Source organism: Vreelandella mediterranea, assembly GCF_970647075.1.
Map to the genome: position 1 here is coordinate 2,267,418 of NZ_OZ310198.1, position 57,671 is coordinate 2,325,088.

Annotated in this window: 46 protein-coding genes (1 of these 46 only partly in view); 9 read left to right on the top strand and 37 right to left on the bottom strand. The window is 58.5% G+C overall.

The window, feature by feature from the left end; all coding sequences use genetic code 11:
- Positions 1–35 precede the first annotated feature (35 nt).
- A complete protein-coding gene (locus ACWFVE_RS10520; RefSeq protein ID WP_447529222.1) occupies positions 36–1,289 on the top strand; it encodes a methyl-accepting chemotaxis protein in 1,254 nt (417 codons plus the stop codon).
- Between the two features lie 68 nt (positions 1,290–1,357).
- Here the strand turns inward: ACWFVE_RS10520 and rsd are convergent, their stop codons facing one another.
- The 8 genes from rsd to yrfG form a co-directional block, all read right to left on the bottom strand.
- Positions 1,358–1,846 carry a sigma D regulator gene (gene rsd, locus ACWFVE_RS10525; protein WP_447529223.1) on the bottom strand — a complete coding sequence of 163 codons (489 nt, stop codon included), beginning with the start codon at positions 1,844–1,846 and terminating at the stop codon, positions 1,358–1,360.
- A gap of 126 nt (positions 1,847–1,972) precedes the next feature.
- Complete coding sequence (locus tag ACWFVE_RS10530; protein ID WP_447529224.1) at positions 1,973–2,473, bottom strand: disulfide bond formation protein B; 501 nt, start codon at positions 2,471–2,473, stop codon at positions 1,973–1,975.
- On the bottom strand, positions 2,470–4,110 hold the full coding sequence (gshA, locus tag ACWFVE_RS10535; RefSeq protein WP_447529225.1) for a glutamate--cysteine ligase: 1,641 nt from the start codon (positions 4,108–4,110) through the stop codon (positions 2,470–2,472). Before gshA ends, ACWFVE_RS10530 begins: the two co-directional genes overlap by 4 nt.
- Before the next feature lie 126 nt (positions 4,111–4,236).
- Positions 4,237–6,579, bottom strand: coding sequence for a Tex family protein (locus ACWFVE_RS10540; protein WP_447529226.1), 2,343 nt, complete (start codon positions 6,577–6,579; stop codon positions 4,237–4,239).
- Between the two features lie 193 nt (positions 6,580–6,772).
- A complete protein-coding gene (locus tag ACWFVE_RS10545) occupies positions 6,773–8,329 on the bottom strand; it encodes a phosphoenolpyruvate carboxykinase (protein ID WP_447529227.1) in 1,557 nt (518 codons plus the stop codon).
- Positions 8,330–8,650: 321 nt separating this feature from the next.
- Entirely contained in the window at positions 8,651–9,526 is an 876-nt protein-coding gene (hslO, locus tag ACWFVE_RS10550) for an Hsp33 family molecular chaperone HslO (RefSeq protein WP_447529228.1), read from the bottom strand.
- A 40-nt stretch (positions 9,527–9,566) separates the two neighbouring features.
- Positions 9,567–9,956, bottom strand: coding sequence for a ribosome-associated heat shock protein Hsp15 (gene hslR / locus ACWFVE_RS10555; RefSeq protein ID WP_447529229.1), 390 nt, complete (start codon positions 9,954–9,956; stop codon positions 9,567–9,569).
- Positions 9,957–9,967: 11 nt separating this feature from the next.
- A complete protein-coding gene (gene yrfG, locus ACWFVE_RS10560) occupies positions 9,968–10,633 on the bottom strand; it encodes a GMP/IMP nucleotidase (RefSeq protein ID WP_447529230.1) in 666 nt (221 codons plus the stop codon).
- A 72-nt stretch (positions 10,634–10,705) separates the two neighbouring features.
- Here yrfG and nudE point away from each other — a divergent pair, with 72 nt between their 5' ends.
- Positions 10,706–11,353: an ADP compounds hydrolase NudE gene (nudE, locus tag ACWFVE_RS10565; RefSeq protein ID WP_447529231.1), complete on the top strand. Its 648-nt coding sequence runs from the start codon at positions 10,706–10,708 to the stop codon at positions 11,351–11,353.
- A 55-nt stretch (positions 11,354–11,408) separates the two neighbouring features.
- On the opposite strand, the gene ACWFVE_RS10570 is transcribed toward nudE, so the two are convergent.
- From ACWFVE_RS10570 to nrdR, 10 genes are all read right to left on the bottom strand, one after another.
- A complete protein-coding gene (locus tag ACWFVE_RS10570) occupies positions 11,409–13,514 on the bottom strand; it encodes a methyl-accepting chemotaxis protein (protein WP_447529232.1) in 2,106 nt (701 codons plus the stop codon).
- 144 nt (positions 13,515–13,658) lie between these two features.
- Positions 13,659–16,112 (bottom strand): endopeptidase La, encoded by a 2,454-nt coding sequence (lon, locus tag ACWFVE_RS10575; protein ID WP_447529233.1) that lies wholly within the window; start codon positions 16,110–16,112, stop codon positions 13,659–13,661.
- A gap of 157 nt (positions 16,113–16,269) precedes the next feature.
- Complete coding sequence (locus tag ACWFVE_RS10580; RefSeq protein WP_447529234.1) at positions 16,270–17,526, bottom strand: DUF945 family protein; 1,257 nt, start codon at positions 17,524–17,526, stop codon at positions 16,270–16,272.
- 128 nt (positions 17,527–17,654) lie between these two features.
- Complete coding sequence (locus ACWFVE_RS10585; protein WP_447529235.1) at positions 17,655–18,128, bottom strand: phosphatidylglycerophosphatase A family protein; 474 nt, start codon at positions 18,126–18,128, stop codon at positions 17,655–17,657.
- Positions 18,125–19,099, bottom strand: coding sequence for a thiamine-phosphate kinase (thiL, locus tag ACWFVE_RS10590; protein WP_447530528.1), 975 nt, complete (start codon positions 19,097–19,099; stop codon positions 18,125–18,127). The genes ACWFVE_RS10585 and thiL overlap by 4 nt, the downstream gene beginning before the upstream one ends.
- Positions 19,100–19,134: 35 nt before the next feature.
- Positions 19,135–19,629, bottom strand: coding sequence for a transcription antitermination factor NusB (gene nusB, locus ACWFVE_RS10595; protein ID WP_447529236.1), 495 nt, complete (start codon positions 19,627–19,629; stop codon positions 19,135–19,137).
- On the bottom strand, positions 19,626–20,114 hold the full coding sequence (ribH, locus tag ACWFVE_RS10600; RefSeq protein WP_447529237.1) for a 6,7-dimethyl-8-ribityllumazine synthase: 489 nt from the start codon (positions 20,112–20,114) through the stop codon (positions 19,626–19,628). Before ribH ends, nusB begins: the two co-directional genes overlap by 4 nt.
- Before the next feature lie 25 nt (positions 20,115–20,139).
- Positions 20,140–21,294: a bifunctional 3,4-dihydroxy-2-butanone-4-phosphate synthase/GTP cyclohydrolase II gene (gene ribBA / locus ACWFVE_RS10605; RefSeq protein ID WP_447529238.1), complete on the bottom strand. Its 1,155-nt coding sequence runs from the start codon at positions 21,292–21,294 to the stop codon at positions 20,140–20,142.
- A 136-nt stretch (positions 21,295–21,430) separates the two neighbouring features.
- Positions 21,431–22,615 carry a bifunctional diaminohydroxyphosphoribosylaminopyrimidine deaminase/5-amino-6-(5-phosphoribosylamino)uracil reductase RibD gene (ribD, locus tag ACWFVE_RS10610; protein WP_447529239.1) on the bottom strand — a complete coding sequence of 395 codons (1,185 nt, stop codon included), beginning with the start codon at positions 22,613–22,615 and terminating at the stop codon, positions 21,431–21,433.
- Positions 22,615–23,136, bottom strand: coding sequence for a transcriptional regulator NrdR (gene nrdR, locus ACWFVE_RS10615; RefSeq protein ID WP_447529240.1), 522 nt, complete (start codon positions 23,134–23,136; stop codon positions 22,615–22,617). Before nrdR ends, ribD begins: the two co-directional genes overlap by 1 nt.
- Positions 23,137–23,394: 258 nt before the next feature.
- Here nrdR and ACWFVE_RS10620 point away from each other — a divergent pair, with 258 nt between their 5' ends.
- The 3 genes from ACWFVE_RS10620 (at position 23,395) to ACWFVE_RS10630 (ending at position 27,796) form a co-directional block, all read left to right on the top strand.
- A complete protein-coding gene (locus ACWFVE_RS10620) occupies positions 23,395–25,203 on the top strand; it encodes a sugar phosphorylase (protein ID WP_447529241.1) in 1,809 nt (602 codons plus the stop codon).
- A gap of 57 nt (positions 25,204–25,260) precedes the next feature.
- Complete coding sequence (gene dsbG / locus ACWFVE_RS10625; RefSeq protein WP_447529242.1) at positions 25,261–26,037, top strand: thiol:disulfide interchange protein DsbG; 777 nt, start codon at positions 25,261–25,263, stop codon at positions 26,035–26,037.
- 157 nt (positions 26,038–26,194) lie between these two features.
- The gene (locus ACWFVE_RS10630; RefSeq protein ID WP_447529243.1) at positions 26,195–27,796 is read left to right on the top strand and encodes a methyl-accepting chemotaxis protein; all 1,602 of its coding nucleotides are present in this window, start codon (positions 26,195–26,197) and stop codon (positions 27,794–27,796) included.
- 251 nt (positions 27,797–28,047) lie between these two features.
- On the opposite strand, the gene ACWFVE_RS10635 is transcribed toward ACWFVE_RS10630, so the two are convergent.
- The 3 genes from ACWFVE_RS10635 to ACWFVE_RS10645 all read right to left on the bottom strand — a co-directional run bounded on the left by ACWFVE_RS10635 (position 28,048) and on the right by ACWFVE_RS10645 (position 31,752).
- Positions 28,048–29,268 carry a glycosyl transferase gene (locus ACWFVE_RS10635; RefSeq protein ID WP_447529244.1) on the bottom strand — a complete coding sequence of 407 codons (1,221 nt, stop codon included), beginning with the start codon at positions 29,266–29,268 and terminating at the stop codon, positions 28,048–28,050.
- 58 nt (positions 29,269–29,326) lie between these two features.
- Positions 29,327–30,256: an HAD-IIB family hydrolase gene (locus ACWFVE_RS10640; RefSeq protein ID WP_447530529.1), complete on the bottom strand. Its 930-nt coding sequence runs from the start codon at positions 30,254–30,256 to the stop codon at positions 29,327–29,329.
- A gap of 425 nt (positions 30,257–30,681) precedes the next feature.
- Positions 30,682–31,752 (bottom strand): OmpA family protein, encoded by a 1,071-nt coding sequence (locus tag ACWFVE_RS10645; RefSeq protein WP_447529245.1) that lies wholly within the window; start codon positions 31,750–31,752, stop codon positions 30,682–30,684.
- A gap of 155 nt (positions 31,753–31,907) precedes the next feature.
- On the opposite strand from ACWFVE_RS10645, the gene ACWFVE_RS10650 reads away from it, so the two are divergent.
- Positions 31,908–32,591 (top strand): hypothetical protein, encoded by a 684-nt coding sequence (locus tag ACWFVE_RS10650; protein WP_447529246.1) that lies wholly within the window; start codon positions 31,908–31,910, stop codon positions 32,589–32,591.
- Between the two features lie 4 nt (positions 32,592–32,595).
- A complete protein-coding gene (locus ACWFVE_RS10655; RefSeq protein WP_447529247.1) occupies positions 32,596–33,186 on the top strand; it encodes a FlgO family outer membrane protein in 591 nt (196 codons plus the stop codon).
- A 33-nt stretch (positions 33,187–33,219) separates the two neighbouring features.
- On the opposite strand, the gene ACWFVE_RS10660 is transcribed toward ACWFVE_RS10655, so the two are convergent.
- The 14 genes from ACWFVE_RS10660 to ACWFVE_RS10725 form a co-directional block, all read right to left on the bottom strand.
- Positions 33,220–34,461 carry an O-antigen ligase family protein gene (locus ACWFVE_RS10660; RefSeq protein WP_447529248.1) on the bottom strand — a complete coding sequence of 414 codons (1,242 nt, stop codon included), beginning with the start codon at positions 34,459–34,461 and terminating at the stop codon, positions 33,220–33,222.
- 135 nt (positions 34,462–34,596) lie between these two features.
- Positions 34,597–36,093, bottom strand: coding sequence for a M14 family zinc carboxypeptidase (locus ACWFVE_RS10665; protein ID WP_447529249.1), 1,497 nt, complete (start codon positions 36,091–36,093; stop codon positions 34,597–34,599).
- A gap of 273 nt (positions 36,094–36,366) precedes the next feature.
- The gene (locus ACWFVE_RS10670) at positions 36,367–36,579 is read right to left on the bottom strand and encodes a DUF6447 family protein (RefSeq protein WP_447529250.1); all 213 of its coding nucleotides are present in this window, start codon (positions 36,577–36,579) and stop codon (positions 36,367–36,369) included.
- A 74-nt stretch (positions 36,580–36,653) separates the two neighbouring features.
- The gene (locus ACWFVE_RS10675) at positions 36,654–37,226 is read right to left on the bottom strand and encodes a hypothetical protein (protein ID WP_447529251.1); all 573 of its coding nucleotides are present in this window, start codon (positions 37,224–37,226) and stop codon (positions 36,654–36,656) included.
- A 227-nt stretch (positions 37,227–37,453) separates the two neighbouring features.
- A complete protein-coding gene (locus ACWFVE_RS10680) occupies positions 37,454–38,257 on the bottom strand; it encodes a SapC family protein (protein WP_447529252.1) in 804 nt (267 codons plus the stop codon).
- A 148-nt stretch (positions 38,258–38,405) separates the two neighbouring features.
- The gene (locus ACWFVE_RS10685; protein ID WP_447529253.1) at positions 38,406–41,330 is read right to left on the bottom strand and encodes a DUF4214 domain-containing protein; all 2,925 of its coding nucleotides are present in this window, start codon (positions 41,328–41,330) and stop codon (positions 38,406–38,408) included.
- Between the two features lie 413 nt (positions 41,331–41,743).
- Positions 41,744–42,634: an NAD-dependent epimerase/dehydratase family protein gene (locus ACWFVE_RS10690; protein ID WP_447529254.1), complete on the bottom strand. Its 891-nt coding sequence runs from the start codon at positions 42,632–42,634 to the stop codon at positions 41,744–41,746.
- Positions 42,635–42,666: 32 nt separating this feature from the next.
- Complete coding sequence (gene gmd, locus ACWFVE_RS10695; RefSeq protein ID WP_447529255.1) at positions 42,667–43,698, bottom strand: GDP-mannose 4,6-dehydratase; 1,032 nt, start codon at positions 43,696–43,698, stop codon at positions 42,667–42,669.
- Between the two features lie 115 nt (positions 43,699–43,813).
- Complete coding sequence (locus ACWFVE_RS10700) at positions 43,814–47,317, bottom strand: glycosyltransferase (RefSeq protein WP_447529256.1); 3,504 nt, start codon at positions 47,315–47,317, stop codon at positions 43,814–43,816.
- Complete coding sequence (locus ACWFVE_RS10705) at positions 47,317–48,618, bottom strand: ABC transporter ATP-binding protein (RefSeq protein WP_447529257.1); 1,302 nt, start codon at positions 48,616–48,618, stop codon at positions 47,317–47,319. Before ACWFVE_RS10705 ends, ACWFVE_RS10700 begins: the two co-directional genes overlap by 1 nt.
- Positions 48,615–49,409: an ABC transporter permease gene (locus ACWFVE_RS10710; RefSeq protein WP_447529258.1), complete on the bottom strand. Its 795-nt coding sequence runs from the start codon at positions 49,407–49,409 to the stop codon at positions 48,615–48,617. Before ACWFVE_RS10710 ends, ACWFVE_RS10705 begins: the two co-directional genes overlap by 4 nt.
- 96 nt (positions 49,410–49,505) lie before the next feature.
- Entirely contained in the window at positions 49,506–49,898 is a 393-nt protein-coding gene (locus ACWFVE_RS10715; protein WP_447529259.1) for a GtrA family protein, read from the bottom strand.
- Positions 49,891–50,922, bottom strand: a complete 1,032-nt coding sequence (locus ACWFVE_RS10720) for a glycosyltransferase family 2 protein (RefSeq protein ID WP_447529260.1) — start codon at positions 50,920–50,922, stop codon at positions 49,891–49,893. Before ACWFVE_RS10720 ends, ACWFVE_RS10715 begins: the two co-directional genes overlap by 8 nt.
- A complete protein-coding gene (locus tag ACWFVE_RS10725) occupies positions 50,919–52,619 on the bottom strand; it encodes a DUF6311 domain-containing protein (protein ID WP_447529261.1) in 1,701 nt (566 codons plus the stop codon). The genes ACWFVE_RS10720 and ACWFVE_RS10725 overlap by 4 nt, the downstream gene beginning before the upstream one ends.
- 155 nt (positions 52,620–52,774) lie before the next feature.
- Between ACWFVE_RS10725 and ACWFVE_RS10730 the strand changes: the two genes are divergently transcribed.
- Both ACWFVE_RS10730 and ACWFVE_RS10735 read left to right on the top strand, forming a co-directional pair.
- On the top strand, positions 52,775–54,178 hold the full coding sequence (locus ACWFVE_RS10730) for an MBOAT family O-acyltransferase (RefSeq protein ID WP_447529262.1): 1,404 nt from the start codon (positions 52,775–52,777) through the stop codon (positions 54,176–54,178).
- A gap of 34 nt (positions 54,179–54,212) precedes the next feature.
- Positions 54,213–55,202 (top strand): hypothetical protein, encoded by a 990-nt coding sequence (locus ACWFVE_RS10735; protein ID WP_447529263.1) that lies wholly within the window; start codon positions 54,213–54,215, stop codon positions 55,200–55,202.
- Between the two features lie 24 nt (positions 55,203–55,226).
- Here the strand turns inward: ACWFVE_RS10735 and ACWFVE_RS10740 are convergent, their stop codons facing one another.
- Both ACWFVE_RS10740 and ACWFVE_RS10745 read right to left on the bottom strand, forming a co-directional pair.
- The gene (locus tag ACWFVE_RS10740) at positions 55,227–56,342 is read right to left on the bottom strand and encodes a glycosyltransferase family 4 protein (protein WP_447529264.1); all 1,116 of its coding nucleotides are present in this window, start codon (positions 56,340–56,342) and stop codon (positions 55,227–55,229) included.
- 15 nt (positions 56,343–56,357) lie between these two features.
- A protein-coding gene (locus ACWFVE_RS10745) for a mannose-1-phosphate guanylyltransferase/mannose-6-phosphate isomerase (RefSeq protein ID WP_447529265.1) crosses the window boundary here: on the bottom strand, positions 56,358–57,671 show its 3' portion. The gene runs 126 nt beyond the window's last position; only the last 1,314 of its 1,440 coding nucleotides appear in the window; its start codon lies beyond the right edge, outside the window; it ends in the stop codon at positions 56,358–56,360.

Genomic DNA, 57,671 nt, shown 5'->3' on the forward strand with positions numbered 1-57,671 from the left:
CCCTTTTGGGTTCAGAGGCAGGGAAGAGTGTGACGATGAAAATGATCGATAGCATGACCGTCAAAACGAGCTGGACCGTAGTGATTGCGCTATTTCTGGCGCTGGCAGTGGGGGTGAGCGCGCTCGGCCTTTATGGGCTTCACTATAGCGAGAGCATTGTTTTACAACTTATGGGTAATGGTGGCAATGCCGCCGACCCGCTGTATGCCGGTTTTGAAACCACTGCTTCGCTATTGCGCACGCTCATGGTAGTGGCCATCGTGGCCGCCCTGGTGATTGCAGCCGTGGTCATGTGGGGCGTCACGGTCAACGTCATCGAGCCGCTCAAGCGACTGGTCACCCATTTTGAGCGCATGGCGAAGGGGGATCTGTCGCAGATCGCCGAGCAGAGCAGCGACAACGAAATCGGCCGACTTTTCAAGGCGCTGTCAAACACCCAACAGAGCCTTTCGCGTACGGTTAGCACGGTGCGTGACAGCAGTGAACGTATCAATAACGATGCCCAACTGATTGCCCGGGACAATAGCGACCTTTCCTCGCGCACCGAGCAGCAGGTAGCGGCACTCGAGCAGACCGCGGCCAGCATGGAAGAGCTCACCGCCACGGTGAAGCAAAATGCTGACAACTCCAATCAGGCAAGTGAGCTCTCGGTCGGCGCCATGGGGGCGGTACAGAACGGCGACCGAATCATGAGTGAGATGCAACAAACCATGCGCGGTATCAACGAAAGCGCGCAGCAGATCGGCGAAATCATCAGCCTGATCGACTCCATTGCCTTTCAGACCAATATTCTGGCACTCAATGCCTCCGTGGAAGCGGCGCGCGCCGGCGAACAGGGTAAGGGCTTCGCCGTCGTCGCCAACGAGGTACGCGCGCTGGCCAGTCGTTCGGCCAATGCCGCTTCCGATATTCGCGGCCTGATCGATACGTCGCTCACGCGCGCTGGTCGAGGCTCGACGCTGGCCGAGCAGGCCGTCGAGGTCATGCAAGCCATTGCCGAAGGTGGAAAAAACGCAACCACCCTGATGAATGAAATCGCAGCCGCCTCTCGCGAGCAGAGCAGCGGTATCGGGCAGGTCAGTCAGGCCATCTCTCAGATCGACCAAACGACCCAGCAAAACGCCGAGCTGGTAAAAAGCGCCGCCCGAACGGCCAGTGAGCTGGAGCACCAGGCCCAGGCTCTGCGAGAGTCGGTCAGTTCCTTTGTTCTACCGGATGAAAGCGCGCCGGTAGCATCTCCCCTCCTCGACCACCAAGGCTTCAGGGCTGCCCTCGAATTTGCTCGATAGTGACAGGACTCCCCCAACGGGTAAGGGCGTTGCAATTGGCAGCGCCCACCCAACCCAAGCGCCAAGCGCTAAGCGGGCGCTTTGCTCGAATCGGGGCTGTGGGCGGCGTGCAGGCGGGCGATGAGCTGGTCTTCCAGCGCGAAGCGTTCGGTCAGGGCTTTAGCGAGGCGGTCGAGCCAGGCGGGAAGGCGCGTGATATTCGTTTGGCAGTGCTCAACGCTTGCGTAATCTTCGTCGAACGCCAGCACCATGGACGTCGACATTTCCAAACGCTCCAGCAGCTTACCGGCGATTTCCAAGGCGCTTTCGTCCTCGAAGGCCTTGGCTTCCCGGGCGAGCTCTGGGTAGACCTCGAAATGTCCGGCGCTGATATAGTCCATTAGAAGCTCGCTGAAAGTGTCGATGCGCGGCTTATTGACGGCGTCGAGCTCCGAGTCGCAGGCTTCTTTTAGCTCGATGAAGCTGATTAGAAAAGAGCGGCGCTGCTCCAGCCAGCGGTCGATCAAGCTGTGTACTCCGCCCCATCGTTCCTGGGCGTTCGTGCAGTTCTCCAACATGGCGTTCTCCTAACCGGTAGCCACTTGTCCTCACTTAGACTCGCTTTTCCTTTTGAGCGTGTCAATGCAAGCACGGGATTTCGACTTCCCGGCACCGGTTTGAAACCGATGCCGGAAAATCAGCCGTTAGCGCTTATAGGCAAGCCACAGAATACGCAGTGGCACCAGCGCCAGGATCAAAAAGCCGATCAACGTCCAGGCGGGTAATGACAGGCCCAAAAAGGTGAAGTCGATTTCGGCGCACTCGCCGGAGCCGGTCAGCACCATGGCGACGACCTCCTGCATGGGCAGGATGTCCATCATGTAATCGAGCCCAGGCCCGCAGGAAGGCACTTCGCTGGGCGGCAGATGCTGCAGCCATACGTGGCGCCCGGCAATGAAGGCGCCGGTGGCCACACTTGCAAGCCCCAACACCCCGTAAACCGTTTTACCGGCGGTGCTCTTGGGGTTGTGCAGCGCGGCCAGCAGCAAAATGATCCCGGCGGTAATGACCGCCACCCGCTGAAAAATGCACAGCGGGCACGGCTCGAGCCCGACAACGTGCTCGAGCACCAGCGCCACGCTCATCATCACGGCGCAAAAGGCCACCCCGGCCCAAGCCGTGGACCGGGTGAATGATGGGATCATTCCAATTCCTCGGAGGTAATGGACGAAAAGGTGCGCATTTCGCGGGCCTTGATAAAGTAGTGCTCGATGAACTCGCTAAACGACTCCTGGTCGGCAGCTTCGATATCGTGCTGCTGCTGATGAGAGGTATCGATCAACTGGTCCAAAAGCGCCTCGCGGGAGCGCAGCATGGGGGTCGATTCCAGCGCCTCGCGCTGCTCCTGGGCCAGCGCCAGCAGCGTATCGCTGAGCGAGCCGTTGCCTTTCTTAAGACGCTCGAGCATCTGGCCGGAAGGCGTAAGCGTCGGGTCTTGAAGCCGTGGCGCGAGGGCATCCAGCGCCGCCTGATGAGGCGTGTCATCTTCGACGGCGTCCAGCAGGCGCGCTACTTCGCCCATTTCGGCAAAGATCTGCTCGCCCCAAGCGGGTAACGAGATCGCTTCGCCGTTTCTCAACAGCTCCAGAGCCGGGTCGCGGCCGCGCTCGACCACCAGGCGGCGGTTATCGTCCAGGCGGTCGCACTCTTCATCCGAAATCCAGGGGCTGTCGCTTAGCAAACACCACAGCAGGAACACGTCGACAAAGCGCATCTGGTCTTCGGTGACGCCCAAGGCGTCGAAAGGATTCAGATCCAGGCAGCGCACTTCGATGTACTCGACACCCCGCGCCTCGAGTGCCTGGCTCGGCGTTTCGTTGTGCTTGGCCACGCGCTTGGGGCGAATATCGCTGTAGTACTCGTTTTCGATCTGCAGGATATTGGCATTGAGCTGGCGCCAGTCGCCATCGACGTTCACGCCCAGCTTTTCGTAGTCCGGCCAGGGCGACGAGATCGCGTGGCGCAGCGTATTGACGTAGTTGGAAAGCGAGTTGAAGCAGATCTTGAGCTGCTCCTGCACCTTGTTCTGATAGCCGAGATCCGACATGCGCAGCGTCGTGGCGTAGGGTGCGTAATAGGTATCGTCGCCCAGTGGCTCGAGCTTTTCGGGTATTTTGCCGTCCGGCAGAAAGCTTTTGTCGATCGCAGGCGAGGCGCCGAAAAGATACAACAGCAACCAGCTATGACGGCGAAAGTGGCGGATCATGCCGAAGTAGCGCGTCGAACGGTAGTCGTTGAACGGAATGTTGGTGGCTTTTTCGAGCTCGCGCAGGGCGTGCCACATGTCCTCGGGTAGCGACACGTTGTAGTGCACGCCGGCAATGGCTTGCATGATGCGCCCGTAGCGTACGTCCAACCCCTTGCGGTAGACGTGCTTCATGGTGCCCACATTCGAATGCCCGTAATCGGCGATCGGCACGCTATCGTTACCGGAAAGCCGCGACGGCATGCTGCCCGGCCAGACCCATTCGTTCTCCAGGTGCTGGTAGGTAAAGGTGTGCAGGTCGGACAAAAACGCCAACGCCTCGCGCGGCTCGGTGTACACCGGGGTGATGTACTCCAAAAGCGATTCCGAGTAGTCGGTGGTGATATGCGGGTGGGTCAGTTTCGAGCCCAGCGCTTTGGGGTGAGACGTCTGGGCGATATGGCCGTTGGCATCCACCCGTAACCCCTCTTTTTCTAGTCCACGCCGCAGCCGCCCTAGCCGCCCCAGGCGCGCGCTTGGCAGCAAGCGCTCGATTTGAGCGGTTAACGACGTTGGCACAGTGAGTGGCTCAGCCAAAACGAACACTCCTTGTCAATCAGGCCCGCCGTGCGGGCCCTGGTAAAATCGGCGGGGTAGCCCTAAGGCTAGCCTTTAATAAAGCCAAGAATATGGCGCAACCTACGAAACATTCAAGGCGCGCGACTATTTGCCCTGCTTCGCTTTCAATAGTGCCGCGCCCAGCGCTCCCATGGAGGACTCGGCGGCGGGCTTTTCGCGCTGACCGCGGGCGCTCTTTTGCGCCCGCGGCGCTTTTTTCTCGCCCTGCTCGCGCTGGCTAGCGTCTTCGCTTTCGACTTCATCGCTTAGCCGCATGGAGAGTCCGACCCGCTTGCGGGGGATATCCACGCTCATCACCTTCACCGTGACGATATCCCCCGCCTTGACGACCGAACGCGGGTCCTCGACGAATTTCTCGGCCAGCGCCGAGATATGCACCAGGCCGTCCTGGTGAACGCCGATATCCACGAACGCGCCAAAGTGGGTCACGTTGGTGACCGTGCCTTCCAGCACCATCCCGAGGGTCAAGTCACTGAGTTTCTCGACACCCTCGCGAAATTCCGCGGCCTTGAACTCCGGGCGCGGGTCGCGGCCGGGCTTGTCCAGCTCCTTGAAAATATCGCTGACCGTGGGCACACCAAAGCGCTCGTCGGCGAACTCCGCCGGTTTCAGCGCCTTGAGGGTTTGGCTGTCGCCAATCAGGCCCTTCACGTCGCGCCCGCTCTGCTTGGCGATGCGCTCGACCAGGGTGTAGGCCTCCGGGTGAACGCCGCTGGCATCCAACGGGTTCTCGGCGTTGCTGATACGCAAAAAGCCGGCGCACTGCTCGAAGGTTTTCGGCCCCAGGCGGCTAACGTCCAACAGCGCCTTACGGCTTTTGAACGCGCCGAGCTGGTTACGCTGGGCGACGATGTTCTCTGCAATCACCGCGCTAAGCCCGGCCACCCGCGAGAGAAGCGCGCTCGAGGCGGTATTGAGATCCACACCCACGGCGTTCACACAGTCTTCTATCACCGCTTCCAGGCTTTTGGAGAGCTGCACCTGGGAGACATCGTGCTGGTACTGGCCCACGCCGATCGATTTCGGCTCGATTTTGACCAGCTCGGCGAGCGGGTCCTGCAGGCGCCGGGCAATCGACACCGCGCCGCGCACCGTAACGTCCAGATCCGGCAGCTCTTTGGAAGCGTACTCGGAGGCCGAATAAACCGACGCGCCCGCCTCGGACACCATGACCTTGCTCAGGCGCTGCTCGGGCCCCAGCGCCTTGACCAGCTCGCCGGCCAGCTTGTCGGTTTCGCGGCTGGCGGTGCCGTTACCTACCGCGATCAGCTCCACATTATGGCGTTTGATGAGCTTGGTGAGCTCTGCGAGCGACTCGGTCCAGCGGTTTTGTGGCGCGTGAGGGTAAATCGTCGCTTGGTCCACGAACTGCCCGGTGGCATCGACCACGGCGACCTTGCAGCCGGTACGCAGGCCCGGATCCAGCGCCAGCGTGACCTTCTGCCCCGCCGGCGCGGCCAGCAGTAGATCCTTCAAATTGGCCGCGAAGACATCGATGGCGGTCTGCTCGGCCTGCTCGCGAAGCCGGCCCAGCAGCTCGGTCTCGAGCGCCGTGTAAAGCTTGACCCGCCAGGTCCAGCGCACCACCTCGCCCAGCCATTTATCGGCCGGGCGGCCCTGATCTTGAACGCCCACTTGCTTGGCGATGGCGACCTGGGCCGGGTGAATCGGGGCTTCGTCTTCGCCGGGCAGGCGGATGGCCAAACTCAGCACGCCTTCGTTACGCCCACGGAACATGGCAAGCGCCCGGTGGGACGGCACTTTAGCGAGCTTTTCGTCGTGCTCGAAGTAATCGGAGAACTTGGCACCTTCCTGCGCTTTGCCATCGAGCATGCGGGCGCTGAGTTGGCCTTCGTCCCAAAGCCGCTCACGCAGTCGGCCGATCAGCTCCGGGTTTTCGGCGAAGCGCTCCATGAGAATCTGCTTGGCGCCGTCAAGCGCGGCCTTGGCGTCTTCGATGGCGGCAATGTCGCCGTCGGCGGCGCGAAGATACCCTTGCGCTTCGCTTTCCGGGTCTAGCGTGGGGTCGGCCAGTAGCGCGTCGGCCAGCGGCTCGAGCCCGGCTTCGCGGGCAATCTGGGCCTTGGTGCGGCGTTTTTTCTTGTAGGGCAGGTATAAATCTTCGAGGCGCTGCTTGGTTTCGGCGGCGTCGATGCTCGCTTTCAATGCATCATCGAGCTTGCCCTGCTCGTCGATGGCGGCAAGCACCGCCCCGCGGCGCTCTTCGAGCTCGCGCAGGTAGCGAAGGCGCTCGTCGAGTTGGCGCAGTTGGCTGTCGTCCAGCGTCCCGGTGACCTCTTTACGGTAGCGGGCGATGAAGGGCACGGTCGCGCCTTCGTCCAGTAGCGCTACCGTGGCGCTGACTTGCTGCGTCTTGACACTCAGCTCGTCCGCTAAACGCGAAATAATACGTTGATTCACATCCATACGTGCCACTAACTCATGCCATTTCAAATGCCGACAAGGTACCACAAACGTTTTAGGCTGGCATGAATTGTCGGTGGCACGAGCGGCGCGGTTCAGCCAATACCGCCCATCCAGCGGGCCCTGGCCGCTTACCCGGCCGCCATAAAAAAAGGCAGCGCTTTCGCGCTGCCTTTTGACGTAGTGATCAAACCGTTCAGGTCAACTGCGGGCCGGCTGCGATAATGGCGCCACTTACGCCTTCGAACTTTTTGAAGTTCTCGACGAATTTGGTGGCGAGTTCGCGCTGGTGATGATCGAACGCGCTTTGATCCTGCCAGGTGTCGCGGGGGTTCAGAAGGCTCGAATCCACACCCGGCACCGCGGTCGGCACGTCGAGGTTCAGGCCCTCGATGTGTTGGGTTTCGATATCGCGCAGTACGCCGGACTGAATGGCGCTGATGATCGCGCGGGTGGTCGGGATCGAGAAACGCGCGCCCCCTTCACCATAGGCGCCGCCGGTCCAGCCGGTGTTGACCAGGTACACCTGAGCGTCCTTTTTATCGACACGCTTGATCAGAAGATCGGCGTATTCGCGCGCCGGGCGGGGGAAGAACGGTGCGCCGAAGCAGGTCGAGAACGTGGCGGCCAGGCCTTCGGAAGAGCCCATTTCCGTGGAGCCCACCTTGGCGGTGTAGCCGGAAAGAAAGTGGTACGCCGCCGCTTCCTTGGAAAGGATCGATACCGGCGGCAGCACCCCGGACATGTCGCAGGTCAAAAAGACGATGGCTGAGGGCTCGCCGGCCAGGTTTTTGGCCACGCGCTTTTCGACGTGTTCCAGCGGGTAGGCGGCGCGAGAGTTCTGGGTCAGGCTATCGTCGGCGTAGTTGGGTACGCGGCGGTCGTCGAGCACCACGTTTTCAAGCACGGTGCCGAAACGAATGGCGTTCCAGATCACCGGCTCGTTCTTCTCGGAAAGGTCGATGCACTTGGCGTAACAGCCGCCTTCCATGTTGAAGACGATGTCGTCGCCCCAGGCGTGCTCGTCGTCGCCAATCAGGTAACGCCCCTGGTCGGCGGAGAGCGTGGTTTTACCGGTACCGGAGAGGCCGAAGAAGAGACAGGTTTCGCCGTCCTCGCCCACGTTGGCGGAGCAGTGCATGGGTAGCACGTCGGCGTCGGGCAGCAGAAAATTCTGTACCGAGAACATCGCCTTTTTCATCTCGCCGGCGTAGCGCATGCCGGCGATCAGCACTTTTTTCTCGGCAAAGTTGATGATCACGGTGCCATCAGAATTAGTACCGTCGCGGCCCGGTTCGCACTCGAAACCCGCGGCGTTCAGAATCGTCCAGGCCTCTTTACTCGCCGGGTTGTAGGTCTCCGGGCGCACGAACATGGTGCGGCCGAAAAGGTTTTGCCAGGCGGTTTCGGTAGTGACCCGTACCGGCAGGTAATGGGTCGCGTCGCTGCCCACGTGCAGCTCGGCGTCGAAGTGCTCTTCACGGCCCAAATATTCTTCCACCCGCGCCCACAGTGCGGAGAACTTCTCGGCGTCGAAGGGGCGGTTGACGCTGCCCCAATCGATGCTGTCTCGCGTGGAGGGCTCATCGACGATGAAGCGGTCCTTGGGGGAGCGCCCGGTGCGCTCGCCGGTATTCACCACCAAAGCGCCGTCTGCGGAAAGGCGGCCTTCACCACGGGCCACGGCGCGCTCGACCAGTTCGGCGCTGCTGAGGTTGACGTGGGCTTGGGGAGCGGCTTGAGTCGTGGTCATGTCAGTTCCTGGGCTTGAAGCCGTTTCTCGTTACAAGCGCAAAAGACGTGGGCCTCTTTTTGCGCTGGAAAGGTTCTCCCAGCCGCTACACAAGCGGGCCGGGCGCTGAAGACCGGCGCATTATGGCAAAAAGAAAGCCCCCGTGAAACGGGGGCTTGGGACAATCATTTTGTAGTTAAACTACTACAATGACAGGCTTTTTCGTGCTGCGCTGCGGTAATTTTTCAAACACTTGTTTGCCTTTAGTGCTATAGCCCAGGGCCTGCATGGCTTAAGCGTGTATGACCTTTAACTACCGGCAACGCCTTTGCGACTACATAATTAGTGGATGACCGGGGCGGGACCCTCCGGATCTTCGATGAGCGCTTCGATTTGTGCCGCAGTGTAGTGATATTTCGTGTGGCAGAAGTGACATTGGGTCTCTATTTCGCCCTGCTCGGCCAGAATATCCTTGAGCTCGGCTTCGCCCAGCGAGTGAAGCGAAGAGCTCATACGCTCGCGCGAGCAAGTGCAGCCAAAGCGCAGCGCCTTGGGTTCGAACACGCGCACGGTCTCTTCGTGGTAAAGCCGGTAGAGCACTTCGCGCTGCTCGAGCCCCAGGATTTCCTCGGTTTTGATCGTTTCGGCCAGGTGTACGCTGCGCTCCCAGGCGTCCACGTCCTGATTGTGCGAGGCGTCTGGCAGGCGCTGGAGTAACAGTCCGCCGGCGGTTTTGCCATCGGCGGCTAGCCAAAGCCGGGTGGGCAGCTGCTCGGACTGGCTGAAATACGCCTCCAGGCAGGTGCCGAGGGTTTCGTGCTCGAGACCGACGATCCCCTGGTAGCGCTTGCCCTCTTTGGGGTCGAGGGTAATGATGATTTGGCCCTCACCGACCAGGTCGCGAAAACCGGCGCTCTCACTGGGTAGCGCGCCCTCTTCGTTGAGCCTGGCAATGGCGCGCAGCTCGCCACCGGGGTTGGATTCGGCCATGAGTAGCGAAAGATCGCCCTGGCCACGCACTTCGATACTCAGCGTGCCGTCGAGCTTGACCGTATCGGTCAAAAGCGCCACGGCGGCCAGCAGCTCGCCCAGCAGCGTGTTGACCGCCTCCGGGTAGGCGTGGCGGCTGAGCACCTCGTGATAGGCCGACTCGAGGCTTACGATCTCCCCGCGCACGTTGGTGTGGTCGAACATAAAGCGTTGGATTTGATCAGACATAGGGGACCATCGAAAAAATTGGGGACATTGAGGGGGAGATTTACTCGCCCTGATTACGCTGAAAGCGCTGAATCTCGCGGCGCTGTTTTTTATCCGGGCGCTTTAACGGATGCTGCATCACTTCGTTATTGAGGCGGCGGGCTTCGGTTTCCTTGGCGCGGCGCTCTGCGCTCTCCTGGGTTTCGCTGTAGAGCGTACGCGCCTCCGGGGCGCCGCGACGCTGGCCCGACAGGGTGAGCACTTCGACCTCGTAGATATCCCACCCCTGGGGTACACGGATCAGCGCGCCGACCTCGACGTTCTTGCTGGTCTTAACGCGGTCACCGTTGTAGTGCACCTTGCCACCTTCGATGGCTTTTTTGGCCAGTGCCCGGGTCTTGAAAAACCGCGCGGCCCACAGCCATTTATCCAGCCGAACGCTGTCGCTCATTGAGGCTCTCCTTACTGCGTGGGGGTATCGCCTGGCAGCAGTTGGGCAAATCGGTCCAGGGCGATGAATTCCTGCAGCTCTTTTTCGGGACGCTGACTATCGGGCTGCTTGATGCCCATCAGGTATTTGATACCGAACTCCCGGGCGCTTTCGAGCACGCGCGGGTTGTCGTCGATAAACAGGGTGCGGGCCGGATCGAAGGGCTCGCGCTCTTGCAGCGCAAACCAGAACGCCTGCTCCTCTTTCGCAGCACCCACATCTTCGGAGGAGATGATGGCGTCGAGATACTTTTCCAACCCCGTGAGCGGCAGTTTTAGCGCCAGGCTGGCTCGGTCGGCGTTGGTGGCCAGCACCACTCGCGGGTGGGCGTTTTTAAGCCAGGTGAGAAAATCCAGCGCGTCGCTGCGCAGACCGATCAAATGCTGGACTTCTCGCTTCAACTCGACCACGTCCACATCGAGCTCGCGGCTCCAGTAGGCCAGGCTGTACCAATTGAGCGTGCCCTGCTCGCCGATGATGCGCTCACGCAGCTCGTTCTGGGTGGCCTCGTCGAGCTTGTGTAGCTCGCCGTAGCGCCTGGGCAGGTGCTCGAGCCAGAAGTGGCTATCAAAGTGCAAATCCAGCAGCGTGCCGTCCATATCCAGCAAGACGGTATCGATCTCGCGCCAATCAATCATGGCCACTCCGGTGTTAAAACGGTAAGCGTGCTATTGTAGCCCAAGGCGTTTTTTCGAGCCATGGAGGCCCTTATGTCCAGATCCGACTCCTTTCACCCAGCCCCTATTCAACCGGATGCCAACGCGCAGGAAACGACGCTTGCGGGCTACCCGGTCAAGCCACATATTCTGGCGCGGGAAAGCGTGGCGAAAAGCCGCCTTTTCCATATCGAAGCGCTGGATTTGCGCTTTTCCAACGGCGAAGAGCGCCGATTCGAGCGCTTGACCGGCACCGACCACGCGGCGGTGATGATCGTGGCCATGCCGGACCCGGATCACGTATTGTTGATACGCGAGTATGCCGCCGGTTTCGAAGAGTACGCGCTGACCCTGCCCAAAGGGCTGGTGGACCCGGGCGAAGACGTGATCGGCGCGGCCAACCGCGAGTTGATGGAAGAGTGCGGCGTCGGGGCGCACCGCCTGGAGCCGTTGATCGAGCTGTCGCTGGCGCCGAACTATATGCACCACCGCATACAGGTGGTCATGGCCACCGACCTTTATGAGCAGCGACTCCCCGGTGACGAACCCGAGCCCCTGGTCGTCGAGACGCACGCCCTCGAGGACTTACCGGCGCTTTTGATGCGCGAGGATTTTCACGAAGCCCGTGCGATTGCCGCGCTTTATATCGCCCGCGACAAGCTTCGTGACGAGAAGCGCGAAGACGCCATGGATTTGCTTTAGCCGGCGATCTGTTTGGGGTGGCGCCGCCCGCTATGAAAGGCGCGGGTTTAACGGGTTAATAGGTAGTGAGCGCGGGCGCTGACTTTTGTAGTGCCTGGTTGACCCGGGCGAGCTTTTCGATGGATGCCTGGATGTTCTCTTCCTGGGCGCCCTTGAGTCGGAAGGCATCCACGACGTTGGCCAGCTCGAACACTTCCACGGCCAGGTTATCGGCGGACTCGGCGATCATTTGGACCTTGTGCGCGTTTTGCTGGGTGGTGCTGTCCATTTCGGCGATGGCGCCGTTGATCTGGCCGATACCGCTACTCTGCTCGTCCGAAGCGCTGGTGATCGAGGCCATGAGTTCGCTGACTTGGCTGACCTGCTGCATGACGTTCTCGATCGAGCTTTCCGCCTGCTGAACCGCGGTGCGGCCGCCGTCTACTTCCTGGGTGGCGCTGTCGATCATTAGGCGAATTTCCTGAGCGGCGTTGGCACTGCGCCCGGCCAGGTTGCGCACTTCGCTGGCCACCACGGCGAAGCCGCGGCCGTGCTCGCCGGCCCTTGCCGCCTCGACCGAGGCGTTCAGCGCGAGGATATTGGTCTGGAACGCGATCCCGTCGATCACGCCGATCATCTCGGTCATTTTCTCCGCGCTTTGCGCGATGCGCTGCATGCGCTCCACCAACTGCTCCATCTGCTGGCGGGTATCGCGGGTACTGGTCGCGTTTTGCTCGGCCAGCTCGCTCGCCTGGCGGGCGTTTTGGGTATTCTGCTGCACGGTGGCGGTCATCTCGACCATGCTGGAGGCAGTCTGCGCAAGCGCGGTAGCCTGCTGACCGGTACGCTGCGACAGGTTGTCGTTCTCCACGGCGATCTGCTCGACCGCCGGGGTCACCACCGAGACGCGATTTTCGACCTCGCCCACCACGGCAGCCAGACTAAAGCGCATGGTGTCCAGCGAGTAGGCAAGATCGCCCAGTTCATCGCCACTGCGCAGCTGGTTACGTGCCGCCAGATTACCGGCGGCTACCTGGAAGGTCATGTAGCGCGCGCCTTCCAACCCTTTGAAAACCGACCGCAAAATAAGAATACTCAGCCCCACCATCACCAAAAGCCCCACGACCATCAGCAGCAGCTGGGCGAGCAGCATTTGCTCGCGCTCCTGGCGAGCTTCTTCGACCCTGGCGGTGGCCTCGATGCGCTTGTCATCGACCAGCTGAGTACTGAGCGTGCGAATCGACTCGGTAGTGGGCGCCACGATATCGTTGAACGCTTCATAGGCGGCAAACCCGCTAGCGTCGCTCAGGGCGTCCATCGTTTGGGTGAGCCCCGAGATCCACTGCGTAAGGGCCCCATCGAATGCCTGCACACTCGGGTGCTGCATGTCGTCATGGGCGAGGTATGTCGACCACTCGGACCGGATCTCCTGCAAATGCGCATCAATGGTGGACGAGAGCGCATCCAGATCCGCGCGACGAGGGTTTCGCACGGCGGGCTCCACGAGCTCGACCGCCTGCCCGATATGCCGCTCGATATTTTGTAGGCTAGCGATGGATTGAAGCCCAGAATGGTTGAGCAAATCCAGCCGCTCCCCCGCCTTGATGACCCCCATGGCGCCAAGGCCGCCAGCCAATCCCAGTAGCACCAGCGCCATTAGCACCATCCCGGTGAGCTTGGCTTTCAAGCTGCCCAACTGAAAACGGCTGATCAGCCCCAGTGCGCCTTTACGCTGTATCGCCCCTCTTTTGACCTGATAGCCGCGCGACTTACCCTTGTCACGCATCTCGGCGTACACTTTTTGGGCCAACGCGATATCAGTGGGGGCGGCCTTGCGGCGCACCGAAGTGTAGCCCACGATACGGTCGCCATCGCGAAGTGCCGCCACCGTGGCGTTCACCCAATAGTGATCGCCGTTTTTACGCCGGTTTTTAACGAGACCTTGCCAGGTATTACCGGCCTTGATGGTGTGCCAGAAATCGCGAAATGCTGCTTCGGGCATATCCGGATGACGGATCATGTTGTGGGGCGAGCCCATCAATTCGTCCCGCGAATAGCCGCTGACTTTGACAAAGGCAGCACTTGCGTAGGTAACGTTTCCTTCTAAATCGGAACGGGATATCAGTACGGTTTCGTCATCGAGCACGTACTCTTTTTGAGTAACAGGTTGGTTGTTTCGCACCTTGAGGTCCCGTCAACAATTATTAAAAAGAAATCGAATATTGTCATTATCCAGTACCCCCCAAGTTTTAATTCGAAGAATAGGCAAAAAAAACGCCACTCTTTTATAGAGTGGCGCATTGAAGCTCAACCTACCTGCTAGTGATTACTTGAATACGATATTCGCGACATCTTTATAACGATTAGCGAAGTGTACGGTCATCCCCTCTTTCAAATAGTCGGGTAACTCGTCGTAATCGCGGCGATTAGGCTCGGGCAAAATCACCTCGAAAATATCGCTGCGCCGGGCGGCGATCACTTTTTCGCGAATCCCCCCTACCGGCAGCACCTGGCCGGTCAGCGTTAACTCACCGGTCATGGCCAGCGGCCGGTCGATCGCCTTTTTAGTGGCCAGCGATAAAAGCGCAGTGGTCATGGTGACGCCGGCGGAGGGGCCGTCCTTGGGCGTGGCGCCTTCCGGCACGTGAAGATGCACGAACGCCTGATCGAAAAAGGTCGGGTCGGCGCCATACTCTTTCAAATGCCCCAGCGTATAGCTGTAGGCGATATTGGCTGACTCCTGCATGACGTCACCCAGCTTACCGGTGAGCTTGAAGCCGCGGTCCAGCGAATGCACCTTACCCGCCTCGATGGGTAGCGTAGCGCCGCCCATGGAGGTCCAGGCAAGACCGGTGACCACGCCTTCGCCCTTGAGCACCTTCTCTTTTCTAAACAGCGGTGCGCCGAGAAACTCCTCGAGGTTTTTGACCGAGATCTTGACCGTCTCTTCCGGCTCTTCGAGTAGCTTGACCGTGGACTTACGTACGATACGGTGAAGCTGCTTTTCGAGCTGACGCACCCCGGCTTCCCGGGCGTAGCCCTCGATGACCTGCTTGAGGGCGGCGTCGGTCAGGTTGATACGCTTTTTGGGCAAGTTGTTGCGCTTGAGCAGTTTCGGCCAGAGGTGGTGCTTGGCGATCTCCATTTTCTCTTCGGCGATATAGCCGGAGAGGCGGATCTGCTCCATGCGGTCCAGAAGCGGGCCCGGGATAGAGTCCAGGGTATTGGCCGTGCACACGAACAGCACCTTGGAGAGATCCATGCGCACATCGAGGTAGTGATCGAGGAAGTCGACGTTTTGCTCCGGGTCGAGCACTTCCAAAAGCGCCGAGGCAGGGTCGCCCTGGAAAGACTGGCCGAGCTTGTCGATCTCATCGAGCATGATGACCGGGTTTTCGACCTTGACCTCCTTGAACGCCTGCACCAGCTTACCTGGCATGGCGCCCACGTAGGTGCGCCGATGGCCCTTAATTTCGGCCTCGTCGCGCATGCCGCCGACCGAGAAGCGGTAAAATTCGCGGCCTAGCGCCTCGGCGATGGAGCGGCCCACAGAGGTTTTACCCACCCCGGGCGGGCCAACGAGCAGTACGATCGAGCCGCCGACATCGCCCTTGAAAGTACCTTCGGCAAGAAACTCGACGATGCGCTCTTTAACGTCGCCCAAGCCGTCGTGATCCCGATCCAGTACTTGCCGGGCGTGGGTCAAATCCAGCTTGTCTTCGCTGGTGATCCCCCAGGGCAGCGAGGTGAGCCAGTCGAGATAGTTGCGGGTGGTGCCGTACTCCGGCGAGCCCGTCTCCAGCACGCTGAGCTTATTGAGCTCTTCGTCGATGCGCGGCTGAACGCGCTCCGGCACTTTCAGCTCTTTCAAACGGTCGCGGAAGGTGTCGACATCGTTTTCGCGGTCGTCCTTGGAGATACCCAGCTCGCGCTGGATGACCTTGAGCTGCTCGCGCAGGAAAAACTCGCGCTGGCGGTCCTGCATCTGGGCGTTGACCTGCTCGCTGATCTCGCTTTGCAGCTTGGCAACATCGATCTCCTTGCGCAGCAGCGGCAGCACCTTGTGCATACGATCCGCCACCGGTAGGGTCGATAAGACATCCTGGAGTTCAGGGCCCTTGGCCGAGGTAATGGCCGCCGCGAAATCAGTGAGCGGGCCTGGCTGGTTGGGGCTAAACCGGTTGAGGTAGTGCTTGAGCTCCTCCCCGTAGAGCGGGTTGATCGGCAGAAGCTCCTTGATGCCGTTGATGATCGCCATGGCGTAGGCCCGGGTCTCTTCATCCTCAGCATCCACGGGCTCTTTGGGGTAGCTGACCTCGACCAGGTACGGCGGCTCTTTCGAGAGCCAGCGTTGGATCTTGAAGCGGCGCACGCCCTGGGCGATGAACTGAATCTGCTGGTCTTCGCTTTTGAGCTTGTGAACGCGAACGGCGGTGCCCATTTCGGGGAAGCTCGACTCGTCGAGTTCATCCACACCCTGCTCGCCGACAAAGGCGACGCCGAGCGTGTGATGCGGGGTGTTGCCCACCCGGCGCATGGTTTCTTCCCAGCGCTCCTTGTTGATTACCAGCGGCTGGACTTGAGCGGGGAAGAAAGGCCGGTTATGGATAGGCAGAATGTAGATGCGCTCCGGCAGCATTTCACTGGCCGATACCAGCGAGTGGGCCTTTTCGCCGTCCGAGCTCTGTTCGCCGTCTTTCACACCGTCATTGCCGCCGGGTTCGTCGTCGGTCAACCAAACCGGTGAATCGTTGTCGTGCTGATGATCCTGGTCGCTCATGCGGCCTCCATAGGTGGGACGGGCGGTAGCGCCGCCTGGTATTACCCATGGAATGTGGGCAGAGCGAGGAAACTTCAACCCTTGGGCCTTAGAACCCTTTTGCCCTAGCCCTACTGCCTTTCGGTTCGCTTTACAAGCTAAGCCGGCGGACGGGCGCCTACTGGGGCCAAAGCTCTGGGATGGGGCGGCCGTTCACCCGCCAATTGCCGCGAATCACGTCGAATTGAAGCTCCCGGGTGCCGAGCGGAAGCCCCAGCCACAGCGCGGCGACCGTCGGCGCATCGTACCAAACGAAGTCGCCGTCGATTCGCTCCTTCCAGCGGCTACGCGCCTGGGGGTCGCCAAGTCCTGCCAGGCTGAGCGGCTCGAGCCGGCGACCGTCGAAAAACAGCGCCCCGTCCGCGTCGACGGTAATGCCCAACAGCGGGCTATCGAGGGCAATGCGGGTAACATCGAGCCGGGGCGAGTCGCCCAGAAGGTGAAGCACTTCCGGCTCCAGGCGTGTCATGAAGCCTTCGGCCATGGGCCGGTCCGTATCGCCCCAGGCCGCCTCCTGACGGATGCGGCGAATGATTTGGCGCACGGCGTCGGCGTTGAGCCGCGAAAGCTCCGCTTCGATTTCACCGCTCAGTAGCGGGGTATCCGGGGCTTCGCTGGGCACGCGTACATCGCCCACGGAAAGGCTGCCTTGCAAGCGCAGCTCGCTTTCATCGAGCACCATGTAGCTTTGCAGGTCGATGGGCGCGGCCTGGACCTCGTAGCCCGGGTAGTAGAGCGTGGTGGTATCGATGTGCAGGTGGTCGCGCTGGGCGAAATGGTAGGCGTCTTCGATATAGGTGTAGCGGCTTTCGAGGGTGGTGGGGCCAAACGAAAGGTAAGCCTGGCCGTCACTTAGCGTAAGCTGGTCGAACAGCGCGCGCAGGCGCCAGTCACCGAACACGCCTTCCAGACGCAGGCGGGCGCCGCGCACGTCGAGCTCCCGGCCGTTTTGCTGGATGACGAAAGGCGCCAGCGCCAAGCGTAGCTCACTTTTACCACTCCAGGTATGGTAGCGCCCTTCCCAACGCGGCAGCGAAAGCGCGGATACCTCGCCGACCGCTTTTTGCAGCGCGCTGTCCAGTCTAGGCACCAGGGTACCTTCGACATCGGTGCTCAAAAGCCCGTGACGCGCATCGTAGGTCAGGGCGAGTTGCCAGGGTCTGCCCAAAAGCGGTGAGAGCAACACCCGCCCGCGGGAGGTGAGCCAGCCCTGGCGGCTTTCGCTGCGGCTTACCCGCCACTCGCCACGGGCCTCCAGGTCTTCCAGCGCTTGGCTCAAGCTACGCTCGAAAAGAATACTCGAAACCAGCTGAGCAACGGCCCAGACAAGCGCCGCCACCACGATGACCGGCACAATAAGACGTTCCTTACGCATGCCATCTCCCTGGATAGCCCAAGATTGACGCCCGGCTCGAGGCGCATTGCCCACTACGCTAAAGCAAATACCGCCGAGATAACATCCTTGAACGCGACCACCTGCCGCCGCTATACCATGGCGGGCGTTTAGTGCAGCCAGAACCAAAGGTGCATGGTGCTCCAGGCGTAGATACCGGCCATGACGTCGTCGATCATGATGCCAAAGCCGCCTGCGACGCGCCGGTCAGCCCAGCGAATGGGCCAGGGTTTGAAGACATCGAAAATGCGAAAGACGATGAACCCCCAAAGCGCGGCCTCCCAGGAGAACGGCACGGCGGCCATGGTGATCCAGTAGCCGACGAACTCGTCCCAAACGATGCCGGAGTGGTCATGAACGCCCAGATCGTGGGAGGTTTTATCGCAGAGCCAGACACCGACCACAAAAGCTACGAACACCAGGCTCAAGTACCAGCCCAGCGGCAGATCCGCCATGATCCAGTAAAATGGAATGGCGGCGAGGGTGCCAAAAGTGCCCGGCGCCCAAGGCACCATGCCGCTGCCCAAGCCAAAGGCAAAAAAGTGGGTCGGGCGGCGCCAAACGCTCGAAGGTGCCTGGTTCATGGCGCTTCCCCGTTGAAATGCTGCCATCCCTGGGCGTTTTGTGTATCGACGCCACGTACGCCGGGCGTATCGCTACAGCGCCCAATGACGGTGAGCGCTACGCCAATCCGCGCCAGCGCCTGCTCGGCTTTCGCGACATTGCCCGGCGCCAGCGTTATCAACAGTTCGTAATCGTCGCCGCCACTTAGCATGGCCTGCATCGCGCCGTCTCCCAGGGCCTCTTCCAGCCCGCAGGCTTTGGGCAGCGCCTCGGGGTAAAGCTCGGCCCCGACGCCGGAGGCCCGGCGCAGATGCCCCAGGTCGGCCAGCAGGCCATCCGAAATATCCAGCGCGCTGCTGGCAAGGCCTCGCAGCGCGATACCCGCCTCTAACTGCGGGGTCGGCAGAAGATAGCGCTGCAAAAGCGGATGCGCCATGTCGCGCTCGCCATGCTGCCATACATAAAGCCCGCCGGCGCCTCCACCCAGCGCCCCGGTCACGGCGATAAGATCGCCGGGGCTGGCACCGGCGCGGGTGAGTGCCTCGTTACCAGGTACCTCGCCCATGACGGTCACACTAATGCTCAGCGCACCGGCGGTGACATCGCCACCCACCAGCGCCGTTTGATGCTGGTCGCAAAGCGCGTGAAAACCCTGCGCGTAGGCCTGGTACCAGCGGGTGGCATCAAAGGCGTCGCGAAAGGCATTTTGGGGCTGACTAAGCGCCATCATGCACCAGCGCGACCTGGCGCCCATGGCGGCCAGGTCGCTCAAGGCCACCGCTAACGCGCGGTGACCGATAGCCTCGGCCGGGGCATCGGCGGGGAAGTGAACGTCAACGATCGATGTGTCGACGCTCACCGCCAGCTGACAGCCCGGCTGGGGCGTTAGCAAGGTAGCATCGTCACCACAGCCCAGCTCCACACCGCTGTTATCAGCCAGCGCGGGTGCGGGTTTTAAAAACCGTTCAATGAGTTCGAATTCGCCAAACACATGGGGCCCCTTGACGCGATTCAAGCGAACTCGCCTTAAAGCCGGCGAGCGCTTACCTCGGCACTGCGTAAGCGGTTGGCCAGCTTATCGAGAATGCCGTTAACGTATTTGTGGCCGTCGGTGGCGCCAAAGGACTTGGCAAGCTCGACGCCTTCATTGATCGCCACGCGATAAGGCACTTCCGGACGCTTGGCAAGCTCATAGGCGCCCAGGCGCAGAATGGCCAACTCCACCGCATCCAGATCTTCCAGGCGGCGATCCAGCAGCGGGGAAATTTCGCGATCGAGCTCGGTTTTGTGACGCACGGTTTCGTGCAACAGCGTGTGAAACAGCGCCTTGTCGGCGATCTGCATCACCATGACCCAGTTTTCGTGGTCTTCCAGGTCGTCGTCGGCGAGCTGGCTACGAAACTCGGTCTCCACGGTGGAGGCCGACTTGCCGGTCATTTCCCACTGGTAAAGCGCCTGCACGGTCAGTTCTCGGGCGGCGCGGCGCGCCTGCTGGGCAGCGCTTGGCTGACGCTCGCTCATGAACTCTCTCCAAGAGGGAGCGCGCGCAGCAGCGACACCATTTCCATGGCGGCCATGGCCGCTTCGGTGCCTTTATTACCCGCCTTGGTGCCGGCCCGCTCGATCGCCTGCTCGATGGACTCCACGGTCAGCACGCCATTGGCGATGGGCGTATCGAACTCGAGCTGAAGATGGTTGATGGCCGTGTTGCAGCCGCCCGCCACGTACTCAAAGTGCGGCGTACCGCCGCGAATCACCGCGCCCAGCGCAATCACCGCCTCGGGCTTGATGGTTTTGAGTACCCGCTTGACCGCCAAAGGAAGCTCCCAGGCGCCGGGAACGTGCACGATATGAATGTTGTCAGCGTCGACGCCGTGGCGCGTCAGACTGTCCACGGCGCCTTCTACCAGGCTATCGACCACGTGGTGGTTGAAACGCCCTACGACGATCACGTAGCGGCCGTCGACATCGACAAAACTGCCTTCAACTTGCGAAAGGGATTGCATCTATTTAATCCTACTTAATCATCTATCAAGACGTGGGTTCAGTGCCGCTTTCGGGGCCTACGAGCTCGACGACTTCGAGATCGAACCCGGAAAGCGCTGAAAATTTCCACGGCGAACTGAGAAGGCGCATCTTGCCTACGCCCAGATGGCGCAGAATCTGCGAGCCGGTGCCGATGGTCATGTAATTACCGGAGCCGTCGGAGTCGCTGGTGCGCGGTGGCTGTACGCGGCCCAAAAACAGCTCCAACTGATCCTTGAGATCCTGGGCCGGATACCCTTCGTCGATCAGTACCAGCACGCCCGCCTCGGCCGTGGCGATCTCATCGAGCGCCCGATGCGCGTGCCAACGATAGGACGACGCCTGGGTCAGCCCCAGCACGTCACGCAGTGTATCGGCCAGGTGAACGCGCACCGTGGTGATCTCTTCCGGGGCGGGTCGCCCTTTGACCAGCGCCAGGTGGTGGCTGCCCTGCAGGCGGTCGCGAAACACGTGCAGCGTCAGCTCGCCGTGAGTGGTCGATACCGGCGTGGCTTCGATTAGATCGACGGTTTGCTCGTTGACCATGCGGTAGTGAATCAGATCGGCGATGGTGCCCATCTTGATACCGTGGGTGTTGGCGAACGCCTCGAGTTCGGGGCGGCGCGCCATGCTGCCATCGTCGTTCATGATCTCACAGATCACCCCGCTCGGGTCACACCCGGCAAGTGCCGCCAAATCGCAGGCCGCCTCGGTGTGCCCGGCGCGGCGCAGCACCCCGCCCGGCTCCGCCATCAACGGGAAGACGTGTCCGGGCTGGACGATATCCGCCGCTTTCGCGTTGGGGGCCGCCGCGGCCTGTACGGTGCGCGCGCGATCCGCAGCCGAAATACCGGTCGTCACGCCTTCGCGGGCCTCGATGGAGAGGGTGAACTTGGTGCCGAAACCGGAGCCGTTTTTACCCACCATCAAGGGCAGGTCCAGCCGCTCGCAGCGCTCGCGCGTCATGGGCATACAGATCAGCCCGCAGGCGTGGCGCGCCATGAAGTTGATATGCTCGGGCTGAACTTTTTCAGCCGCCATAATGATATCGCCTTCGTTTTCGCGATCCTCATCATCCATGAGGATCACCATTTTGCCCTGACGGATATCTTCGACCAGATCGGCAATCGGGGACAGCCCCTCTGAACAGGCGTGCACCATGGAATCTCCCAAACAGTAGCCGCACTATGTGCGATTTTGCGCGCAAGGGTACCTTGGCTGACCCGCGCGCGCCAGGTTTAAGCGCGTTTGCCACAAGCGCCAACCCTTGGTCAGCGCCTCTCAACGTGCGCGCGATTTAGTCGGCGTTACCGCAGGTCTCGAGATCGTGGGGTTTGGCAATAACGCGCCAATCCTCCCCTACCGCCCGGATATCCTGAATATCCAGGCGCTTTTGATGCGCCATTTCGGTAAGCCCGGGCAGCGCGAAAAGCGGCCGTGCTTCGCCCCCCAAAAGCGTGGGCGCGACAAAAAGCTGCAGCTCGTCGACCAGGTGCGCATCGAGCAGTGCCCCGGCCAGGGTCGCGCCGGTTTCTACCAGCACTTCGTTGACGTCGTACTCGCAGGCCAAATAGCTCAGCATATCGGAAAGCGACACCCTGCCCGCCGCGAAAGCGGGCATTACGTGAATGTGCGCGCCTGCCTCTTCCAGTTTACGGCGTTTCTCTTCGCTGTGCTGCTCGGTGGTGACCACCAGGGTCTGGCCGGGCTCTTGCAGGCAGGCCGCCGCCAGCGGCAGGCGCAGCGTCGAGTCCATGATCACACGAAGCGGCTGGCGGGCGGCGACTATCTCGCCGTTAACGAGGCCGAGCTGCTCGGCGCGCAGGGTCAGGCGCGCATCATCCAAAATGATCGACTCGACGCCGCTCAAAATGGCGCTCGAGCGCGCGCGTAGGCGCTGTACCTGGCGGCGCGCCTCGGGTCCGGTAATCCACTGGGACTCACCCGAGCCCATGGCGGTGCGCCCATCCAGACTCATGGCCATTTTCAAGCGCACGAATGGCAACCCGCGCTGCATACGCGAGATAAACCCCGGATTGAGCGCCTGGGCATCTGAGGCCAAAAGCCCGGTCTCGACCTTGATACCCGCCTTTTCCAAGCGCTCGACCCCTTGGCCGCTGACCTGCGGGTTGGGGTCGACCATGGCGATTACCACCCGGGCTACCTGGGCGCTCACCAACGCATCGGCACAGGGGCCCGTGCGGCCTACGTGAGAGCAAGGTTCCAGCGTAACGTAGGCGGTCGCCCCGCGGGCGCTGTCGCCGGCGGCATCAAGGGCATGCACTTCCGCGTGGGGCTCGCCTGCTCGCTCGTGAAAGCCTTCGCCTACCACGCGCCCTTCGCCCTCGGCGCCCGCGTCATCGTAGCGAACGATCACACAGCCCACTCGCGGGTTGGGGTCAGTGGTATAAAGGCCCTTTTTGGCAAGCGTAAGAGCTCTTGCCATATAGACGTGGTCGCGGGGGGAAAAGGCTGTGCTCATCAGGACTCTCCGCCAGGCTTTACCGCTTCATTATCAGCGCCTGCCGGTGTAGCACTCGAGGCCTCTTTAGGGCTTTGCGCCAGCCGGTCGATCTCGGCGCGAAACTCGTCCAGATCCTGAAACTTGCGATACACCGAAGCAAAGCGGATGTACGCGACCTGGTCGAGCCCGCTCAGCGCTTTCATGACCGCCTCGCCAATATCCCAGGCGTTCACTTCTCGCTCGCCCTGAGCACGCAATTGCTGGCGAATGCGCTCGACCGCCGCTTCGATGGCTTCGGCGCTGACCGGGCGCTTTTCCAGTGCGCGCAGCATGCCGGCGCGTAGCTTGGCCTCGTTGAAACTTTCACGGGAGCCATCGGATTTTACCACCCGCGGCATAATGAGCTCCGCGGTTTCGTAGGTGGTAAAGCGCTCCTGGCAGCTGGCGCACTGGCGCCGCCGCCGCACCTGGTCGCCGTCTGCCACCAGGCGCGAGTCGGTGACTCGAGTATCATTAGCACCACAAAAAGGGCAATGCATGGCCGTCAACCTATGGTTAGAGCAGTAATAACGTTGTGCCGCCTGAGCGCTTTTTTAAACGCACGCTATCGAACAAGAGTCGTTTAAAAGCAGGCCTTTAAAAACAGACTTTTTAAAGGCCTACTGAAGACCCCCGCAAGGGTTCGTTCAATATGCATGGGCCGCCGCCTTTTCTATCGATGCGGCCATAACCTAGCATTGTAACGATTTGGCACACAAGCTGCAGCGTTTGTTACAGCTATCACAAGAGGACGCGCCATGACGCCTTTCGAGCAAACGCTTCACCGCTATTTGACCCACCTTTATGGCCACCGCGCGGACGAGGTCGTCCGGCGAATCAACCAGCACCTGGCGTACTACGCCGACGCCCGGGCAAGGGGCGAAAGCCAGGACGGCACGCCGGTTGCCCGGGTGAGCGACGCACTCCCCGGCGCACCACTTTGGAGCGAAAAGGATCAGTGGGTGATCAGCTATGGCGACTCGATCACCGCTGAGGATCAGCCTTCCCTTACCGTACTCAGCGATTTTTTACGCAACCGCTTGGGCGACTGCGTTAGCGGCGTGCACGTACTGCCCTTCTTTCCCTGGAGCAGCGACGACGGCTTTTCGGTCATTCACTACCGGGAAGTCAATCCCGAGCTTGGCGATTGGTCGCATATCCGCGAGATTGCCCAGCACTTCGACCTCATGGGCGATTTGGTACTCAACCACGTCTCCCGGGAGTCGCTCTGGTTCGTCGACTACCTGACCGGGAGCCTACCCGGGCGCGATTTCTTTATCGAGGCCGACCCGCAGACGGATGTCTCCCAAGTGACCCGGCCACGCAGTAGCCCGCTGTTGGTGCCCGTGGCCACCCGGCGCGGCACGCGCCACCTGTGGGCGACCTTTTCTGACGACCAGATCGATCTGAACTTCGAAAACCCGGATGTCCTGCTCGAATTCGTGGGCATTCTGCTTTTCTATCTACTGCAGGGTATTCGCATCATCCGCCTCGACGCCGTGGCGTTTTTATGGAAACGCCTGGGTACGAACTGCATCCACCTGCCCGAAACCCATACCGTGGTGCGCCTTTTGCGCGCGATCGTCGACGAGGTGGCCCCGGGGACGCTGTTGATCACCGAAACCAACGTGCCCCACGCGGAGAACATCAGCTACTTCGGCCTCGAGCGGCTACTGCCGGAGGCAGCAGAGCCCGTCAAAACCGCGGACGAGGCACACATGGTGTATCAATTTGCCCTGCCGCCACTTTTATTGCACACCCTTACCCGGGGTGAAACCTCGACCCTACAGGCCTGGCTTGCAAGCCTGCCCACGCTTCCGGACAACTGCACCTACTTGAACTTTACCGCGAGTCACGACGGCATCGGCGTGCGCCCGCTGGAAGGCCTGTTACCCGATCACGAGCGCGACGCTTTGCTTGAATTGATGCACCGCTTCGGCGGTTTTGTCAGCATGCGCAGCAACCCCGACGGCAGCGACACGGCCTACGAGATCAACATCACCTGGTTCGAGGCAATGCGCGGCACCCGCCGCGGACCGGACCCCTGGCAGATCGCACGGTTTTTGTGTAGCCAAGCGATCATGCTCACGCTTCAGGGGATTCCTGCGCTCTACATTCACACCCTGACCGGCTCGCTCAACGACGTCGAGGGCGTAGAGCGAAGCGGACGGCTGCGCTCGATCAACCGTCACCACTGGGCACTCGATGAACTGGAGCTGTTGCTGGAAAGCCCAACGACGCCGACCCATGATATATTCTTTGCGCTACGCGAATTTTTGAAGCAGCGCAGCTCGGAGCCATGCTTTCATCCAGGCGCCGCCCAGCGCGTTATCGCGACAAGCGACAACGTACTGGCCATCGAGCGCGGCCCGCTTCAAGACGGTAGAACCTTGCTGGCGCTTTTCAACGTGACCGATAAGCCCGCCCCGCTCGATGAGGCCGGCAAGGCGCTGACAGACGCCCTCGACCGGCACACCTGGCGAACACTCGATAGCGAGCAGGCCTGGATACCGGAACAAGCCCTGCCCCCCTACGCCGTTCGCTGGCTGGTGCGCGAAGGGGGTTGAATCGCTCGACCTGCGCTGCGCTGCGCGACGACCCACTCCCTTGAGGCCATTACCCCCATGCCGGTCACGTTTAAAAAATCACTGCTCACCGCGCTTGTGAGCGCAGGCCTGGGGTCGACGCTTGGCGTTGCCTCAGAACTCCCTGCTCCCATCAAGGCGCTGCGCGATCAGGGCGTCATGATTCACGAACGCTTCGAAGCCCCCGGCGGGCTCACTGGCTTTGGCGCCAGCACGCCAGGTCAGGAAATGATCATCTACCTGACGCCGGACGGCGAGCACGCCATTATCGGCACGATGATGGATCGCCTGGGTGAAAATGTCACCGAAGATCAGCTCGAGGCTTCTGTGCGCGTACCGCTGGAAGCGCAGACCTGGCAAAGCCTTGTGCAGAGCCACTGGATTCAGGATGGCGACCGCGAAGCGCCCAGGACGGTCTACATGTTTACCGATGCCAACTGTCGCTACTGCAAGCAGCTTTGGCGCCAAACCCGCCCCTGGGTCGAGGCCGGCGAGGTCCAGCTTCGCCACATCATGGTCGGTATATTGGCGCCCAACAGCCCGGCGCTGGCCGCCACGCTGCTCGCCGCCGATGACCCGCCGGCCGCCTTGAAAGCGCTTAGCGAAGGCGAGCCTATCGAGGCCACCGCCCAGGCGATCGCGATCGAGGAGCAGGTTTACACCAATAACCAGCTCTTCGAGGCGCTTGGCCTGAACGCTACACCGACCAGCGCTTTTCAGCGCGAAACCGACGACGGCCATATCCGCCTCGACCGTATCGAGGGGTTACCAAGCGAGGAGCGTTTGATCGACATGATGGGCAGCGAGGCGCCTTGACTCACGCTCACTATAACTCGGAAAACGACGCACCCCACTTTTCAGTCATCCGCTTGCTTTGCAAGCGGTTTTTTTATTAATGCTCCGCCGGTTTCCGCCGATATAAAGCATCGTATCTGAAGGTGCTTGTTTTAAATAAAACCAAACCAGGAACACCATGACACGATTAACGTTGAACCAAAGACTGTGGGGCGTACTGGCCATCATATGCTTTGCCATGCTGGCTCTGGTGGGCTGGCTTAGCTTTGATACTCGACAAACCATGGAGGAGGAGCGGCGCACCAGTATCCAGCAGGTGGTAGAGAGTCTGGGTTCCCAGTTGGAATCACTTCAAGCGCGGGCCGCCAGCGGCGAGCTTACCCGCGAGCAGGCGCAGGAGCGCGCAATCGAGAGTATCGTCAACGCCGGCTTTGGTGACGGCGAGTATATCTTCGCCTTCGACGAGCAGCTCGATATCGTCGCGCACCCCAGGCGTGAACGCGGCGACGATATGAGCAGCTTCCAAGACAGTCGCGGTATGTACCTCTACAGCGCTTTCATGGAGGCGGCCAAGTCCGGCGGCGGCCACGTCGAGTACTATTCGCGCCGCCTCGATGCAGGGGACGTGCAGTTTCCCAAGATCAGCTATTTCGCTTACTTACCTGATTGGGGTTGGGCTTATGGCGCGGGCATTTATACCGATGACATCAACGCGGATTTTATTAGCAACCTGATCCAGTCGCTGATCGCCTTTCTCATTATTGGCTTGCCCGTGGCGCTTTTAATGGGCTGGATCATTCGCGATGTAGGACGCCGACTGGGTGGTGATCCGCGCTATGCCGCCAACGTAGTCAGCCATATTGCCGATGGTGACCTGACCCGTAGCACCACGCTTGCCCGCTCGGATCAAAACAGTTTGCTGTTCAATATCAACCGTATGCGGGAAAACCTGGCGGATACGATTGGCGGGATTCACCAGGGCGCCGACCAGGTCAATAGCGGGGTCGAGCAGATCGTGGGCGTCAACGAAGAGCTTTCGACGCGCACCGAGCAGCAGGCGGCTTCGCTTGCCGAAACCGCTTCGAGCATGGAAGAACTGACGGCGACGGTGAAGCAAAACGCCGAGCACGCCGACCACGCGCGCCAGTTGGCCGCCTCCACGGCCTCCAACGCGCAGCGCGGCAGCGACGCCATGACCACTGTCGTCAGTACGATGGATGCCATTAATTCAAGCTCGTCGCAGATGAGCAGCATCGTCGACACTATCGACGGCATCGCGTTTCAGACCAATATTCTGGCGCTCAATGCCTCGGTCGAGGCCGCCCGCGCTGGCGAACAGGGCCGCGGGTTTGCCGTCGTGGCCAACGAGGTGCGCCAACTGGCCAGCCGATCCGCAGCGGCGGCCCAAGAGATCAAGAAACTGATCGAAGACTCCGGCGTGAAAGTGACCAACGGCAGCCAGCAGGTACGCGATACTGGCGATGTCATCAATAGCGTGGTGGGCGACATTCAGCAGCTCAGCACGCTGGTACAGGAGATCGCCGCGGCGACCAAGGAACAAAGCAGCGGTATCGAGCAGGTCAACGAAGCGGTCACCCAGATGGATCAGATGACCCAGCAAAACGCCGGGCTGGTTCAGGAGAGCAACCACGCCACCCAAGCGCTGGCCCAGCTCAGCATGGAGCTGCGCGACCGGGTAACGCACTTTCGTATCCACGACGCCGCGCCGCAAACGCCGCAGCGCCTGCCCAGCGCCAACACTCCCCCCAGCGACTTCTAACGCCTGTCGCTCACAAGGCTGGCCTTTTCAGGCCAGCCTTTTTTCTGGCACCGCCCCCAGCCGCGCTTTACGCGGCATCGCTGGCTAAAGCCTGCTCCTACGGTGGATGAGCCTATTGTAGGAGCCCCATTCAATTGGGCGATGGAAGGCATGGCCTTCCCTTGCTGACGAGGCCACGTTTTAGAAATTACCCGCTGAAACCTACGCTTGCCACTAGGCCTGAATACGTTCTTGCTAGACCTACGTTCTTGCTAGACCTTGCCCTGATTGTCCAACTCGACCGCTTCGTGCATGCGCGCCAGTAAATCCGGTACGGCGGCCTGGACGCGGCTCCAGCTGGGGATAAAGGGACGTTCGCGTGGGTTTTCCAGAAACAGGTTGCCCGCCTCCAGCAGGTTGCTGGCAAAAAGCTCGACCGCCTGCTCTTCACTGTGGCGGTCAAGACTCAGTCCGTTCATGGTGGCGTCGTGGTCGTAGGCTTCGATCAAATCGAGCGCCAGGCGATAATAGGTCGCTTTGAGCGTGCGAAAATCCTCACTGCTAAAACTCACGCCTTGGGTGGCGAGTTTGCGGTAAAGCGCTTTGGCGATATCCAGACTCATGCGGTTGAGCCCACCGCTTGCGTCTTCTTCGCTGACGGGTTGGTGTTTATGGTCGTAGGCATCGGCGATGTCCACCTGGCAGATCTGGCGCATCGAATAGTTGCGCTGAAGCTCCGAGAGTACGCCTATCTCGAGCCCCCAATCCGCCGGAATACGAATGCCTTCCAGCACGTCACGGCGCATGGCGAACTCGCCGGAGAGCGGGTAGCGAAAGCTGTCCAGGTAATCCAGATACGGCAGCGGCCCGCACACGGTTTTCAGGGCGCGCAGAAGCGGTGTAACCATTAGCCGGGAGACGCGGCCGTTGAGTTTGCCTTCGGCAATACGCGGGTAGTAGCCCTTACAGAAACTGTAGTTGAAGCGCGGATGCGCTACCGGGTACATCAAGCGCGCCAGCAGCCCACGGTCGTAGGTCAAAATATCGCAGTCGTGAAGCCCCACCACCGTCGAGCGGTTCGAGGCGAGCATATAGCCCGCGCAGTACCACACGTTGCGCCCTTTGCCCGGCTCCAGCGCCCCCAGACCGTGCTCTTCGAGTTCGCTGTCCAGCGCGCGCAGGCGCGGTCCGTCGTTCCAAAGGATGCGCGTATGCTGCGGCAGACGGGAGAAAAACTCCCGGGCGTACAAGAACTGTTCGCGGTCGGCCCGGTCGAGTCCGATCACGATTTCGCCAAGGTAGGGAACGTGTTTGAGCTCGTCGATGATCGCCGACAGGGCTGGCCCCTCGAGCTCGGAAAAAAGCGACGGCAGAATGAGCCCCATGGGGCGGCGCTTGGCAAAGTCAGCCAGATCTTTCTCGAGATCCTCGACGGGACGCCGCGTCAAGTTGTGAAAGTCCGTCACTAAACCGTTTTGATGAAAATCGCTCATAGTGTGCCCTCTCTGGCGTATCGTCCGGCGTTGACCTTATAAGGCCCCAGAACCCAATTTATCTCGTCGTGGCGTCGTCTTCGGCCACGGCCAAGCGTTCGTCTGCCTGGCCCCACCAGTACATGAGGCCCTCGACCCAGCCCTCGGGGCCCTCTGCGCTGGTGCGATATAAAAGCGGGTTGGCGGGGGCCACGGTCAAGCGATGACGCCCCTTGATGACCACCGCCTGGTTCACGGCCTCGAGCATTTCGACATCGTTGGGACCATCGCCAAGGCCCAGGGTAAGTGGAGCCCGCCCGCGCAGGGCGCTAAAGCGCTTGATCAGCCAGTTCACGGCGCTGCCCTTGTCCGAGGCCGCGCCCATTACATGATGAAAACGCCCGCCCTGGGTCAGCGCCAGGCCATCGCTTTCAAGCGCTTGACGAAAGCCCTCCAACGCCTTGTCATCATCCTCCCAGATTAGCGGCTCGCTGCCTTCCCGCTGGCGTGCGGCGTTGGCGCGCGTCTCGTCCAACCCGGTCAGTTCGATGAGCCGCTCAACGGACATCTCGCCCATACGGGTAAAGCGCACGCCCAAGCGCTCACGCCATACGTTTAGTCGCGCGCGAATGAAGCGGGCATCCACCCCGGTATGTTTGATGACGATGCCGTCCCTGGCGTCGCCTGGGCGGTCCAGGCTTGGATGGCACCAGCCCGGCGGCAGGCCGATCACTGCGCCGTTTTCAGCGACAAAGGGGGTGGAAGTGAGCTTGAGGGCCTCGCGCAGCGGAATCAGCTCGGCGCGGGTCTTACTGGTCACGGGGATAACGGGCACCCCCAGCTCGCCAAGCCGGATGAGCGACGCCCTGGCCGGAGAAAAATCGTAGCTGTCATGGTCCAGCAAAGAGCCGTCCAGGTCCGTTACCAGCAAACGCGGTTCGAAGGCGGGGTCCAGCGCTCTACTGCCAGGCGCTTGGGCCGATCGTGGTGATGGGACGTGTTCCGGCATGGCGTACCTGCTCATGTTTTTAGGCCACCCGATATTGACGAGCGGCGGTGTGAATCAGCCACCAAGCAGATTACGTGCCACACAGCGTATTATCTTTACTTTCAAAAAGATAAAAAGCGAGCGCTGCGATCCAAAGTTCCGAGCACCAGAACGGGGCAGGCACTTTGCACCACATTGATGCAAATTAAACCCTGCATTCTGACTCGCTGCCTGTGGGTTATCACTGAAAAACAGGAAAACTTGAACAAGGCTTTAACAAAGTATAAAAAATCTTTCAAAAATGCTTGGCAGAAACGCCAAAATGTCTATACTCGAATTGTACCTGCTGGCGGCCTTGTACACCCCTCACCTGACGCCAGCAGAATACACCGAGCCAAGCCCTTAGTGACCCGCCCTCCCCCGGCGGGTCTTTTTTTGTCGGTAAATTACTCCACGTGGATAACGACCTCGACCCGGCGGTTTCTTGCGCGCCCATCCGCCGTGGTGTTGTCCTCGAGCGGCCGCGTCGCAGCGAGCCCCACCGCTCGCAACCGCGAGGCCTCTACGCCGGCTGCCTCAAGCGCTTCGACAATGGCGATGGCCCTGGCACTGGAGAGCGCCCAGTTGGAGGAAAACTCCGGCGTATTGATCGATTGGCTATCCGAGTGGCCCTCGACCCATACCTCGCCATCAAAACGCTGAATGGTCGCCAGTAGGCTATCCACCAGAGAAGCGCCGCTTTCGGTGAGATCCGAGGTGGCCGAGGGAAACAGCAGCTGATCCTGCACGCGCAGGCTAATCCCTTCGGCGACACGCGCTACTTCGACCCCCTCCAAACTTGGCAGATAAAGCGAGTCGGCGACGCGCTCGTTTAAGCCTTCGGCGGCGCTCACCGCTCCTTCGATGGCCTCTTCGCTCAAGGCAATCGCGTTTACCGGCGGCTGATCGGTTAGAATCACCATGTAGTCGGCCAGGGCCGAGTTGCCCGTTAGACGCGTATCGTTGCCTTGGCGTGCCGTGGCCTGGGCGGTAAAGAGCGGCGTGGGAAGCAGCCACTCAAAAACCGGCGCAGGGTCGTCAATATCCAGCGCATCGACTTGAGCGCCAGGCGCTTGGCGGGCCAAAAGCGCAGGGGGTGGAAGGGCTTCTACCGGCACTTCCGCCGGCGACGCTATAGGCCTGCGAGGTAACGGCCCCACCACGCCAAGCGAGGCGCTAATGGCGGTGGGACTTAGCCCCCTCGCCGCCGGGGCGGAGGTACGCTCTAGCGTTTCCGGCAATGGCACGCGAAGCTCGGGCTGCTGAGTGTCCGGCGCGTCGCTGGTCGATAAATCCAGCGGATCGTCGTTTGACCAGCCAGGGCTTACATTCGCTGCGGCGATAATGATCACAAAAAGCGCGACGAGCAGCGTCATGATGTCGATATAGCTGATCATCCAGCCGCTGTTGCCATCGTCCGACGGGTACGCGGACAGCAACGAGTCGTGGCGCGGACCTCCGCGGTGGTCTTCAAGCATAGGTGTCTCTACTCATTCAAGTTTTCTACCCGTTGGCCGATGGAATATAGACGTGGTCGACAAGTCTATCAAAAACACCTTTTGTGAAGAGAAGGAACTAGCCGGTGTATACCCGCCTTTTAGCTGGAACAACGCGTTTGGGAGGCGCGCTTGGCGTGGGACTGTTGAGTCTTACCCTGAGCGGCTGCTTTTACGCCAATACCTCGCAAGCGCCGATTGCGACGACCTATCCCTATTCCGAGCAACAGCGCATGCAGGCCGCTCACCATTGGGAAATACTCGCACGCCATGAAGCGGGCCAGATCCTTCAGCGCGAGCGCGTACGGTTTCGCGACCTACACATTCAAAACCCGGAGCCGGACGGCTATGTAGCTTACAGCGGTGGCGAGTTTGGCCGCGGTTTCCGCACCTTTTTGACCAGCGAGCTCGTCACCCGAGGCGCCAACGTGACGATGAACCCCACCGATAATAGCGCTGAGGTCGTTATTGATGTCGAGGTCGTCGAGCATCGCGATCGCGGCTTTATCCGCCCGCCGGTCGGCGCGTTCACCGCACTAACGGCGGGCATCGCCGTGGCTACGATTCCGATCAACCGTTGGAGCGAACCGGCGCTGGGGCTGATTCCGGCGGGGGTCGCGGCGGATATCACCAGCGGCAGCTGGACGCACACCGGCAACGAAGAGATCATTGTCACGACGCAGATCGTCGATGGCGAGCGCATCCTGTACTCCTCTTCGAATATCTACTACATCAATAAGGGTGATCGCCACCAATACGCGCCGCGCCGGGTATACCATACCCCTGTCGAGCCCTCTATCCCACTCACCAACACCTGGTAAGGCCATGCACGCAATGATTTCTTCACCGTTTGCCTTCATTACGCGCCGTGCCCCTTGGCGCCGGGCGCTTTTTGTCCTGAGCGTGCTGTTACTGAGCGGCTGCGCGGGCATCAACCAGCGAAATGCCAGCCCGCCCCCACCGCCACCGGATCTGTCCGACCTGGCCCACGAGGCCGCGATGACCATGATCGCCAACAATCCGGACTTGACCCGGTATAGCCCGATGATCGCGGCTACTTTCGTCAGCATCGATAATCTGACTCAGTCGTCGACCTTTGGGCGGATCAGTTCGGAAATCATGGCCTCGGCCCTTGCCCAGCAGGGTATGCAGGTGCGCGAAGTCAAAATGCGCGACAGCATGTTCATCGAAGAGAGCGTCGGCGAGCTGATTCTTTCCCGCCAGGTTCAGCGGCTAAGCGCGCAGAACAACGCGCGCTCGATCCTGATGGGCACCTACGCCCAGGGGCAGGATTTTATCTACGTGAGTACCCGCGTGGTGCGGGCAGGCGACGCCATGGTACTGGGCAGCGCCGATTTCAAACTGCCGATCAACAACAACGTGCTTAGCCTGCTCGAGGGTCAAGGCGGCTGGTAACGCTAATGACACGGCCATTAGCGCACCTCGCGCTTACGGCCGTGCCTGACGAGCGGCACGCTTTTGGTAAGCGCTAAAACTCCCCCACCACAGCGCTAGCCAAAAAGCGTAAAACATGGCGCCGCTGTTGTGCGCCAAAAATGTTTGGGAGAGGCCGAAATCGATATACGCTACCGGCAGCAGCGTGCCGGCCACGGCCAGCGAGCGTACCTCTAAATTCGGATGGTTGAGCCCGGAGGCGAACATTTTAAGCGGAATGATGTAAAGCGCCAGCAGAACCAAAAGGCCCACCGCCCCGCGTTTGGCGGCGGCGTCGATAAAGTCGTTATGGGCGTGATCGAACGCGCTGGCCCCCATCGTAATCACGCCGCGCTCGCCCAATGCCGCCATCGCCTCGACGTACCCCTTCTCCCCCCAGCCAAACAGTGGCCGCTCGGCAATGAGCATGCTGGCGCCGCGCCACATCTCAAAGCGCAAACCTAAAGAGGTATCACGCTCGCCGCCGGAGATGTACTGCGCCACATCGTTAATACCGGCCTGTACGCGGTTTTGTACGCCGGTTTGTGGGATAGCGTACATGGCCAGCGCTAACAAGGCGGCACCGCCAAGTGCAGCCAGTTTCCAACGGCGCGCCGCTGCGCGCCCATAGCCCCGATAAAGTACAAAGCCAATAAAGGGCAGGCCAATCCACCCGCCGCGGCTACCCGAAAGCAGCGACCCCAACATGCCCAGAAGTGCGCCTGCCAGCAGTAGCGCCACCCAAAAGGGGCGCTTGCGTTGTACCGCCGCCCAGCCAAGCCCGGCCAGGCACAGCATACCCATGAGCATGCTCAGATTGCCAAACTGGATAACATGCAAAAACCCGCCAGCCCGGTCGACGTTTTCAACGAGCTTTTGCCAAATGGCCCAGCTGCCGGCCCCTATCGCGCCCAGTGCCAACCCCACCCAGAGCGCGGTACGGCCAGGTGGGCTGCGCAGCAATAGCAGCAGCACGGGTACCGCTAACAAAAAGCGCAAGGGGCGGTCAAAGCCGGGCGCACCCAGCTCGAGTGCGGACATACCCCCCACCACCAAACCATAGGCTAAAAGCGCGGCGATCACGGCGTTATCACGGTGGGAAAGTTCGATCCGAGAGCCGTTGAAGAGCAGGCTTGCGCTTAACAACAGCAGCACCCCAGGGCCAAGCGAGTAACCCGATGGTGACACCAGGGTAAGCACGCCCATTAAAAACACCGTGACCGTGACCATTAAAGATAAAGATCGAATATCGCCCATCCAGCCCTTCCAGCACAAAGCAAAGCCGGTGATAGTAGCACACCTGATTTCAAGCTTATCCACGAGTGTTTGAAGACCAGCATAAAAAAGCCCCCGCCATTGGGCGGAGGCCGGATACAAAAGGTAACGCGTTTATCAGGCTAATTGAAACTCGGGCTCTATTGGTGCCGCGACACCTGCCGTGGCAATCTCGAGGACATCCTCCGGGCTCTGACTCGCTTGTAGGGCAGCCTCCGTTTCGTTACTGCTCTCCTCGGCGTAAAGCTCCTCGAAAGGCGTGCGCTCGCCCCGCTCGGGCAAGAGTAACGCGAGTGCAGGGTCGATACTGGCAAAGCCGTCCTCACCGAGTGCACTCATAACACCTATCATGCTGAGAATGCCTTCCAGGGTCAGTGCGCTTGCCACCGCGTCGAAATCAAGCTCCAGCCCTTCCAGGGATTTCAGCTCGAACTCTTCCAGACCGCGCTGCTCGATGAGTAACGCCGACGTACCGTCGAGGGCGATGCCATTGCGACCTATCGAAGCATCATCCCCGCCCGGAAACAGCGACAAATAGCCGTAATCGAATAGCTCCAAGCCTTGAGAAAGCGCGATGGCAGCCTGCTGGGAAGTCGCCGTCAACGCAGGGTCGACATTTTCGTTTGTCGGCCAAAGCGCCGACATCGTCTCAAGCTCCCCTGCCTCGTTGAGATAGTTGTTTTGGTTGTGGTAGTCGAGCAATAGCTCTGGTTGAAAAGCGTCCAGCACCGCGCGCACCGCCAGGGTTTCCGGCATCAAGGCGGGGTCGAGATCCTCCGTCGAATCCCAGGTACGGTTAAGGTCGATATCGGCGGCGTTGCGGCGTGGGTCCAACGTCGTTTCCGGGTCGCTTTCACCGGCTACTAGTTGCTCCCAGCGCTCGAAGCCGTCGGGATTGACACGTGGCATGACGGTCAGCGTTACCTGCTCACGCAGTGACTGAGCGGCCTCGCTATCGCCGCTTATCCATTCGAGCAGATGCATAGCGGCCTCGGTGCCGACCGGCTCGTCACCGTGCTGCTGGGTGACGATCATTAGTTTACGCGGGCCGTCCCCCACTGTAGCGCTGTAGAGTGGCCGGCCTTCCAGGGATTCGCCGGCCCGAACCAGGCTCAAGGTATCGTAGGTCTCATTCAGACTTTCAAGATCCTGGTAAAGCTGCTCGTTGGAACGAAACCCATCCTGCACGAGTACTTTTGCAGCGTCGTAATCTTCATCCGAAACATTCGCGGAGTAAAATTCTGCAATCGACGCGTAGGCCTTGAGCGCTTCCGCATCGGTATCTTCGGCTGCGTTCAGCATGGCTGCAAGAAGCGTCTCGGGCGAATTACCGGCGCGTGCCTGCTCGGACCAGTAGGTGACCGCCTCGGCTTCCGCTTCGCGGGCAAAAAGACGTTGGTAAGCCTCGTTGACCCACCCGCTGTTATCGAGCTGAGCAAGCGTTTCGCGCTGGGTCGCAAACTCACTGGATAACACCATTTGCTGTAAAACCCCTTCAAGCCCCAGGGTTTGAGCGTCGAGCTCGCTGGACCAGTAATTCAAACCTGCTGGATCGGCGGCACGACCAAACATCGCTAGATAGTACGACTGCACTTGCTGCGTTGGCGTTAGCATAGGTAACTCCTGCCCTGATAACGCTCCCTGTCGCCTGCCCGTTCCAACCCCTCCCTTTCGTGTTTGTTGTGAAGAACACGTTATTATTTGACATCATGTTTGGGTTGGCGGGCCGACACTTATCTAGCTATATCTCAGCTATCGTTAAAAAGTCAATGAATCTGGGGCAAGCTCTTTACCGGTCGATGTTTCGGCTTCGTCCGTGTCTGGTGGCACGTATAAAAAAAGCGCGAGCCCATGGCCCGCGCTTTTGGTAAAACGGTCGAGAAACGCTTAGTGCGTTTTTTTCTCGGGAAGCTCTGCTTTCAAAGCGTTGGCGTAGGCTGTACGCGCTGTCTGTGCAATCGCCAACTGCTGATTCAAACGCTGGACCTCCTGGTCCGTTACGCGCAGGTTAACCAGCTGATTGCGCGCGTTTTCAGACAGATCAGCCATATTATACTCTTGACCATCGATGGTTACTTTTTGATCTTTTTCTTCAGCCACAAAATACTCCTTATCAAGCATTGAACCAAGCGCGGATTATTACAGCTACAGCAAGGAATGTCGAAGTTCATTATTCAAAGCGCGACATTCGCGGCTGCCGGATATGTCTCCAACGCCGCCACGAGCTCTTCGGTCTTCGCGCCATCGGGCAGAGCCTGTGAGGCGCGATTGGGATGACGTACTGCGAACTCTTTAAGCCGCTTGGCGGGCAACGCATGTTTTAGCTCTTTAACCCTAAAACCCCACGCCAATTGACGCTGGGTCGAGTGCGTATCAAGCTGCACCTCCCCCCACCCTACGACCCCATGGCCTTTCACATAAACCAGTACGCGGTCGTTGGCGCGGTAATGACCCGTCATGCTCAGCTCGCGCAGGTTGAACCTTCGGTCTTCGAGCCGCCAGTGAGCACGCGCCCATTCGAGCGGTACATTATGCCAGTAGTAGTTAATTTTCGATGGCAACGCGCTTTTCAAGCAAGCCAGGCAGTTCGCTTTCGCAGAGGTATAAAATGCAAGCCGCTCCTGCAGGGTTGCGATGTGCTCATCGACCTGGTGAAGGCGTATAAAGTTTTCACGCGCACGCAGGCTTAGTGCCCAGGTCGGGTATCGACGCCCTTCAATGACGATGCTTTTGGGTAATTCCGACATCCAGTTCCGCTCTTGTCGCCTGCAAATAGGCGCGCCATTCTACTTAATTACTAACAAAGGATAAAAGAATTTCGACTCAACACTATTGCATAAGCAAGGCGACCTACAGCCGAAAGCTTTTTACCATACTTAACTTATAGCGGTGGCCTTGAATGGCCAGCACTAAAAGATGCGCAGGGTTATGTCTACTCGTGTGTGCATGAGTGGACACCCTGGTTGGCAATTTTTCAGCTATCGAAATCAAAACCAATATCTTCATCGCCATCGTTGAAAAGCGAGTCTATGTCGTTTTCATTAAATTGCGTCTCAGCATTTTTCGAATGCATGCTGTTAAGGCGAGTAAGAACGGTAATTCTATGCTGAGAGAAAAGCTGAGCATAGGCAACGGGTAGCGCGTTCACTTGCCTTAAAGCTTCTATTTTTTGACTAGGCAGCGCATTCAATGCCGCTTCATCGACTCTAAAAAAGCCGTTCAACCCGGATAGGGTTTCACCGCTTTCCTGCTTTATTTCCAGTTTCCATGGCACTATCAACCCTAAACTGGAAAGCATGTCGACTGCCTTCTGGGTTACCTCTCTTTGCTTTTGCCACTTGGTCAAAAACTCCTTTACTCTATTGAGCTGTTCACCGAGCTGGCCCGAGTCATCAAAAAAGGGATTTCCCTGTTGGCTAGATTCATCGATTACTAAACCGCTATCTTCATCAATACAAAGTACGTGCCGATCTTGCCCACTATCGTACTTTGTCAAAAAGGGATATGAGCGCAAAAGTGCGGGTTTATATCCGGCCAACCAGCGGCCATCGAGATGAACGAACAAATTCTGCTGATTGCCCAGCGAGCAGATAGCAACAAGCTCGTGTCGCCCATCTTCGAGCTTACGAAACCCTAAAGGCATTGTCGCTAATGCATGAGGAAGCTCTTGTGCTACGAGCGCAATCGCACGCTGGTTAGAGACAAAATTAAAATCAGGCGTATTTAACCAGCGTTTACCCTGGAAGCCATTTAAGGAGAGCGGTACAAAATTAGACATACAACCTCATGATTGTCTCGTTATACAGAAATTCACTACACGCGAATATTCAGACAGATCAATAACCGGTGTGTTCATAAATAGTAGCTACAAATAAAAAACCCCCAGCCGAAGCTGGGGGCTTACAAGTCTTTTTAGCGGCTAAGTGTTATGCAAAGTTAGCTGCGTCAAATTCTTGTGTAGCACCGAAGTCCAGCACGCCCAACAGCTCTACGTTTAGATCATCGCTGTTTGAGGAGGAGTTCAGGTGGAACGCCTTGTACTGGCCAGCGCCGCTGCCGGTTGCTTCAACCATCAGGATGCTGTCGAAGCCGCCGTTCTCGCCCAGGCCTTCGTACTCGCTAGCAACATCGTTAGCCGTCAGTGAGCCCCAAGAGACGCCGCTGTCGTAGTTGAAGCTGTCGGTGACGGCAACGCTACGGTTGCTACCCAGATCACCACCAAAGTCAGCAGAACCGCCGAGGTAGCTGGTGAAGTCAAGGATGTCGTAGCCTTGGTCGAAGTTATCGTCGTCGTCTGAATCGCTACCAGAGACGAAGTTAACGATGCTGTTACGGCCGAAGGTATCTTCGAGCACGATAGTATCGTTGCTGTCTTCGCCAGTACCCAGAACGATGACATCATTGCCGCTACCGGCATTGATGGTGTTGTCGCTTTCAACGCTGCTGGAGATACCGTCTACTTCGCCTACAACGCTATCGTCGTCGTCGCCGTCTACGCCGTCAGTGGTGTAGATATCCTGAATGGAATCCAGGTCATCAGTTGCACCAGACTCATCAGCGGCAAGCTGCGGACGGCCACCGTTGTTGGATGCGCCGGATTCAAGCGGACCACGGAAGTCGATGGTCAGATCGCCCAGGTTTTCGCCGTCGATCAAAGAAACGATATCAAGAATGTTACCGTTACCATCGTTGGCAGCGATCAGGTGCTGAAGAACCGCGTCGTTGTTGACCGCGTCCTTGATAGCCTGATTGATCTGCAGCGAAGTGGTTGCAGAACCATTGTGCGCTACGTTAACCCAGGAAGAATCAAAGCCTTTGAAATCAACCCGTACTTGCAGTTTGAACGCGTCGAATACTTGCTCGGTACCATTGGCACCAGCAGACAGACCAGCGTTGCTGTTGGAGACGCCGGTGGGGTCATCGCCAGAAGCAGTGGAGTTGAACTCCCAACGCGTTGCGCCGTCTTCTTGCAGCAGACCGGAGTTGTCTGCGTAGATGACGTCGTTACCAGCGCCAGTGCTGATAGTTGCGTCGCCTGCACCCCAGGTACGAACAACGTCGTCGCCGTTACCGGTTACGATAGTAACCTGCTCAGCGCCAAAGTCCTGGTTCAGCTGCTGGTTAACGCTTTGAACCGCCATGCCGTTATCATCAACGATCATGGTTTCAACAACGTTGTTGCCATTACCAGCGTTGATGTTAAGAAGTGCATCTTCACGCTGAAGAACGCCTTCTTCCAGGATCAGAGAGATCTGGTCGTCACCACCAGCAGTCTGGTAGGTGTAGTTGACGTTATCAGCAGCTGGATCGTTTTGATCGTCCTGCAGATTCATGTCACGACCAATGACGTCGTCAGTGATGTAAGCATTCAGCTTCACTTCACCGTCGAAGTCCTGTCCATTGACTTTTTCAACGTCAACCAGACCAGTGGTGCTCTCAAGAGCTTCTGCCAGCGTTACTTCTGTAGAGGCAGCAAGTGCAGCAGCCTGTACCATCAGCTGCGGAATGTTGAATACATTCTGGTCGCTTTGCTGGCCTACGCGGAAATAGCCGTTACCGTTCAGGTTGATCTCTTTCAGCGCCTGGTTACCAGACGGAGACTGAGACTCGAGGCGAGTCAGCCATACGCCGTTTTGCGCGTCGACATTGAACTCTTCGATACCTTTATCGGTGTTGGACTCACCGGCCAGGTTGATAGAACCACCCTGAGAACCGTAACCAACGTTGTCCAGATCAAGGTTAGTGGAGATCAGGTCACGGACGGATTCCGGCGCTTCGGTAGACAGATCACCGTACAGAGTGAAACCGCCAGTTTCCTGGTCGCTGTAGGTGAACGAACCGTTGGAGATTTCACGGCCCTGAGAGTCGGTCAGGATAATGGTGTTACCTACCGCGCCCGGGATCGGTTGACCACCGTCGGTTGCGGTGAAGCTTGAACCGATTTCAGCGGTAAAACCGGCCAGATCGCTATCGCCAGCGATCGCATCGCGGATGGCAGAAAGCAGTTCCGGGTAGGTTTTGGCTTCGAAAATGCCGTCGGAGCGCAGTACGGTCGCTTCGCCGTCAACCTGGAAGCGGATACCGTCGATGGGCAGGTTGCCCAGCGGCTCGTCGGTGCCTGCAGCACGAATATCGAGCAGCTCGATGAACAGCTGAGAGTCAGCGCTACGCGACTCGGAAGTCAGCAGCGGGCTCAGGAACAGACCAGCGTACTCTTTCTCAGCGCCCAACTGGTTGGACATGTTGAAAGTGTAATCGGCAGAAGTCGTTACGACCTGACCGGCTTCGTCCCACTCGGCTTTGCCGATAGAAGTAACGGTTTGCTGCTGATTACGAACAGCCAAGGAAGGCAGTGCAATCTGAACCAGCTCACCATCGGTAGTGGTTTCGAAAGTACCGAAGATCTCTTCAGAGTTACCAACGGTGCTGGTATTGAAGGTAACGTCGATGGTATCGGTTTGCTCGGGCTGCGGCACCGGATTGATACCACCCAAGTCGTCGCTTACGCGTGCGTCGAATTCGGCGCGGTCTTCTTCAGAAGCTGCTGAAATGAACAGTTGCTGAAGCTCGCTGGCCGGTACGGATGCGCCGTCACCGTTTACCCAGTAATCCAGACCGTCGTCGTCAGCGTCGCGGCCGAACATGTTCTGGTAGATAGCTTCTACCAGTTCGGCGCGAGAGCGATCGCCGTACATTTCAACGTACTCGGCCTGATTGTCGTTGGCCAGGTTAGCGCGCAGTTCGAATTCGCTAACGTCCTGTTCCTGCCAGTAGTCAAGACCATCCTGATCGACTGAACGACCCAGGTAGGCCGTATAAAGCTGCTGAATTTCAGTGACTGACAAAGCCATTGATGTAACTCCTTATTTAGACGTCGAATCGACATTAGCCGCCACAATGCCTGTTGGCGATGGCGGCAGTGAGCGAGGCCTCGCTCCTGAGATCAGCTTGGTGATGACACCAATTCCAATACTCATTCCTTGCGCCCGGGCTCAAGATCTGAACGAACTTAGTGTATCTCTCTACACCCGCACGTGTATATATGACCGCTATGTTTTACTCGTAGACCCTAAGGTAAGTCAATAGCATCAGCCAAGCAAACGTTCTGTTTGCTCCTCGTTTTGAAGCCAAGGCTTTGGTAGTTCCCTGTTTTGTTGGAACAAACACCAATAGACTGAAACTATTAGTCATTCAAGCTAAATTCAGCTTGCCATATATCATGCCATTTGCCAATAAAAAACAGTGTTTTGCTACAAATGGTGTATTAGTTTGAAAGCATCCATTCAAGGGTCTGCTGAAGTGAAAACCGATCTAATTCGGGCGCCCACCGATCCAGGCGTTGCGTACAGGCTTTCAGCTCGGGAATTTCGTTCGACCGTACAAAATCCGGATTGACCGTTACTTCTATTTCGTGACCAGAGATGGATTGCAGCTCTTCGATCAAGTCGTTGAGCGAAACCGAACGGCCGGAACCGATATTGATAATATCGCCGCTATGGGCATCGGAAGGCCATTGGTATAACAAGCGCGTGTAAACCTTGCAAATATCCCGCACATCGCTGAAATCACGACTCACATGAATATTGCCAAGCTCAATCACTCTTTCGCGACGCTTGATATGATCAACTATTTTTGGCACTAAAAAATGGGGAGCTTGACCGCTGCCAGTATAATTAAAGGGGCGCGCTATGATCAGCGGTAATCGCTGAGCGTATGTTTTCGCCATGTGCTCCATGGCCAGCTTGGAATGAGCGTAATGGTTAACGGGGAGCGGCGTCACACTTTCATCAATGACCGCTTGGGCGTTTGCCCCGTAAACGTTGGCGCTACTGGCAATTAGCACCCGCGGTGGCAATGCTAGCTTGCAAAGAGACTTAAGCAAAGCTTCGGCGCCCAGTACGTTGACTCGGTAGAAGTCGAGCGGCGTCGGATGGCCCACAAAGGAGAGCGCCGCAAGATGGTATACCTCTTCTGGTGCCACCTGCCGGATAATGCCAGCCAGGCTGGCCTCATCATTGAGGTCGACGTGGTGCGTTTCATCCGCTCCGCAGGGCTGGCTCGCCAGGGCCACCACGCGGTGGCCCTGGCGCTTCAAATGGCCTATAAGGTAGCGGCCGGTAAAGCCGCTACCCCCGGTGACCAGGCATGTTTTCATGGTGGCTCCTTGGCTAAAAAAACGTTGCGCTATTAGGCGCCGGTGCCTTTCTCGACACGCACCAGGTCTGCCTCGACCATCATCTTGCAAAGCTTTTCAAGGCTGGTCGAGGGGGCCCAGCCCAGTTGCTGATTTGCTTTTTCAGGGTCGCCAATCAACAGTTCGACCTCTGCCGGACGGTAGAAACGCGGGTTGATCACTACCACCTTGTTACCGGTGGTGGTATCTACCGCAAACTCGTTTTCGCCCTCGCCTTCCCAGCGAAGCTCGATATCTACGGCCTTGAAAGCCAACGTCACGAAATCGCGTACCGTTTCGGTGCGGTTGGTGGCCAGCACATAGGTATCCGGCGTGTCGGCCTGGAGCATCCGCCACATGCCCTCTACGTACTCTTTTGCATACCCCCAGTCGCGCTTGGCATCCAGATTGCCAAGTTCCAAACGGGTTTGCTTGCCAAGCTTGATGCGTGCAACGCCGTCGGTGATTTTGCGAGTGACGAATTCGCGACCACGCAGCGGCGATTCGTGGTTGAACAAGATACCGCTGGTCGCGAACAGATCGTAAGATTCACGGTAGTTGATGGTCATCCAATGCGCGTAGAGCTTGGCAACACCGTAGGGGCTGCGGGGGTAGAACGGCGTTTGCTCGGTTTGCGGCACTTCTTGTACCTTACCGAACATTTCGGAGGTGGATGCCTGATAGAAGCGGATAGAGCTATCCACGATACGAATGGCTTCCAGCAAGTTAACGGCGCCGATACCGGTGATTTCAGCGGTGGTCACCGGCTGGTCAAAGGAGACACCTACAAAGCTTTGGGCGGCCAGGTTATACACCTCCCGCGGCTTGCACTGTTGCATCAGGCGGATGCTCGACGACAGGTCGGTCAAATCATACTCGACCAGGTGTAAATTGGGATGGTCCTGAATACCGAGTTCTTCGATACGCCAAAAGTTGACCGAGCTGGTGCGGCGGTAGGTGCCGAATACGGTATAGCCCTTTTCAAGCAGTAGCTCGGCTAGATAAGCGCCGTCCTGACCTGTTATCCCTGTCACGATCGCATTCATGACGCAGTTCCTTCTCTTCGAAAAATTAATAAATGGGCGCAAGGTCATTGCGCCCTTTCACAACTATTAATGCCTCACTCGGGGCAAGGCTATATGGGTGAGCCACCACTCGGTATCAATCGCCGTTTTTCGCCATAACATGAAGCTTTTGATCGACCAGTGCGGCACTGAAAAGGCCATAGTAGCGGCGGGCCAGGGTAGACCAGCGCCGCTCAAATAGCCATTGCTCGCGGGCTTTATGGTATTCGCCGCGCTGCTCTGCGGGTGCGTTCAATACCTGCGTAATCGCTTCGGCGATATCATCGCGCTCGAACCCCTCGCTTTGCCACACCACATCGGCTACCTCGTCAAAAATAGGCGCGGGCGTCGTCAGTACGGTAGGACAGGCGGCGACGGCGGTGCGTACCGCAGCGCTACTGGATTCCTGAGTGTACTGATAAGGCAGTACTACGACACTGCACTCCGCGAGACGCTGCTGCGCCTCTTCGAGTGCCAGGAAGTCGGTGTACCACTCGATATTGGCTGCTACCCCTAACCGCTCGGCGGTGCGCTGGCAGCGTGTCAACTCCTCCTGAGAGCTCGACTCGTCCCGCACCGAGGTGACGAGTCTAAGCGTTGCCGCCTCAAAAAGCGCGTGCTGCTTGCGCAGCACGGCGAAGGCTTCGATGAGCGTATTGACGCCTTTATGGGGAAGCAGAAAACCGAAGCACCCGATGATCGGCGCAGTCTCTTGGGCCTGAGCGATCGGCGGTTGAACGGCATCGTCGCTGACAACGCCCTGATGCATCTGAGTCACGTTGTCAGTGAGGCCAATGCGCTTTAAGTAGTTAAGGTCGTCCAGCGTATGCACGAAAACGCGATCGAACTCGGCCAGCGTGCATGCCACCATGCGGCGGCGTGCGCTATCGAAATCCACTACCGGTCGGGTCGTGTGAAGCGTGATATATACCCGTTTGCCTTGCTGGCGACACTGCTTCACCTCTTGTTGAAGCGCACGATCGAGCTCATAAAACGCGAAATGATGCTGCAGCCAGACAACGTTTCCGGTGGCGTTACTCAAAGAGGGACTGGCGCCTTTTTGCCAGCTCTCGCCGATAACGCCGGGTGATGCCGTGCGCTCAACCTGCGGTCGAGTTGCGGCGTGCACCTCGATTTCAACCGGCTCGCCTAGTGCGCGCACGCCTTCCAGCAAATGGTCGCTGTACTGCGCGATGCCACAGGGCTCATCCCAAGTGGAATACAGGCTAATCGAAAGCGCGGGCAGCGGCGCCTCGGGCAGCGCTTGCAGCCGGGCAAGCGATGCCAGCAGCGATGTCACGGCAGAAGGTGAAAAGAAACGCGCCTGGATAGCATCGTGTAGCCCACTCGCCGTTTGCATAGCACGCTCGCCGCCCTGGCGCAGCGCCTCGACCTGGCGCTGGATTTGCTCGACGGTACTGGTGACACCGGGTTCGACCCAAAGCGCCTGGCCGCTATTAAAGTGGGACTGGGCGTGATCGAAACAGTAATCCACCCGTCCGGCGTCGGCAGAGGAGACAAAATCGGTGTGGGCACCGTAACCGGTGACCACCAGCGCCCGCGAGAACTCGCCGGCCTCTATGGCGGGCATGTTGAGCCCCTCTCCTCGTGTCGGTAGCACCACGATATCTGCTTGATGATAGAGCGCGGCCATCTGTTCGGCGGAGTAGTCTTCCATGATGACCGTGAGCCGGCGGCGATGGTGCTCGCTGACATACGCCTCGATCAAAGCGTCGGTTTGGTTGTGCGGGTTCGGGAAGGTCTTGAGCGTCAACATCAAATCGGCGTCTTGCTGGGCTAATTGCTCGAAAGCCTGCAGTAGTACATCGACGCCCTTGCGCGGAAACGCCGAGGAGACGTGCAAAAGATGAACGGGCTGGCCCTGGCTGACTCGTACAAGGTCACTCGCGCGGGCCTGGCAGGCGTGCGGATTAGCCACAAGCGGCAAAGCCACCACATGAATCGGAAGCCTGCAGCCACTATCCATGAGTACTTTTTTGACAAACCAGGCGGTAACGATCACCCCCTGGTAGTGCTGGTTGAGCGTGTCGACCATGTCCGCCGGCACCGACGACTCTTCCCAGAAGAACAGCGCAACGGCTTTGCCGTGGGCCGGCTCCGGTATGATAAGTGGGTAGCGATGATAAAGCGCCACACGCTGTTCGGGGGCCAGGTTTCGCCAGGCTGCGGGGTCGACCAGCGCGTTTAGTCGAGCGACCTCCTCTACACCGCCGGGGGCTGTGCTTACCTGGGCCTCTGTCGAGCCTTCATGGGGCGCAAGCCAAAGCTCAGGCGGGCTAGCACTTTGCTGTAAGCGGCTCAATAGATGGCGGTTGACCGAGGCCAGGCTGTAGCTGCCATTGATATGCCCTTCCAGGCGTATACCTTGCACCGACTGGGTATCAAAGGGGGCGTCGCGCAGCGCCAGACTTTCCAAGCGCACTCGCGCCTGGACATCCGCGTCGAGGTTAGCGAAATCTTCGGCGTTAAACTGCCCTCTACGGCTAAAGAGGCTGTCGCTGGCGGCCATATGCTTCAATACACGCATCTTCAGCGCGGGGAAGCGGTTTAAAATCTTCAGTGCCAAACGCTTTAACCAAGGGATCTGCGCCATTTTACGTAGCAGCTTGCCTTGAGCAATGGAGGAATGGCGGTGAAAGTGCATGACGCCACGCAGTGGCTTGGTGATACGCCAAGAGCGACTACTGTAAATGCCATTGACTTCTTGAAGTAGCTGCTCGGCTTTTTGCTGATAGTAGTCACGCTCTTGAAGAGCTTTTTGACATTTATTCTCAGCAGTCACTAACGTTTCTTCTGCCATTACGAGCTGATGATTGGCGTCAACCAACTGATCGGTCTGTTGCTCGATTTTATCTGCCAGCGTTTCGAGACTGCCCTGCTGGGCCTCGGCCAGCTTATCCAGGTATTCGAACCAGGGGGCGCTGGCGTCATCGGCGCCTTTATGGGCGACCAGCGCGTAGTCCGGATACGCCGAGACGACCCAGTCCAGGTAGTCACGAACGGCTGCATCGCTCTTTGGCGGTTTGGGGCCGTTCAAACGCAGGATAGTAGCCTTGGTATAGCCTGCATCGGTGGCCACGAAATGTAGCAGTGGTGGCGGCAGCGGGTGCAGGTGGGTCGGGTCCAGGTAAAAGCTCCAAAGCCCTACGGTCAAATTTTCCGGGTTGGGCGTCTCTAGAATCAAAACGCCGCCGGGAACCAGCGCGCGTTTTGCCTCTTGGATCAGCTCCACCAGGCTATCGAACGGAATATGCTCGGCGATATGAAACCCGGTAACGGCCGCCAGGGTGTCACTTTCGGTTTGCTTGAGTGCGACCAGGGCGTCGCTAACCTCAACCTCGAGACCGCTTTCATTGCAGGCTTTCGCCATGCTTTCGTTGGTATCGATCCCCTTGGCCGGCCAGCCATTTTCGCGCATTAACTCGAGCCACTCTCCACGCCCGGAGCCCAGATCTACTGCTGTCGCCTCGGAATAACGTGCCATGATCGGCTCGAGCAGCGGCACATAAACCTTCAGACGCTCCTTGATGGCGTCCTTTTCACCGCGAAAATGGTTGGTAAAACGGGTATAAAAATCCATTACGTCGACTCGTTGAATTCTGAACGGGGTACGGCCTCTCGCTCACAGTCAATAACGGGCATTATCCAACTGCTGCCCAAAAAGAAGTCTTTTTCCATATTCACCATTTGGAAGACCAGCGCGTGGTCTATCCACTGGTAATTGCGCGTTAGATGGGTATCACTGCTGTGAAGTGAAAGCGAAACGGAGTAGCTGCCAGGCCCCAGGTTAGCGTTAAAGCGCATACGATAGGTCAGCTTCTCGCCGGCGATCAGTTGCTGCTCTATTTGGTGAGTGTGCCAGGTGTTCGTTCCAAACACATCCTGGCCTACCCGATCCTTTATCTTGTACCCAATCACCAGCACCGGTAGGTCGGCATGAACGGCGACCGTCACTCTGAGCTCTACCGGCTGACCTACGTCCACTACGTCGAGCGCTTGGCCCTTTTCTGCGTGCAGGCTGATCTGCGCGATACTGGCCTCACCAGTGCCTGACTGGGTTTGAATCTGGCCGCTGTCCAGAGGCTTGATCTCGACCTTGGCGTTCTCTTTTTGCGCAATCAGGGCGTTGTAGTAATCCATGATGTCTTGCGGCAGACCATCCTGAAGCACTTTGCCTTGCTCCAACAAAATGGCGCGATCACAAAGGCTTTGTATGGCCGCCTTGTCGTGCGAAACGATCAAAAGCGAAGTGCCCTGACGCTGGAACTCGCGGATGCGATCAAAGCTTTTATGCTGGAAGTAGGCATCGCCCACCGAGAGCGCCTCATCGACAATCAGAATTTCCGGACGAAACGCGGTGGCTACCGAAAAAGCGACGCGCATCTGCATACCGCTGGAGTAAACGCGCATGGGTTTATCGAAGTAGTCGCCAATTTCAGCAAAGGCTTCGATATCGTCCATCGCCGCGCTGATTTGTGCATGGGTAAAGCCCATCAGACCCGCCGAGTGCAGCACATTCTGGCGCCCACTTAGCTCGCCGTTGAAGCCCATACCAAGCTCCAGTATCGCCGCTATTCGACCGTGGGTTCGAATGTAGCCTTCCGTGGGCCGTAAAGTGCCAGTGATCATCTTTAACAGCGTGCTCTTGCCCGCGCCGTTTTGGCCGACGATACCGACCGCCTCGCCCGGCGCGATATCGAAGTTGATATCGCGCAGAATCCAGGTCTCATCCTGAGGCTTGATGGACGTAAACCAACTGGCCACGCGCGTAAGCTCGTTACGGTAGCGGCGATAGGCCTTACCCAGATCGCGCACTTCCAGTAACGCTTGCGCGCTGGCGGATGTATTAGTAGCTGAAACGTTTCTGGTCGAGTGATTCATAGCGCATCCACCATTTCCGGGCTCGCCTTGCGAAACAGTAGCGCACTGACCAGTACCAGCCCTGCTCCCAGAAGCGTTAGTGCCGCGAGCACCATAATAGAAGGCGGCTGACCGTAGGCCAGTACATCGTGGTAGGCGCCAATCAGGTGGAAAAGCGGATTGAAGGCGATCAAAGATTGCAGCGATTCAGGTACGATTTCGGCGGGATACACGACCGGGGTAAACCAGAACAAAAACTGTAACACGATAGGCATAAGCTGGCCGATATCGCGAATGAAGACGTTCAAAACCCCGAGTATCAGGCCAAGCCCCAGCGCCAATAAAACGGTGATACCGGTAAGCACGAGCACCCAAGGCAGCGTGGCTGGAGTAAAGTGGCCCAGCACGGCAAACACGACCAGGATCACCAAAAAGAGCGCGAGGTTGTTGATTAGGCAGGAGCCGGTAATGATCACGGGTAAAGCGATTTTTGGAAACACCAGCTTTTTCATTAAGTTGGCGTTCTCGATAAAGACCCCGAGACAGCGGTTGAGTATTTCGCTAAAAAGGCTCCACCCTAGCATACCGGCCGTCAGGTAAATGGCGTAGGCATACTGGCTTTCAATACCGGGAAGCTTTGCCGAGAGTACCGCGGACAGTACCAATGCATAGATCAGTACCATCGAGAGAGGATGTATGATCATCCAGGCACCGCCAATACGGCTGCGGGCAAAACGCGTTACCAGCTCGTGGCGTATGGAGGTGGCGATGAACTGGCGATAACGCCAGGCCCCTTTAAGGGATGTTAGCATTCCGTTACCTTTTTCCCGTGCTGAATAGGGTCCAAACAGGGCGCCATGTTAAGCCAAGCGGTGAGCCCACACCACCGTTACCAAAGGGAAAAGGCCCTACTTGCGCTCGGTAGCCTCAGCAAAGGTATGGTACTTCGCCAATATATAAGTGCTCATAGCGGCCACCGCGATGGCTGAGAGCATCGCAAGCAAGGGCGGCAGCGGCGTCAGCAGCAGCGCACCTAGCAGCGCATAGTTAATGGCCAAGCCCGAAAGCGACATCAGCAAAAAACGCCCAAACGTGGTCGAGCGTTTGAACGTTACCCGCTGATGGCCCCAAAACGAGACGCCAAAGGCGGTAAGCCAAGCCAGGAAGTTGATAACGGCGATGGCGCGACCGTTCATGGCGGCATAAAGCAGCGTTGCCACCAGCATATGGGTCACGGTGGCAATAGCCCCTACAGCGATAAAACGTAGCGCCTGCCAAAGCTCAGTGCGGGTTTTACTCATTACCGGCCCTATTTTTCGAGGCCCCAGATGAAGCCTCGATCAGCTCCTCCTCGCTTGCATGCGGGCTCGCCGCCACAGTACCGCCGGGTGCTGAGGCATCGGCGACGACATACAGTGGACGGCCTTTCACTTCGATGAATAGCCGTGCGATATACTCGCCCAGAATACCGATCGATAAAAGCTGCATCCCACCGAAAAACAGTACGACGCTCATGAGCGAGGCGTAGCCTGGCACGTCGCGGCCGCTAATCACTACATCCAGCATGACAATGGCCATATAAAGAAAGGCGACCAAAGCGACGCAGGCCCCTATATAGCTCCATACTCGCAGCGGAATGGTGCTAAAACCGACCAGGCCATCCAGAGCAAAATTCCATAACTTCCAGAAGCTGAACTTGCTCTCTCCGGCCTGCCGAGCAGGGCGCTGATACGGCACACCGATGGTTTTGAAACCCGCCCAAGCGTAGAGGCCTTTCATGAATCGGTTACGCTCTGGTAGTTGCAACAGCACGTCGACCACCCGCCTCGACATCAGTCGGTAGTCGCCCGCATTGCTTGGAATGGGCGAATGGGTAATACGGTTAAACAGCTTATAAAAGCCTTTGGCAGTAGTGCGCTTGGCCTTGGAGTCCTCGGGGCGCGAAGCGCGAACGCCGTACACCATGTCGTAGTTCTCTTCACGCCAGTAACGAATAAATTCCGGAATCAACTCCGGCGGGTCTTGTAGGTCGACATCCATGGGAATCACGGCATCGCCTTTGGCGTGGGCAAGCCCTGCCGTCAAAGCGGCCTCTTTGCCGAAGTTACGGCTGAACGACACGTAGCGCAGGCGTTCATCACCCGCATTCAGTGCCTTCAAGTCCGCCAGGGTGTTATCCGTCGAGCCATCGTCGATGAAAAGAATTTCGAATACTGGTGCGCACCGGTTTAGCTCTTCGAGCATACGCTCGACAAACGGTTGCAGCGACTCCTGCTCGTCGAGTACCGGTACGATAATACTTAGACACCAGGGTGCATTGCTCATTGAGCCTCCTCATTGGGGGATTGCCAGGCAAAGGTCGCAAGCGCCGTGGCCACACACTGCATGTTGGGCAATGTACAGGCGTGCTGGATCATTTCTGGATCAGCCATGGCGTAGACAACATCCGGCGCCGGATGCCCCGCTAGCAGTGCTTGGCGCGTGGGCGCCACGGCGGCACTAATCGTTGGCTCGGTGATTCGTGCCACGTAGGCCACATTGACCGACATATGGTACTTACCCGCCAGCCAAGCCAGTGGCAGCATGGCCACAATGTCATTAGCGTGAGTGAGTTCAAGCGCCTGATGCTCCGCCAGCGCCGATGTAAGCTCCGGGGTTGACCAGCCGCTAAAGCGGGGATCCTCTACCATGCGGTAGCTAGCGGCCTGCTGGCTTTGGGTGTGAAAGTGGTGATGCCATCGGCTTAGATCAATGACTTGAACCGCCAACAATATGCTCGTTGCGAATATGAGCGGGCGTTTCTTGAGCCGGTGAGCCAGTACATAGACCGCGGCGAAGGTTGCAAGGTACATAAGCACCCAGACCATGCGCCCGCTGGCACGTAACAGGCTACGCAGTGGCTCCGGCCAGGGAATAGGAAACCCAAACGATAGACGGCCCAACACTAGCGTATCGCTTAGAGCAAATATGAAAAGCCCACCTGCTAGTAAGGCAAGCGCCCCTGCTCTGCGGCGGTAACGCGCCGTTATGCGTTGCGGCCGGCCAACGAAGAGCAGCAGTGCCATCCCCCAGAGTCCTATTATGCCCAACCCAACGTAACTCATTCCTTCATACTGACCGCCAATAGAAGGATGCCAGTTTAACGATAAAAGCGATGCGCTTTCGAAACCCGGAAGATAGCTATAGCTGTTAAAAAACCCCAAGAACTCAGCAAGATAAAACCCGAAACCATCCGATCCAGGCGACGCCCCACTGGTATACAGATAGCCAGCCGCCCACATCACCCCTAGAACCGAGAGCGGCTGCAAAAGCGTATAAGCCAGCCACCCCCACCACCAGCGGGGCGCAGCGGTTATTGAAGTAACACGGTAGCGCTCCAATGTTGCCAGTAGCCACCAAAGCGCCCAGCACATACCCGCTAAAAGGAAAAGATAAAAGTGGACGAGTACGGCCGCTGTCAGAAGCAGCGCCCAGTGCACGAGGGCTCTTATGCTGACTTTTGTGCGAAAAAGAACCAGATAGATCGCCAATAACAGCACCCAGTGCGCCATCAGCGACTCGTGCCCTGCACCGCCTGGGCCGCGAAAAATCACGGCAGGCATAACGGCGACCATAAGACTCAGCGCGACTGCCACTATCATTGGCATCTTGATACGGGTTAAAAGCAGACAAGCCGCGACGCCGTTAAGTACAACGTGCAACAGTGCCGCTAATCCCTGATACTGAAAGGGGTCGGGCAGCCACGCCTGTATAAGTTTCAAAGGAATCGCTACAAGGGGTAAGGAGTCGGTAAACACGATGCTGGTACGCACTTCGGTGCCGAAAGTATGCAGCGCGCCAATGGGCCATCCCCAAGCCTCATGGCGAAAGTAATGCCAGCCTAAAAAGTGCTGAAGCAGGTCCCCTTCGTCGAGAAGCCACTCTGTATGGGTCGGGTCGAGAATCCCCTTATAGAGATAGCTGCCCATCAAGGTAGCCAGTAGTGCTACCAGCAACAGCGTCGTTCGGCGATGACTGTCCATGTACGCCCTTTATCAGCGGTGAATAGGTCCTGGTTATCCAGCAGCGAACGGTTCTGTTTCACTCTGCCGTTGCGTCTTAAGCGATCGCGATTATGGTATGCTCACGCCCGCACTATCATTAGCATTTACCCCCGCGACCGTTCGAGCGCAAAGGCATGGTTTTTAGCACTCCACAGTTTTTACTGGTTTTTTTGCCCATTGTTTGGCTGATTTTTCTACTGCTGACGCTTTTGGCCACACCGCGCTTGCTACTTGCCTGGCTTGGACTCGCCTCGCTGGTTTTTTACGCGGCATGGGATATTACCTTGCTGCCCCTGTTACTGGCGAGCATTGGTATCAACTATTGGCTCGCCGGGCGGGTCGCCAAACCGCACCCGGGGTGGCTCTGGCTAGGGGTTACGTTCAACCTTGGGCTTTTGGGTTGGTTCAAATACTCGGTTTTCCTGCTTTCAATGATTCAACTGCCGCCCCAGGCTTTTAGCCCTTTGGTACTGCCTTTGGGCATTTCGTTTTTTACGTTCCAACAGATCGCTTTTTTGGTAGATGTCCGCCTGGGAAAAATCGCGCGCGGGCCTTTATCGCTCTATGGCGTATTCGTTAGCTTTTTTCCTCAGCTCATTGCTGGCCCTATCGTCCACTACCGCACCCTTGCGCCGCAGCTGGCAAGCCTAAGGCCCCCCGAAGCAGCTTTAGTGCGCTGCGGGCTGGTGCTGCTCGCCATCGGGCTTGCGAAGAAGCTGCTGCTTGCCGATAACCTGGCGCCCTTCGTGGACCAACTTTTTGCCCTCCCGCCCGAAAATATCGCCGCTGGAGACACCTTGCTGGCAGGTTGGGCCTACGGGTTGCAGCTCTATTTTGACTTCTCTGGCTACGCGGATATGGCGCTAGGGCTGGCCCTCTTATTCGGTATAAGGCTGCCCGAAAACTTTGCCTCGCCCTACCGCGCGGTGGATATTCAAACGTTTTGGCGACGCTGGCACATTACGCTCTCACAGTTTCTGCGCGACTACCTTTATGTGCCGCTGGGCGGCAGCCGTCACGGCCTGCCGCGCCATGTAATAGCGCTCATGGCAACCATGCTATTGGGTGGGCTTTGGCACGGAGCCGGATGGCAATTTTTACTATGGGGGGGACTACACGGTCTGCTATTAGCCATCTTTGTGGTATGGCGACGGTTTAGCTCCGTGCGGCTACCACGCGGCGTCAGTTGGCCTTTGACATTGACCCTGGTCATGCTGGCCTGGGTCCCCTTTCGGGCTACCAGTCTGGAGCACACCTGGGCGCTGTACTCAGGCCTTGGCCACTGGCAATGGGGAGCGCTTGGCGATATATGCAACGCCTTGACTGAAGGTGTCATGGCGTTGCAATCCCCTGGGGCGTTGTTACTGTTCGGCTCGTTCATCGTCCTAACGATGCCCAACAGCATGCGTCTGGCCCAGTGGCTAGCGCTTCCATCGCGGGGTTTATGGCAGGGAGGCGTTGTGGGGGTGCTTTTGGTGATAGTGGCCAAGGCCATGGTCGATCTACCCGGCCAGGCTTTTTTGTATTTCAACTTTTAAGCGCCGCGCGCACATGTAAAGAGAGCTCAAGGATATGGTGCGTTTTTTAACGGGATTGCTCGCGGGTGGTTTGATAATACTCAGCCTTTGGTTGATTTTCTGGGCGGGCCAGTTGGGCCGGCCACACCCGAACAACGCGTGGATCGACGGGGCGATCAGCTATAAGCAAGCCAGGGCCGAGGCAGTCACGTCTCCTAAAATCGTCGTGGTGGCCGGCTCCTCGGCCATGTTTGGAATCGACAGTAAGGCGTTGGAGGCGGCCTATCAGCGCCCCGCTGTCAACCTGGGTGTTAACGCGGGTATCTCGCTTCCCGTCATTCTGGCAAGCGCCGAACCCACTATCCAGTCCGGCGACCTGGTACTTCTGCCTTTAGAGTATCCGCTTTACAACCAGGATCAGCCCGTCTCGAGCCCTTTGGTGCACTGGGCCAACAGCCACCCTGAAGCCTTCATGCAACTCCCCTTGAAGCAGGCGCTCAGTGTTATTGCCAGGACATCGCTAACACGTATTCTGGAGGGTTACCGAGGGTTGCCCGAGGGCTTCACAGTGAGCGGCGATTACGGCGCCCATAACCTGGATAGCCACGGCGACCAGCAACATACGGCTAGATCGCTACGCGAAGCACGCCACTGGAACTTCTTGACCTCGCTACCGGCAGAGAACTACGGCCACACCGCACGCCAGGGTCAATTTGCCGGCGCACAACTACGCGCGTTTCGCGACCGGCTATTGGAAAAAGGCGCTTGTCCTGTCTTTATGCCGCCTCCGCTACGCTATCAACCGGTCTACACGGACTCGCCGGTCGAGGCGCACTTTTATGCCTCTTTGCCGGATAAAGTAAGCGCCGCCGGTCTCCAATGGGTCGGCAAGCCTGGTGATGCCATGTATGAGACCGACGACTTCTTCGATACCAACTTTCATCTTGTCGACGAAGCGCGCAGCCGTTATACCCGTCAGGTCATCGCTTGGCTGGGCGAGCAGCCGATGGCGCAGTGCCTACGTCATTACGAACGCTTGCGCTGAACGCCTGGCCATCAAGACGGCACTTCACGTTGTGAGGTATTTGTTAACCAGTGACTGAATCGCCCGGGTGAAATTAGCGGTAGAGAACCGTTCGGCACTTTGTCGACACACCGCCGCCGCGAAGGCATCGGGCTCGACCTCGCGCAGGGCTTCGAACTCGCCCACCCGTTCGATAAGCGCCTCGCTGGTTTGCTCTGCGACCAAGAGCCCGGAGACAGCATCGAGGGTGGTTTCAGCTAAGCCTCCGACACCATAACCAATGACCGGCGCCCCGGCGGCCTGAGCCTCCACGGGCAAAATACCGAAATCCTCTTCGGCCATGAACAAAAAGGCTCGGGTGCGCTCCAGGTGGTCGATCAGCACATCATCCGGCTGGTAACCCAATAACGTCACGTTCGGCCCCGCCATCGCGCTTAGCTTGGCATGATCTGGCCCATCGCCAATGACGACGAGCTGTTTGTCGGGCATTCGGTTGAACGCCTCGATCACCAGATCGATACGCTTGTAGGGCACCATCCGTGAGGCCGTCAGATAAAACGCCTCACGGGGCTGGTCGTGGCGGAATTTATCTACCTCGACCGGCGGATAGATGACCTCGGCTTCTCGGCGGTAGCAGTTGGCGATGCGCCGCTGAATGTAGCGCGAAATAGCGACGAAGTGGTCAACACGCTGAGCACTAATGTAGTCCCATTGCCTAAGCCGATGTAACTGCCAACGCATAAGCCCGCTCATCACGCCACGTGTTTTGCCCGACTCCCGCAGGTACTGGTGCTGCATATCCCAAGCGTAGCGCATGGGGCTGTAGCAGTAGCAGATATGCACCGCATTCGGGTCGGACAGCACGCCCTTGGCAACGGCGTGGCTGCTGGACAAAATCAGATCGAAACCTTTTAGATCGAACTGCTCAACGGCAAGTGGCATCAGTGGCAAATAGTGCCGGTAGCGCTTTCGCGCAAAGGGCAAACGCTGGATGAAGCTGGTGTGAATGACTTTGTCGTTCAGCGCGGGGATATCGCGCTTTTCCAAAAAGTTGACCGTCGTGAAAACTTCAGCCTGAGGGAAACAGTTGAGCAGCTCGGCCAGCGCTTTCTCGGCGCCGGCCCAGGTGGTCAGCCAATCATGAATAATGGCGACTCTCATTACTGCGCAGGACTCCTATTCACGACCATACTTGTCGGTGTAACGAACGATATCGTCTTCTCCCAAGTAAGAGCCCGTTTGCACCTCGATCAACTTCAGAGGAATAACGCCCGGGTTTTCCAGCCGATGCACCGTACCCAGCGGGATATAGGTCGATTGATCTTCGGATAGCAAAAAACTGCGTAAATTGGAGATATCGCCATGCCCTTCGCCTTGGGTAACGCGCGCAGTGCCTTCCACGACGACCCAGTGCTCGGCGCGGTGATGATGCATTTGCAGTGAGAGGGTCCCGCCTGGTTTAACCACGATTTCTTTCACTTGAAAGCTATCGGTCAATACCATGGTGCGATAATGCCCCCAGGGGCGGTAAACCTGCTGGTGCGATTGAAACTCTTTGCGCCCGGCGGCTTTCAAGGCGTTGACGATGAGCTTGGTATCCTGGGCATGACGACGGTCGGCAACGAGTACGGCGTCGTCGGTTTCGACGATTACCAGATTGCTCACTCCCACAGCAGCTACCAGACGCGAATCGCTATATACCAGGCTATTTTGAGTTTCGTGGAGCATGACATCGCCATGAACCGCATTGCCATTGACCGGGTCTTCACTGGAGCGCAGCTCATGGAGCGCATCCCAGGCACCAATATCGCTCCAGCCAGGCGACATGGGCACCACCGCCGCCTGTGTAGTGTGCTCCATGACCGCGTAGTCGATCGACTCGCTGCGACACTTCTCGAAGATGGCTTCATCGATACGCAGAAAGTCCATGTCTTCGCTGCGCGCTTCAAATGCGGCCTGACAGTTTTCCAGAATATCCGGGGCGTATTCACCCAGCGCCGCAAGAAAGCTGCTCGCCTTGAACAAGAAGATGCCGCTGTTCCAGAGGTAACTGCCGCTTTCCAAATACTGTTTTGCGGCTACCGCGTCCGGCTTTTCGACAAAGGCTTCTACCTCGAAGCCCTGGGATAACGCCTGGCCACGTTTAATATAGCCATACCCGGTATGCGCAGTCGTCGGGGTGATACCAAACGTTACCAACCGCCCTTTCTGGCTCAGCTCCAGCCCCTGCTCAACGGCCTGGGCGAACGCCTGCGTATCCTTGATGACGTGGTCGGCGGGCATGACCAAAAGCTCGGCTTCGGGGTTGCTTTGGCTGGCGGCCAACGCAGCCAACGCCAGCGCAGGTGCCGTATTACGCCCGCAGGGTTCAAGGAGAATCTGGCTATTTTTGAAACCTATTTGCTGCATCTGCTCGGCGACCAAAAAACGGTGCTCTTCGTTGCAGACGATTAGCGGCTCGTCGGAATCTGCTACATCGCCAAGGCGCAG

Excerpts from the sequence above, each read along its gene's own strand:
- ACWFVE_RS10520 (WP_447529222.1), top strand. The coding sequence starts at position 36 with ATGAAAATGATCGATAGCATGACCGTCAAAACGAGCTGGACCGTAGTG.
- rsd (WP_447529223.1), bottom strand. The coding sequence starts at position 1,846 with ATGTTGGAGAACTGCACGAACGCCCAGGAACGATGGGGCGGAGTACAC.
- ACWFVE_RS10530 (WP_447529224.1), bottom strand. The coding sequence starts at position 2,473 with ATGATCCCATCATTCACCCGGTCCACGGCTTGGGCCGGGGTGGCCTTT.
- ACWFVE_RS10540 (WP_447529226.1), bottom strand. The coding sequence starts at position 6,579 with ATGGATGTGAATCAACGTATTATTTCGCGTTTAGCGGACGAGCTGAGT.
- ACWFVE_RS10545 (WP_447529227.1), bottom strand. The coding sequence starts at position 8,329 with ATGACCACGACTCAAGCCGCTCCCCAAGCCCACGTCAACCTCAGCAGC.
- hslO (WP_447529228.1), bottom strand. The coding sequence starts at position 9,526 with ATGTCTGATCAAATCCAACGCTTTATGTTCGACCACACCAACGTGCGC.
- hslR (WP_447529229.1), bottom strand. The coding sequence starts at position 9,956 with ATGAGCGACAGCGTTCGGCTGGATAAATGGCTGTGGGCCGCGCGGTTT.
- yrfG (WP_447529230.1), bottom strand. The coding sequence starts at position 10,633 with ATGATTGATTGGCGCGAGATCGATACCGTCTTGCTGGATATGGACGGC.
- nudE (WP_447529231.1), top strand. The coding sequence starts at position 10,706 with ATGTCCAGATCCGACTCCTTTCACCCAGCCCCTATTCAACCGGATGCC.
- lon (WP_447529233.1), bottom strand. The coding sequence starts at position 16,112 with ATGAGCGACCAGGATCATCAGCACGACAACGATTCACCGGTTTGGTTG.
- ACWFVE_RS10580 (WP_447529234.1), bottom strand. The coding sequence starts at position 17,526 with ATGCGTAAGGAACGTCTTATTGTGCCGGTCATCGTGGTGGCGGCGCTT.
- ACWFVE_RS10585 (WP_447529235.1), bottom strand. The coding sequence starts at position 18,128 with ATGAACCAGGCACCTTCGAGCGTTTGGCGCCGCCCGACCCACTTTTTT.
- nusB (WP_447529236.1), bottom strand. The coding sequence starts at position 19,629 with ATGAGCGAGCGTCAGCCAAGCGCTGCCCAGCAGGCGCGCCGCGCCGCC.
- ribH (WP_447529237.1), bottom strand. The coding sequence starts at position 20,114 with ATGCAATCCCTTTCGCAAGTTGAAGGCAGTTTTGTCGATGTCGACGGC.
- ribBA (WP_447529238.1), bottom strand. The coding sequence starts at position 21,294 with ATGGTGCACGCCTGTTCAGAGGGGCTGTCCCCGATTGCCGATCTGGTC.
- ribD (WP_447529239.1), bottom strand. The coding sequence starts at position 22,615 with ATGAGCACAGCCTTTTCCCCCCGCGACCACGTCTATATGGCAAGAGCT.
- nrdR (WP_447529240.1), bottom strand. The coding sequence starts at position 23,136 with ATGCATTGCCCTTTTTGTGGTGCTAATGATACTCGAGTCACCGACTCG.
- ACWFVE_RS10620 (WP_447529241.1), top strand. The coding sequence starts at position 23,395 with ATGACGCCTTTCGAGCAAACGCTTCACCGCTATTTGACCCACCTTTAT.
- dsbG (WP_447529242.1), top strand. The coding sequence starts at position 25,261 with ATGCCGGTCACGTTTAAAAAATCACTGCTCACCGCGCTTGTGAGCGCA.
- ACWFVE_RS10630 (WP_447529243.1), top strand. The coding sequence starts at position 26,195 with ATGACACGATTAACGTTGAACCAAAGACTGTGGGGCGTACTGGCCATC.
- ACWFVE_RS10635 (WP_447529244.1), bottom strand. The coding sequence starts at position 29,268 with ATGAGCGATTTTCATCAAAACGGTTTAGTGACGGACTTTCACAACTTG.
- ACWFVE_RS10640 (WP_447530529.1), bottom strand. The coding sequence starts at position 30,256 with ATGCCGGAACACGTCCCATCACCACGATCGGCCCAAGCGCCTGGCAGT.
- ACWFVE_RS10645 (WP_447529245.1), bottom strand. The coding sequence starts at position 31,752 with ATGCTTGAAGACCACCGCGGAGGTCCGCGCCACGACTCGTTGCTGTCC.
- ACWFVE_RS10655 (WP_447529247.1), top strand. The coding sequence starts at position 32,596 with ATGCACGCAATGATTTCTTCACCGTTTGCCTTCATTACGCGCCGTGCC.
- ACWFVE_RS10660 (WP_447529248.1), bottom strand. The coding sequence starts at position 34,461 with ATGGGCGATATTCGATCTTTATCTTTAATGGTCACGGTCACGGTGTTT.
- ACWFVE_RS10665 (WP_447529249.1), bottom strand. The coding sequence starts at position 36,093 with ATGCTAACGCCAACGCAGCAAGTGCAGTCGTACTATCTAGCGATGTTT.
- ACWFVE_RS10675 (WP_447529251.1), bottom strand. The coding sequence starts at position 37,226 with ATGTCGGAATTACCCAAAAGCATCGTCATTGAAGGGCGTCGATACCCG.
- ACWFVE_RS10680 (WP_447529252.1), bottom strand. The coding sequence starts at position 38,257 with ATGTCTAATTTTGTACCGCTCTCCTTAAATGGCTTCCAGGGTAAACGC.
- ACWFVE_RS10685 (WP_447529253.1), bottom strand. The coding sequence starts at position 41,330 with ATGGCTTTGTCAGTCACTGAAATTCAGCAGCTTTATACGGCCTACCTG.
- ACWFVE_RS10690 (WP_447529254.1), bottom strand. The coding sequence starts at position 42,634 with ATGAAAACATGCCTGGTCACCGGGGGTAGCGGCTTTACCGGCCGCTAC.
- gmd (WP_447529255.1), bottom strand. The coding sequence starts at position 43,698 with ATGAATGCGATCGTGACAGGGATAACAGGTCAGGACGGCGCTTATCTA.
- ACWFVE_RS10700 (WP_447529256.1), bottom strand. The coding sequence starts at position 47,317 with ATGGATTTTTATACCCGTTTTACCAACCATTTTCGCGGTGAAAAGGAC.
- ACWFVE_RS10705 (WP_447529257.1), bottom strand. The coding sequence starts at position 48,618 with ATGAATCACTCGACCAGAAACGTTTCAGCTACTAATACATCCGCCAGC.
- ACWFVE_RS10710 (WP_447529258.1), bottom strand. The coding sequence starts at position 49,409 with ATGCTAACATCCCTTAAAGGGGCCTGGCGTTATCGCCAGTTCATCGCC.
- ACWFVE_RS10715 (WP_447529259.1), bottom strand. The coding sequence starts at position 49,898 with ATGAGTAAAACCCGCACTGAGCTTTGGCAGGCGCTACGTTTTATCGCT.
- ACWFVE_RS10720 (WP_447529260.1), bottom strand. The coding sequence starts at position 50,922 with ATGAGCAATGCACCCTGGTGTCTAAGTATTATCGTACCGGTACTCGAC.
- ACWFVE_RS10725 (WP_447529261.1), bottom strand. The coding sequence starts at position 52,619 with ATGGACAGTCATCGCCGAACGACGCTGTTGCTGGTAGCACTACTGGCT.
- ACWFVE_RS10730 (WP_447529262.1), top strand. The coding sequence starts at position 52,775 with ATGGTTTTTAGCACTCCACAGTTTTTACTGGTTTTTTTGCCCATTGTT.
- ACWFVE_RS10735 (WP_447529263.1), top strand. The coding sequence starts at position 54,213 with ATGGTGCGTTTTTTAACGGGATTGCTCGCGGGTGGTTTGATAATACTC.
- ACWFVE_RS10740 (WP_447529264.1), bottom strand. The coding sequence starts at position 56,342 with ATGAGAGTCGCCATTATTCATGATTGGCTGACCACCTGGGCCGGCGCC.